At 43.9% G+C, this 57671-nt stretch carries 54 protein-coding genes and 1 pseudogene (1 of these 55 running past the window's edge); 29 read left to right on the top strand and 26 right to left on the bottom strand.

The window, feature by feature from the left end:
- Positions 1 to 669 carry the 5' portion of a DUF3334 family protein gene (locus BW947_RS13360; RefSeq protein WP_076500367.1) on the bottom strand. 63 nt of this gene lie to the left of the window's left edge, so the window shows 669 of its 732 coding nt (coding positions 1-669); its start codon is at positions 667 to 669; its stop codon lies beyond the left edge, outside the window.
- 357 nt (positions 670 to 1026) lie between these two features.
- On the opposite strand from BW947_RS13360, the gene BW947_RS13355 reads away from it, so the two are divergent.
- The 12 genes from BW947_RS13355 to BW947_RS13300 all read left to right on the top strand — a co-directional run bounded on the left by BW947_RS13355 (position 1027) and on the right by BW947_RS13300 (position 11491).
- Positions 1027 to 2664: a methyl-accepting chemotaxis protein gene (locus tag BW947_RS13355; RefSeq protein ID WP_076500365.1), complete on the top strand. Its 1638-nt coding sequence runs from the start codon at positions 1027 to 1029 to the stop codon at positions 2662 to 2664.
- Between the two features lie 180 nt (positions 2665 to 2844).
- Positions 2845 to 3240 carry an ACT domain-containing protein gene (locus tag BW947_RS13350; protein ID WP_076500363.1) on the top strand — a complete coding sequence of 132 codons (396 nt, stop codon included), beginning with the start codon at positions 2845 to 2847 and terminating at the stop codon, positions 3238 to 3240.
- 29 nt (positions 3241 to 3269) lie between these two features.
- Positions 3270 to 3527, top strand: a complete 258-nt coding sequence (locus BW947_RS13345) for an HPr family phosphocarrier protein (RefSeq protein ID WP_076500361.1) — start codon at positions 3270 to 3272, stop codon at positions 3525 to 3527.
- A gap of 117 nt (positions 3528 to 3644) precedes the next feature.
- The gene (gene ptsP, locus BW947_RS13340; RefSeq protein WP_076500359.1) at positions 3645 to 5348 is read left to right on the top strand and encodes a phosphoenolpyruvate--protein phosphotransferase; all 1704 of its coding nucleotides are present in this window, start codon (positions 3645 to 3647) and stop codon (positions 5346 to 5348) included.
- Between the two features lie 72 nt (positions 5349 to 5420).
- Complete coding sequence (gene crr, locus BW947_RS13335) at positions 5421 to 5930, top strand: PTS glucose transporter subunit IIA (RefSeq protein ID WP_076500357.1); 510 nt, start codon at positions 5421 to 5423, stop codon at positions 5928 to 5930.
- A 271-nt stretch (positions 5931 to 6201) separates the two neighbouring features.
- The gene (locus tag BW947_RS13330; RefSeq protein ID WP_076500355.1) at positions 6202 to 6546 is read left to right on the top strand and encodes an ArsC family reductase; all 345 of its coding nucleotides are present in this window, start codon (positions 6202 to 6204) and stop codon (positions 6544 to 6546) included.
- Positions 6543 to 7685, top strand: a complete 1143-nt coding sequence (dapE, locus tag BW947_RS13325) for a succinyl-diaminopimelate desuccinylase (protein WP_076500352.1) — start codon at positions 6543 to 6545, stop codon at positions 7683 to 7685. Before BW947_RS13330 ends, dapE begins: the two co-directional genes overlap by 4 nt.
- Positions 7679 to 8392 carry a M15 family metallopeptidase gene (locus tag BW947_RS13320; protein ID WP_076500350.1) on the top strand — a complete coding sequence of 238 codons (714 nt, stop codon included), beginning with the start codon at positions 7679 to 7681 and terminating at the stop codon, positions 8390 to 8392. Before dapE ends, BW947_RS13320 begins: the two co-directional genes overlap by 7 nt.
- 84 nt (positions 8393 to 8476) lie before the next feature.
- The gene (locus BW947_RS13315) at positions 8477 to 9307 is read left to right on the top strand and encodes an alpha/beta fold hydrolase (RefSeq protein WP_076500348.1); all 831 of its coding nucleotides are present in this window, start codon (positions 8477 to 8479) and stop codon (positions 9305 to 9307) included.
- Positions 9308 to 9513: 206 nt separating this feature from the next.
- Entirely contained in the window at positions 9514 to 10131 is a 618-nt protein-coding gene (gene can / locus BW947_RS13310; protein WP_076500346.1) for a carbonate dehydratase, read from the top strand.
- A 335-nt stretch (positions 10132 to 10466) separates the two neighbouring features.
- A complete protein-coding gene (gene kdsB / locus BW947_RS13305; RefSeq protein WP_076500344.1) occupies positions 10467 to 11204 on the top strand; it encodes an 8-amino-3,8-dideoxy-manno-octulosonate cytidylyltransferase KdsB in 738 nt (245 codons plus the stop codon).
- A 35-nt stretch (positions 11205 to 11239) separates the two neighbouring features.
- Complete coding sequence (locus BW947_RS13300; RefSeq protein ID WP_076500342.1) at positions 11240 to 11491, top strand: DUF2897 family protein; 252 nt, start codon at positions 11240 to 11242, stop codon at positions 11489 to 11491.
- A gap of 198 nt (positions 11492 to 11689) precedes the next feature.
- Here the strand turns inward: BW947_RS13300 and trhO are convergent, their stop codons facing one another.
- A complete protein-coding gene (trhO, locus tag BW947_RS13295; RefSeq protein ID WP_076500340.1) occupies positions 11690 to 12694 on the bottom strand; it encodes an oxygen-dependent tRNA uridine(34) hydroxylase TrhO in 1005 nt (334 codons plus the stop codon).
- 289 nt (positions 12695 to 12983) lie between these two features.
- On the opposite strand from trhO, the gene BW947_RS13290 reads away from it, so the two are divergent.
- Positions 12984 to 13640 carry a glutathione S-transferase gene (locus BW947_RS13290; RefSeq protein ID WP_076500337.1) on the top strand — a complete coding sequence of 219 codons (657 nt, stop codon included), beginning with the start codon at positions 12984 to 12986 and terminating at the stop codon, positions 13638 to 13640.
- A gap of 162 nt (positions 13641 to 13802) precedes the next feature.
- The gene (locus BW947_RS18930; RefSeq protein WP_076500451.1) at positions 13803 to 14000 is read left to right on the top strand and encodes a hypothetical protein; all 198 of its coding nucleotides are present in this window, start codon (positions 13803 to 13805) and stop codon (positions 13998 to 14000) included.
- Positions 14001 to 14146: 146 nt separating this feature from the next.
- On the opposite strand, the gene BW947_RS13280 is transcribed toward BW947_RS18930, so the two are convergent.
- Positions 14147 to 15904, bottom strand: a complete 1758-nt coding sequence (locus BW947_RS13280) for a SulP family inorganic anion transporter (protein WP_076500334.1) — start codon at positions 15902 to 15904, stop codon at positions 14147 to 14149.
- Between the two features lie 406 nt (positions 15905 to 16310).
- Positions 16311 to 16937: a LysE family translocator gene (locus tag BW947_RS13275; RefSeq protein WP_076500332.1), complete on the bottom strand. Its 627-nt coding sequence runs from the start codon at positions 16935 to 16937 to the stop codon at positions 16311 to 16313.
- 93 nt (positions 16938 to 17030) lie between these two features.
- On the opposite strand from BW947_RS13275, the gene BW947_RS13270 reads away from it, so the two are divergent.
- The 4 genes from BW947_RS13270 to ilvN all read left to right on the top strand — a co-directional run bounded on the left by BW947_RS13270 (position 17031) and on the right by ilvN (position 22751).
- The gene (locus BW947_RS13270; protein WP_076500330.1) at positions 17031 to 18389 is read left to right on the top strand and encodes an aminotransferase-like domain-containing protein; all 1359 of its coding nucleotides are present in this window, start codon (positions 17031 to 17033) and stop codon (positions 18387 to 18389) included.
- A gap of 435 nt (positions 18390 to 18824) precedes the next feature.
- Positions 18825 to 20048, top strand: coding sequence for a multidrug effflux MFS transporter (locus tag BW947_RS13265; protein ID WP_076500328.1), 1224 nt, complete (start codon positions 18825 to 18827; stop codon positions 20046 to 20048).
- A 490-nt stretch (positions 20049 to 20538) separates the two neighbouring features.
- The gene (locus BW947_RS13255) at positions 20539 to 22257 is read left to right on the top strand and encodes an acetolactate synthase 3 large subunit (RefSeq protein WP_076500325.1); all 1719 of its coding nucleotides are present in this window, start codon (positions 20539 to 20541) and stop codon (positions 22255 to 22257) included.
- Positions 22257 to 22751 (top strand): acetolactate synthase small subunit, encoded by a 495-nt coding sequence (ilvN, locus tag BW947_RS13250; protein ID WP_076500323.1) that lies wholly within the window; start codon positions 22257 to 22259, stop codon positions 22749 to 22751. Before BW947_RS13255 ends, ilvN begins: the two co-directional genes overlap by 1 nt.
- A 102-nt stretch (positions 22752 to 22853) precedes the next feature.
- On the opposite strand, the gene BW947_RS13245 is transcribed toward ilvN, so the two are convergent.
- From BW947_RS13245 to trmJ, 13 genes are all read right to left on the bottom strand, one after another.
- Complete coding sequence (locus tag BW947_RS13245; RefSeq protein WP_076500321.1) at positions 22854 to 23297, bottom strand: Hsp20 family protein; 444 nt, start codon at positions 23295 to 23297, stop codon at positions 22854 to 22856.
- A 236-nt stretch (positions 23298 to 23533) separates the two neighbouring features.
- Entirely contained in the window at positions 23534 to 23965 is a 432-nt protein-coding gene (ndk, locus tag BW947_RS13240) for a nucleoside-diphosphate kinase (RefSeq protein ID WP_076500319.1), read from the bottom strand.
- Between the two features lie 198 nt (positions 23966 to 24163).
- The gene (locus BW947_RS18805) at positions 24164 to 24331 is read right to left on the bottom strand and encodes a hypothetical protein (protein ID WP_167368906.1); all 168 of its coding nucleotides are present in this window, start codon (positions 24329 to 24331) and stop codon (positions 24164 to 24166) included.
- 324 nt (positions 24332 to 24655) lie between these two features.
- Positions 24656 to 25561 carry a 30S ribosomal protein S6--L-glutamate ligase gene (gene rimK, locus BW947_RS13235; RefSeq protein WP_006081851.1) on the bottom strand — a complete coding sequence of 302 codons (906 nt, stop codon included), beginning with the start codon at positions 25559 to 25561 and terminating at the stop codon, positions 24656 to 24658.
- Positions 25562 to 25718: 157 nt separating this feature from the next.
- Positions 25719 to 26057: an ISC system 2Fe-2S type ferredoxin gene (gene fdx / locus BW947_RS13230; protein WP_076500317.1), complete on the bottom strand. Its 339-nt coding sequence runs from the start codon at positions 26055 to 26057 to the stop codon at positions 25719 to 25721.
- Positions 26058 to 26065: 8 nt separating this feature from the next.
- Positions 26066 to 27928, bottom strand: coding sequence for a Fe-S protein assembly chaperone HscA (hscA, locus tag BW947_RS13225; RefSeq protein WP_076500315.1), 1863 nt, complete (start codon positions 27926 to 27928; stop codon positions 26066 to 26068).
- A gap of 67 nt (positions 27929 to 27995) precedes the next feature.
- Entirely contained in the window at positions 27996 to 28520 is a 525-nt protein-coding gene (hscB, locus tag BW947_RS13220; RefSeq protein WP_076500313.1) for a co-chaperone HscB, read from the bottom strand.
- Between the two features lie 16 nt (positions 28521 to 28536).
- A complete protein-coding gene (iscA, locus tag BW947_RS13215) occupies positions 28537 to 28860 on the bottom strand; it encodes an iron-sulfur cluster assembly protein IscA (RefSeq protein ID WP_076500311.1) in 324 nt (107 codons plus the stop codon).
- Positions 28861 to 28874: 14 nt separating this feature from the next.
- Complete coding sequence (gene iscU, locus BW947_RS13210) at positions 28875 to 29258, bottom strand: Fe-S cluster assembly scaffold IscU (protein ID WP_076500310.1); 384 nt, start codon at positions 29256 to 29258, stop codon at positions 28875 to 28877.
- Positions 29259 to 29295: 37 nt separating this feature from the next.
- The gene (locus BW947_RS13205; RefSeq protein WP_076500308.1) at positions 29296 to 30510 is read right to left on the bottom strand and encodes an IscS subfamily cysteine desulfurase; all 1215 of its coding nucleotides are present in this window, start codon (positions 30508 to 30510) and stop codon (positions 29296 to 29298) included.
- An 80-nt stretch (positions 30511 to 30590) separates the two neighbouring features.
- Positions 30591 to 31052 (bottom strand): Fe-S cluster assembly transcriptional regulator IscR, encoded by a 462-nt coding sequence (iscR, locus tag BW947_RS13200; protein WP_076500307.1) that lies wholly within the window; start codon positions 31050 to 31052, stop codon positions 30591 to 30593.
- A gap of 390 nt (positions 31053 to 31442) precedes the next feature.
- Positions 31443 to 32264, bottom strand: coding sequence for a serine O-acetyltransferase (gene cysE / locus BW947_RS13195; RefSeq protein ID WP_076500305.1), 822 nt, complete (start codon positions 32262 to 32264; stop codon positions 31443 to 31445).
- A 53-nt stretch (positions 32265 to 32317) separates the two neighbouring features.
- Positions 32318 to 33046, bottom strand: coding sequence for a tRNA (cytosine(32)/uridine(32)-2'-O)-methyltransferase TrmJ (gene trmJ / locus BW947_RS13190; RefSeq protein ID WP_076500303.1), 729 nt, complete (start codon positions 33044 to 33046; stop codon positions 32318 to 32320).
- Between the two features lie 152 nt (positions 33047 to 33198).
- Here trmJ and suhB point away from each other — a divergent pair, with 152 nt between their 5' ends.
- On the top strand, positions 33199 to 34002 hold the full coding sequence (gene suhB, locus BW947_RS13185; RefSeq protein WP_076500301.1) for an inositol-1-monophosphatase: 804 nt from the start codon (positions 33199 to 33201) through the stop codon (positions 34000 to 34002).
- Between the two features lie 269 nt (positions 34003 to 34271).
- Here suhB and lolE read toward each other — a convergent pair whose 3' ends face one another.
- From lolE to BW947_RS13170, 3 genes are all read right to left on the bottom strand, one after another.
- Positions 34272 to 35522 carry a lipoprotein-releasing ABC transporter permease subunit LolE gene (lolE, locus tag BW947_RS13180; RefSeq protein ID WP_076500299.1) on the bottom strand — a complete coding sequence of 417 codons (1251 nt, stop codon included), beginning with the start codon at positions 35520 to 35522 and terminating at the stop codon, positions 34272 to 34274.
- Positions 35519 to 36214: a lipoprotein-releasing ABC transporter ATP-binding protein LolD gene (gene lolD / locus BW947_RS13175; RefSeq protein ID WP_076500298.1), complete on the bottom strand. Its 696-nt coding sequence runs from the start codon at positions 36212 to 36214 to the stop codon at positions 35519 to 35521. Before lolD ends, lolE begins: the two co-directional genes overlap by 4 nt.
- 121 nt (positions 36215 to 36335) lie before the next feature.
- Positions 36336 to 37568 carry a lipoprotein-releasing ABC transporter permease subunit gene (locus BW947_RS13170; RefSeq protein WP_076500297.1) on the bottom strand — a complete coding sequence of 411 codons (1233 nt, stop codon included), beginning with the start codon at positions 37566 to 37568 and terminating at the stop codon, positions 36336 to 36338.
- 94 nt (positions 37569 to 37662) lie between these two features.
- Between BW947_RS13170 and BW947_RS13165 the strand changes: the two genes are divergently transcribed.
- The 4 genes from BW947_RS13165 to hdhA all read left to right on the top strand — a co-directional run bounded on the left by BW947_RS13165 (position 37663) and on the right by hdhA (position 44395).
- Entirely contained in the window at positions 37663 to 38301 is a 639-nt protein-coding gene (locus tag BW947_RS13165; RefSeq protein WP_076500296.1) for a hypothetical protein, read from the top strand.
- A gap of 85 nt (positions 38302 to 38386) precedes the next feature.
- Positions 38387 to 41875 carry a transcription-repair coupling factor gene (gene mfd / locus BW947_RS13160; RefSeq protein WP_076500295.1) on the top strand — a complete coding sequence of 1163 codons (3489 nt, stop codon included), beginning with the start codon at positions 38387 to 38389 and terminating at the stop codon, positions 41873 to 41875.
- Positions 41875 to 42873, top strand: coding sequence for a peptidoglycan binding protein CsiV (locus BW947_RS13155; protein WP_076500294.1), 999 nt, complete (start codon positions 41875 to 41877; stop codon positions 42871 to 42873). Before mfd ends, BW947_RS13155 begins: the two co-directional genes overlap by 1 nt.
- 754 nt (positions 42874 to 43627) lie before the next feature.
- Positions 43628 to 44395, top strand: a complete 768-nt coding sequence (gene hdhA, locus BW947_RS13150) for a 7-alpha-hydroxysteroid dehydrogenase (protein WP_076500293.1) — start codon at positions 43628 to 43630, stop codon at positions 44393 to 44395.
- A gap of 104 nt (positions 44396 to 44499) precedes the next feature.
- Here the strand turns inward: hdhA and ycfP are convergent, their stop codons facing one another.
- Together ycfP and nagZ are read right to left on the bottom strand one after the other, a co-directional pair.
- Positions 44500 to 45039, bottom strand: coding sequence for an alpha/beta hydrolase YcfP (gene ycfP, locus BW947_RS13145; RefSeq protein ID WP_076500292.1), 540 nt, complete (start codon positions 45037 to 45039; stop codon positions 44500 to 44502).
- A gap of 77 nt (positions 45040 to 45116) precedes the next feature.
- Positions 45117 to 46145, bottom strand: a complete 1029-nt coding sequence (gene nagZ / locus BW947_RS13140; protein ID WP_076500291.1) for a beta-N-acetylhexosaminidase — start codon at positions 46143 to 46145, stop codon at positions 45117 to 45119.
- A 385-nt stretch (positions 46146 to 46530) separates the two neighbouring features.
- Between nagZ and BW947_RS13135 the strand changes: the two genes are divergently transcribed.
- A complete protein-coding gene (locus tag BW947_RS13135; RefSeq protein ID WP_076500290.1) occupies positions 46531 to 47907 on the top strand; it encodes an L-serine ammonia-lyase in 1377 nt (458 codons plus the stop codon).
- A gap of 136 nt (positions 47908 to 48043) precedes the next feature.
- Here the strand turns inward: BW947_RS13135 and fghA are convergent, their stop codons facing one another.
- The gene (gene fghA, locus BW947_RS13130; RefSeq protein WP_076500289.1) at positions 48044 to 48886 is read right to left on the bottom strand and encodes an S-formylglutathione hydrolase; all 843 of its coding nucleotides are present in this window, start codon (positions 48884 to 48886) and stop codon (positions 48044 to 48046) included.
- Between the two features lie 128 nt (positions 48887 to 49014).
- Positions 49015 to 50154 carry an S-(hydroxymethyl)glutathione dehydrogenase/class III alcohol dehydrogenase gene (locus BW947_RS13125; RefSeq protein WP_076500287.1) on the bottom strand — a complete coding sequence of 380 codons (1140 nt, stop codon included), beginning with the start codon at positions 50152 to 50154 and terminating at the stop codon, positions 49015 to 49017.
- Between the two features lie 202 nt (positions 50155 to 50356).
- Here BW947_RS13125 and BW947_RS13120 point away from each other — a divergent pair, with 202 nt between their 5' ends.
- The 3 genes from BW947_RS13120 (at position 50357) to BW947_RS13110 (ending at position 52928) form a co-directional block, all read left to right on the top strand.
- Positions 50357 to 51229 carry a LysR family transcriptional regulator gene (locus BW947_RS13120; RefSeq protein ID WP_076500285.1) on the top strand — a complete coding sequence of 291 codons (873 nt, stop codon included), beginning with the start codon at positions 50357 to 50359 and terminating at the stop codon, positions 51227 to 51229.
- A 400-nt stretch (positions 51230 to 51629) separates the two neighbouring features.
- Positions 51630 to 52253, top strand: a complete 624-nt coding sequence (locus tag BW947_RS13115) for a DUF938 domain-containing protein (RefSeq protein WP_076500283.1) — start codon at positions 51630 to 51632, stop codon at positions 52251 to 52253.
- A 384-nt stretch (positions 52254 to 52637) separates the two neighbouring features.
- Positions 52638 to 52928: a cytochrome c3 family protein gene (locus tag BW947_RS13110; protein ID WP_076500281.1), complete on the top strand. Its 291-nt coding sequence runs from the start codon at positions 52638 to 52640 to the stop codon at positions 52926 to 52928.
- Positions 52929 to 53086: 158 nt separating this feature from the next.
- On the opposite strand, the gene yoaA is transcribed toward BW947_RS13110, so the two are convergent.
- A complete protein-coding gene (yoaA, locus tag BW947_RS13105; RefSeq protein WP_076500279.1) occupies positions 53087 to 55096 on the bottom strand; it encodes a DNA repair helicase YoaA in 2010 nt (669 codons plus the stop codon).
- An 817-nt stretch (positions 55097 to 55913) separates the two neighbouring features.
- On the opposite strand from yoaA, the pseudogene BW947_RS18650 reads away from it, so the two are divergent.
- Positions 55914 to 56072, top strand: a pseudogene (locus BW947_RS18650) (IS256 family transposase); the annotation flags it as partial.
- 74 nt (positions 56073 to 56146) lie between these two features.
- Here BW947_RS18650 and BW947_RS13095 read toward each other — a convergent pair.
- Positions 56147 to 56770, bottom strand: a complete 624-nt coding sequence (locus BW947_RS13095; RefSeq protein ID WP_076500277.1) for a hypothetical protein — start codon at positions 56768 to 56770, stop codon at positions 56147 to 56149.
- 654 nt (positions 56771 to 57424) lie between these two features.
- Between BW947_RS13095 and BW947_RS13090 the strand changes: the two genes are divergently transcribed.
- Positions 57425 to 57671 (top strand): transposase (locus BW947_RS13090; RefSeq protein ID WP_143562251.1); only part of this gene is annotated, 247 nt, incomplete at its 3' end.

The following is a 57671-nucleotide window of genomic DNA, read 5'->3' as shown; positions in this document are numbered from 1 at the left end:
TGCAGGCTTATCTGCATTTTTTACCAAAGATGAGACATTTGAGACTGAGCCTTTATTCGCACCTATTGTGCTGTGTTGTTCTAAAAGACTGTCGGGATCAAATTCTTCATCATATACAAACTCATCTAAACGAATAAACTCAGTTTTGTCCATGGCAAACTCGAGATAGAAAATATGATTGTTTTCGGTTCTAAATGATACTCTGCGAGCAACAGCGTCATCAAGATTAGCATCAATAGAGATAGTTAACTCTTTATTAATGGTCAACATTTTTGGTTGGCTTTGGCTAATTGAGGTTTGTAATTCTTTAGAAATTTTATTAATAAAATCTCCTAGAATTTGGTTCATCAGCTCACCCATCACGTTACTCACTTCATCAGAAGTATGCGAAAAGGCAAGTTCAGATTCAGGCATGCCCATATTGAGCATGTAACGACGGTAAATTTCAATTGCTGCAGATGAGGAAAAGTTAATCACCACCAGCCCTGAAAAGCCACCATCAAAAATAGAAAAACAACCCAGATCGGGTTTCAGGCGAGTGCGCGCAATACCCTGCACCATACCGGCATGGGTGACATTACTGGCGCTAGTGTTGGATAAGACGTGGGCAACTGAATGACACAGTTTCAGTAAAATATCATCCGAGGTTACGATAGTATTATTGGTCATAATTGATTCTCAAACTGAATAATGGGTTAATCTTGCGCGCAAATACTTTAAAAATCAAAGTTAAAACAATTAATTAGCCTAATGTCAGTAGACTGATGGCATTAACATAAATATAACCTATTGATATCTAATAGAACAAGTGACGCTTTAGGTGTTAAGTAGCAGTAACGTTGTGACACCAAGCTCACTGTGCTTAATAAAGCGCCATATTTAAATTTACTCTCCCTAATAACCTGCGTTAGATCAAATAAAATGATCTTTATTAAGGGCTTTAATTGAATTAGTAGGTGAGTTGATTCAATTGAAAATGATTCGCGGGTATATTAGCAGCCAACAATCATGCCTCAAGGAACACCAATGATCCCATTTTTGCGCCGCTTTACCATTTTACAACGCTTAATGATGATGCTCCTTATTGCGGCTTTGGGCACTGTGTGTTTTGCTAGTTTTTCGATTAAGGAGCAATACAGCAATTTAATCGAGCAAAAATGGTTACAGATCGATGGCCAACTCTCCAACGTATTAAGCGTAATAGATGTATATCGTCAAGATGTCGGTAAAGGTAGGCTCAGCGAAGACGATGCTAAAAAAGCTGCCGCTGATTTAATCAATAAAACTCGCTTTTCAGGCTCCGGCTACTTCATTGTTATTGACGATAAGAATCAAATCCTTGCCCATGGTGAGAATGCGAGCCTTATTGGCACCTCTGCATTAAATTTTAAGTTACCAAATGGCGGTAATCCATTAGCCACTATGCTGCCATTAGCGCGCGCGCAATCGAAAACGACCCTCGAATACCCCATTGCAGACCCTATGACCAGAGCCATAGAAGATAAGCTCGCACAGGCTAGTTATTATCCGCAATGGGGCTGGACGGTGATAACAGGTGCCTATTTAAGCGATGTAAAAACAAGTTTACAATCTATCATCATCGATTACTTGATCATTATGTGTTTGATTTCCGTTCCGATTTTTGCTTTTTTTCTGGTACTCAATCGCTCAATTACTTCTCCGCTAAATGATGCCATTGATGCTCTGGAAAACATTGCCCAAGGTGAAGGTGATTTAAGTCAGCGCATTAGTACCCAAGGTAAAGATGAAATCGCTCACCTCGCCCGCGCTTTTAATCTATTTGCCCAAAAAATTGGTGATATGGTGGGCCAGTTACAACCTTTGGGGCAAGCATTAGATTCCGATGCCAAGCAATTATTAATTGCAGTTGAAGAGTCAAATCAAAGTACCGATCACATACACAGAGAAACCAGTAGTGTGGCCACCGCAATCAATCAAATGCTCTCAACTACACATGAAATGGCGAGTAATACACAGCAAGCAGCTGATGCCGCCAATAGCGTGAAAGATCAAGCGCAGCAAAGCCAAATCGTTATCGATAACACAGTTAATAACACTGAAAAGCTGGTGGCAGAATTAAAAGCCTCTGAAGTCATTACTCAAAAACTGGCTGTGGCTTCTCAGCAAATCGGTAACATACTCGATGTGATCCGCAGTATTGCCGAACAAACAAATTTACTAGCCCTTAACGCCGCGATTGAAGCCGCGCGCGCGGGTACTCATGGCCGAGGTTTTGCGGTGGTGGCCGATGAAGTTCGCGCCCTAGCGACTCGCACACAAGATTCGACTAATGAGATCCAAAAAATCATCAGTGAAATCCAATCTGGTGTAAGTTCAGTGATGAATAGTAATAATCAGACTCAACGTCAATCTGATGAATTACAAGCGCAAGCCTATGAAGCGGGTAAAGCGATGGCAGCGATACTGCAATTAATCGCACATATTAGTGATATGAATACTCAACTGGCCAGTGCCACTGAAGAGCAATCCCTTGTTACAGAGGAGATTAATCGCAATATTTGTAATATTTCCGAATTAACGGAAGTTTCTGTTAAAGCGAATGAGACTAACCGCCATGCAGCGCAGTCATTGCAAGACATTAGCCAAGGTATGTCAGGTACCCTAGGGCAGTTTAAAATCTAGCACTCCACCGATACAATTAATCAGGGAGCGATTACAATAAAGCTCCCTGATTATTCACTTTCACCCACCTTTTAAAAATAATGCTGGGATAGCACCAGTAACAGCTCAGAACAAATTCTCTGTCACTCCAGATCAGATATACGGTATGCTTTAGTTACAATACCCTTGCGAGTAACTGCCATGCGAATGACCTTAGCTGTTCATCCCGAACAATATACCATCCATAGCTTTAGCCCGAATGCCGTATTACCCAACGAAGTGTTTGCTCAAGATATTTATTTTATCGGTAAAACGCCTGAAGGCTTATCTTTAGTTATTTCTAGCGATATTATGCTCGACAGCTTAGAGCAAGAACCCGGTTGGCGCTGTTTTGAAGCGTTAGGCCCACTTGGATTTTTGACGACTGGACTTTTATCTAAAGTGTCCAGTACCCTAGCAGATGAAAATATCAGTATTTTTGCCATGTCGACCTTCGATACTGATTACATTTTGGTGAAACATAATCGACTTGACCTTGCTATTGAAGCTTTAAAAAAACAGGGCTACCACATCATAGAATCAAAAGACGAAGCGTAATACCTTCTTTAAATATGAGTTCAATTATTATGTACGAAAAAACGGTCACCATTATTGCTAAACATGGGATTCATACTCGCCCAGCGGCACTATTAGTTAAAGAAGCAAAAACCTTTGATTGCGATGTACTTGTCGAATGCAATGGTAAACAAGCTAGCGCTAAGAGCTTGTTTAAACTACAAACCTTAGGCTTATACTATGGCGTAACGGTTAAAGTATTTGCCGAAGGTGAGCAAGCACAACTTGCGGTAGATAAAGTATCCGAACTCCTTATTACCCTAAGTTAGTCCGATTATTTTCATGCTGTAATGTATTTATCCCTACTCTTTACAAACTCAACTGCACTCAATTAGACTCTCCACCGTAAAAGAGTAGTTAATTCAATGGTTAATTTAGGAATGAATATGTCAATTACGGGGATTATCGTGTCATCGGGAATCGCTTTTGGTCAAGCGCTTCACCTTATTCATGCCGAACACCATCTTGATTATCGTCCTATTCCTCTGTCTAACATTCCTCAGCAACAGGGTAAGTTTGTTAAAGCATTAGCCGAGTTACAAGCACAGCTGACATTTAGCCAGGCAACATTAAACAGTGACTCAGATAACTATCAATTAATTGAGGCCGACTTACTCCTATTGCAAGATGACGAGTTAATTGAGCAAGTTAATGACGCTATTCGAACACTACAATTATCAGCCAGTGTGGCGGTCGAGCGTATATTCGCTCATCAAGCTAATGAGTTAGCGTCATTAGACGATCCTTATCTTGCTAATAGAGCGCAAGATGTACGTGCATTGGGCCAAAGGGTTGTCGCGGCGATTAATGGCCACTTAGATCAAGGTTTTAAAAAATTCGATACCCCGACGATATTATTAGCCCAAGACTTAACCCCAGCCGAATTTGCGTTACTTCCCCGAGAAAATCTTTGTGGGATAGTGCTTAAAACCGGTGGCCTAACCAGCCATACCGCCATTTTAGCCAGAGCGGCAGGTATTCCGGCCATGTTAGGTTGCCAATTTGATACCGACCTCATTCCTAACGGCATGCCCTTAGTTCTCGATGCACTTAATGGCGAACTCTGTCTTAACCCAAACCCAGAACAACAAGCAAAACTTACCGTCACCTTTCACCATGAACAGCTGCGCCGCGCTGCACTACAAGCCTATAAAAATGTTCCTGCACAAACTCTAGACGGCCATCAAGTGGGATTAATGGCCAACGTGGGCAACCTCAACGACATCATCCATGTGAGTGATGTCGGTGCAGATGGCATCGGTTTGTTTCGTACCGAATTCATGTTGATGAACGTGAGTACCCTACCCGACGAAAAAGCCCAATACAGTTTATATTGCGAAGCGCTGCACGCGCTAGGCGGTAAAACCTTCACGATTAGAACGTTAGATATCGGTGCAGATAAAAAGCTGCCCTGCCTATATCAAGAACAAGAAGATAATCCCGCTCTAGGTCTGCGCGGTATTCGCTATACCTTGGCCCATACCGAATTATTCAAAACCCAATTAAGAGCTATTTTGCGCGCCGCCAACCATGGTCCTATCCGCTTAATGTTTCCTATGGTGAATCAAGTTGAAGAATTAGATGAGGTGTTTACATTAATCGCCCAGTGCCAAGATGCCTTAGAAGAGGAAGAAAAAGGCTACGGTGAACTCAGTTATGGCATCGTTGTTGAAACCCCAGCAGCGGTATTGAATTTACGCGCTATGCTACCCAGACTTGATTTTGTCAGCATCGGCACGAATGATTTAACGCAATATGTTATGGCCGCAGATAGAGCTAATCCGCAATTAACCCGTGATTACCCTTCATTATCCCCTGCTGTTTTAGCGTTAATTAATATGACAATACTCCAAGCTAAAAGCGCCAACGTTAAAGTTTCACTTTGCGGTGAACTCGCCAGCTCACCGCACATAACGCCGCTACTTATAGGCATGGGGCTTGATGAGCTCAGTGTTAACTTAAACTCACTCTTGGAGGTAAAAGCCGCGATTTGCCAAGGCAATATGCAACAATTTGCCACACTGGCACACACAGCATTACAACAAGATAGAATTTCAGATCTGCAGCAGTGTATAACAAGCTATAAATAGAGACATTTATTCGTTATGCTGCATCCATAGAAGAAAAACAATGACCAAAACAAGTATAAGAGGCGTGACATTATGGGATTTTTAAGCCGAATTAGGCGCTTGGTATCGGGTCAGTCTCAATTAGCTGGCGGTATCATGGTATATGCTCCTGTCTCAGGCGATATTGTGGCAATCGAAAAAGTCCCTGATGTGGTTTTTGCCGAAAAAATTGTTGGTGATGGCATCGCTATCGCTCCCAAAGGTGAATTAATTCTTGCACCTATCGACGGCACTATTGGTAAAATTTTCGAGACTAATCACGCATTCAGCATTGAATCACCCCAAGGTTTAGAGCTATTTGTCCACTTTGGTGTGGGCACAGTGGAACTTAGGGGCAGAGGTTTTACACGCTTGGCCGAAGAAGGCCAAGAAGTGAAAGTTGGCGATCCTATTTTGTCGTTTGATATTGATTACCTCAAAGATCAGGTCGACAGCTTACTGACACCAGTTGTGCTTGCGAATATGGAAGACATTAAATATCTCGACAAAGCCCAAGGCAGTGTTGTTGCCGGTAAAGACGTGATTTTTACAGTTCAGCTTTAGCTTAATGATTGCAATACATTCTTTACCAGACGATATGATTTACCGGAAAATATTATTTATCAGACAATATCGTCGGGGTGATTTCTACGAGAAGCGCCCTTTATGTTTTTAGGATAAATAAGCGATATGGTGATAAGTGTCTGAAAAACTGAGAACAAATTGTGCTGTCTTTTGATCGCATATTGCACTGGTTACATGTGATACACATTGCCACAATGTCTACAAAATCAATGCTTGCTAGCCAAGCGTCCATCCACACTGGAGCATCATTTTGACCATCTACGGTATTAAGAATTGCGATACAGTGCGTAAAGCACGCAAATGGATTGAAAATCATCAACTAACGGTTAATTTTCACGATTTTAGAGATGATGGTTTACGTCAAGAAGACCTCGAATTCTGGTGCAACACTTTAGGTTGGGAAACCATATTCAATAAGCGCAGCACCAGCTTTCGCGCATTGACCGACGCAGATAAAATCGATGTAGATCAAGTCAAAGCCATTAAACTCATGTTAGCGCAGCCAACACTCATCAAACGTCCCGTCCTTGTAGCTGGTGAACACGTATTAGTGGGTTTTAATGAAGCCGATTATAAAAGAGTATTCTCGCTATGATATCAGCTGATAATTACCCCGTGACTGAGCTCACTAAAGCATTAATCGCTCGCCCTTCGGTGACGCCACTTGATGAAGGCTGCCAAACCTTAATGGCAGAACGATTAAGTACACTCGGCTTTAATATTGAAGCGATGATATTTGAAGACACCACTAATATGTGGGCACGTCGTGGCAATGAAGGTCCATTATTTTGTTTTGCTGGCCACACAGATGTGGTTCCGACAGGCGATGTAAATCGTTGGCACACCCCGCCTTTTGTGCCCACCATTATCGATGGTTATTTATATGGCCGCGGCGCGGCAGATATGAAAGGTTCATTGGCAGCAATGGTGATTGCCACCGAACGATTTGTCGTAAAACACCCCGATCATCATGGCTCTATCGCCTTTTTGATTACCAGCGATGAAGAAGGCCCATTTATCAACGGCACAACACGGGTCATTGATACCTTAGAGGCCCGCAACGAGAAGATTACTTGGGCACTTGTCGGTGAACCGTCATCAACCCTAAAACTGGGCGATGTTGTTAAAAATGGGCGCCGTGGTAGCTTAACCGGCAACCTAACAATTAACGGGATTCAAGGTCACGTGGCCTATCCGCACCTTGCCGATAATCCGATTCATAAAGCGGCGCCTTTTTTAGCTGAACTTAGCCAAATGCACTGGGACAACGGCAATGAGTTTTTTCCGCCTACCAGCTTTCAAATCGCCAATATCAATGGTGGTACTGGCGCATCAAATGTGATCCCTGGCGCACTAGAGGTGATGTTTAACTTCCGCTATTCTACCGAAGTGACCGCCGAAATTTTGATTGAGCGCGTTGAAGCATTATTGAAAGCCCATGAGCTTGATTATAACATCAGCTGGATTTTTAATGGCCTGCCATTTTTAACCGGTGATGGTCCATTACTTGATGCAACCCGTATCGCGATTCGCCAAGTCACAGGCTATGAAACCGACCCTCAGACCACTGGTGGCACATCAGACGGACGCTTTATCGCGCCAACGGGTGCCAAAGTGCTAGAACTGGGCCCCGTTAACGCCACTATTCACAAAGTAAATGAATGCGTTAAAGTGGACGACCTTGAGCAGTTAGCCCTGTGTTATGAAATCATCTTGGAACAACTGCTGTGTTAGCGCATCTTGATATTCGCCCCGAACATGCACGGCTTTATGGCTTAACCTCCTCAGACTTAGTGGAGTATTTAAGCCCACATCACCGTGGGTATCATAGCTTTTGGTTAGAGCCCAACACTGCCATTGCCTTTAATGCGATGGCAGCAAAAGCTAACGAAGCGGGTATAAAACTGGCTATCTGCTCTGCCCACAGACCATTTGAAAGGCAACTCGCTATTTGGAATGCTAAGGCCAGCGGCAAACGTGCGGTGTTGGATATTAATGAACAAACGGTAAATATTCAGGGCTTGAGTGACGACGCTATTGTCGATTTAATTCTACTTTGGTCGGCGCTTCCGGGTGCATCCCGTCATCACTGGGGCACTGATCTTGATGTATTCGATGCGGCGACAATTGATATCAAAGCGCTGCGTCTTATTGAAGCAGAATATGTCGAAAATGGCCCCTGCGCCAAACTGCATGCTTGGTTGCTGGAAAATGCCTATGATTTTGGCTTTTATTTTCCCTTCCAACGCGGACAAAGTGCGGTGAGCCCAGAACCTTGGCATATCAGCTATTTCCCTGTGTCACAATTATTATTGCCTCAATTTGATCGCTCTGAATTGGCTATCCTGTTAGCCAACAGTGATATGTTGCTCAAACATGCCGTACTCACCCGTTTAGATGCGCTCATAGATGAATACGTGTTGCGTATTGCTCAGCCCTAGTCACGAGTATTAGTCAAGGTTAAGGCCAATGACATCGTTAAGGTTTGGGCGTAACATAATGATATATTTGATTAAGTAGGTTTTATGGATTTTTCTTCACACTATCAACTGTGCACGATTGCCGAGCGCAATCTAAGTTATCTCGATATCGGCACTGGCCCTGTATTGTTGTTCGGTCACAGTTATTTATGGGACAGCGCCATGTGGGCGCCACAAATCGCCGCCTTAAGTGGCCATTACCGCTGCATAGTTCCGGAACTTTGGGGCCATGGTCAGTCTGATTTACTCCCCGATAACTGCACGACCCTACTTGATATTGCCGATCATATGTTGGCCTTAATGGATGCCCTCGAAATTGATAACTTTAGCATCATTGGGCTTTCTGTTGGCGCGATGTGGGGTGCTGAACTGGTACTCAAAGCGCCGGCAAGAGTTAACGCTTTAGTCATGCTAAATAGCTTTATTGGTTTTGAACCGGAAGTGACTCGTGCTAAATATTATTCCATGCTGGATACTATCGCTGCGGCGAACGCTATACCTGCGGCGCTTATCAGCACCATTTCACCCTTGTTTTTCGCTAATCATACCATCGATAACGCACCTGAGCGTATGACCGCTTTTGAGCGTTCTCTTGCAAGTATCACCGTGGAAAAAATTCCGACAATTGTTAAACTAGGACGGATGATTTTTGGTCGCCGCGATACGATGGAATATGCTGAGCAGTTTACGCTACCTTGCCTTATCATGGCGGGGGTTGAGGATAAGATACATAGTGTATTAGAAAGCTATTTGATGAGTGACAGCATTGATGGTAGCCAACTGGTGCATATTCCGTTAGCAGGACACATTTCAACGCTTGAGCAAGCTGAGTTTATCAATCAGCATTTAGTCGCCTTTCTGGCGCGTTATCTATAAAACCGTCCCATTAAGGGACTGCATTATAAAATGTGCACAGAGCCAAAAATAGCAAACATCATTAACATTCAATCCGCTAATGTTGTCACGCATTGGATAGACCAGCACAGAAAATTTTACTGTTATACTCTTGTTTAAAGAGTGCTGCCTGCAAGAGCTAGAGCATTAGAAAGTCATTTTACATGTTAACAAAACAATAGGTTACAATGAAACTACTTAAACCTCTATTCGACAATAATCGCCGTTGGGCCGGACGCATACGCCAAGAAACTCCTGATTTCTTTGAACAATTAGCTAAACAGCAACATCCTGAATACCTGTGGATTGGTTGCTCTGATAGTCGCGTACCGTCTAACCAAATCATCGATCTTATGCCTGGTGAAGTCTTTGTTCACCGTAATATCGCTAACATGGTGATTCACACCGATCTTAACTGCTTATCTGTGCTGCAATATGCCGTTGATGTCCTTAAAGTAAAACACATTATGGTTGTCGGCCATTACGGCTGTGGTGGCGTGCGGGCAGCTATGGGTCAGCAACGCTTAGGGCTTATCGATAACTGGCTTGGACATTTACGGGACATCTACCGTATCTATCAAGAAGAATTGTTACAAATGGATGAAGCTAAACGTTTTGATCGCCTGTGCGAACTTAACGTAATTGAACAAGTTGCTAATGTAACCAGTTCAACCATAGTGCAAGAGGCATGGGATCGCGGCCAAGAAGTGGCTGTGCACGGCTGGATTTACGGTATTGATAACGGCTTACTCACAGATTTAGATGTCACGGTTGACCGCGAACATGGATTAGCCCATCCACGTTAATGATTCGCTTTTGGGCGGGTGGCATCATGCTAAGTTCGCGTAAAAATTAAATAAAACCTGCCTCTGTGCAGGTTTTATTCTTACATGGCTGTTTTTAACAATTAAACATCGCAAGGGGCTTTTACCCCAGTTATAATCCGCCTATACGTTATCAACATTAAAGATACGCACAACATACTCTGCTGCCAATGCTAGAGTCATGGGCGTAGGAAATTATCGCTAACATGTTGATGACTTTTTCTGTCGTATCTAACCGCTATTACACATCAACAGTGCTCATAGCGAGCCCTTTTGTAGTCTAAACAGTATGTGCCTGATAAAAATAGGATAATTTGATGAATGTCACTCTTTTAATCCCCGCTCGTTATGCTTCAAGCCGCTTTCCGGGTAAACCCTTAGCACTGATTAATGGCAAACCTATGATCCAACATGTGTATGAACGCGCATCGTTAGCCAAAGGTCTGACTAACATTTATGTCGCGACCGATGATGATCGCATTAAGGCGGTTGTTGAAGGTTTTGGCGGCAATGTTGTTATGACCAGCCCAGATGCAGCATCAGGTACAGATCGTATCAATGAAGCGATAAGCCTCTTAGGGCTAAAAGATGATGATTTAGTCATCAACCTGCAAGGCGACCAGCCGCTGATTAATCCCACTTCTATTGAACAGTTAATCAATCTATTTAAAGATCACCCAGGTGAGTTTGAAATGGCCACTTTAGGTTTAGTGATTGATAATAAAGCCGAGCTTGATGACCCAATGCATGTGAAGATGGTGTTTGATAACAACGACTTTGCCCTTTATTTCTCCCGTGCTCGCATTCCCTTTGGTCGCGATACGCAAGATTACCCTGTTTATAAGCATTTAGGCGTTTACGCTTATACCCGCAAATTTGTACAAGCTTTTGCCGCGCTGCCATTAGGTCGCCTAGAAGAACTAGAAAAACTTGAACAATTACGCGCCCTAGAACATGGTTATAAGATCAAAATAGCGATTAGCGATTTTGATTCTGTCGAAGTCGATGTGCCAGATGACATTCGTAAATGTGAGCAAAGATTAGCGGCTAAGTAATTGCATTGTTGGTCTTTTTGAAATAGGAGCTGAGTATGTCAACCTTAGAAGTTTGGATCCTGATTATTTTGATCCTTGGTGTCATTGCCAGTAATCTTGCCGCACTCAAATACAGTGCTAAGTTTAAGCTGCCGCAATTTGGTCAGCATGGCAAAGATAAACAGATAAAGACAAGCGATGACGATCCTGATAAAACGCCTAGTGAAGCAGATAATGACACATCATTACAGCCAACCTCAGCAACAGAGACGAGTTCAGAGCCTAATACAAAGGATCGCAAAGAGTAATCAGTGCTTAAGCGTGTTTATTTTATGGTTTTTAAAAAGGCGCTAAATGCGCTTTTTTAATAAAATAATTAAACCTAAACGCTTTAAAGCCAATTGTTAGATTTGTCTTTTCGCGCAAGCACACAATAAATAATGAAAAAATAGCCCGAACAAGTCGGGCCATAATGCACATTATATTAGTGACTCACACTGTATGTTTTATAACACTGGTGATTTTTTCGCGTTATTTTTCTCGGCGGCGAGTCGACGCTGTGCTTCTTTCTGCTCGCGGCGGGCTTCAATCACTTGATTTACATCGCTGCCGATGTGCGCTTCATTACGGGCTTTGGCTAGATTCACTTGGCGTTCACGCTCAACAAAACGTTTGCGCTGCTCGTCAGAAATTTTATCAATACAATGTGGGCAGCTCACGCCTTGCACATAAGCTGGGCTCTGTTTTTCAACTTCAGTGATAGGCATACGACAAGCATTACATTGATCGTATTGGCCTTTCTTTAAATCATGATTTACCGCAACACGATTATCGAATACGAAACACTCGCCTTCCCACAGGCTTTCTTCGGCTTTGACTTCTTCAAGATATTTAAGAATGCCGCCCTCAAGATGGTAGACCTCTTCAAAACCTTGCTCTTTCAAATAGGCGGTTGATTTTTCACAACGAATACCACCAGTGCAGAACATTGCCACTTTTTTATGTTTGGCAGGATCAAGATTCTGCTTCACATATTCAGGGAATTCTCTGAAGGTTTCGGTGACTGGGTTAACCGCATTTTTGAAGGTGCCGATTTGAACCTCATAGTCATTGCGAGTATCGACTAAAATCACATCGGGATCTGAGATCAGCGCGTTCCAATCTTGTGGCTTAACGTAAGTACCAACGACTTTTAAAGGGTCAATCCCTTCAATGCCCATAGTCACGATTTCGTTTTTCAATTTAACTTTAGTGCGATAGAACGGCATTTCATCGTCAAATGACAGTTTATGAACAATCTTATCCAGACTATTTTGGCTATTGAGCCAAACTAATAGTGCTTCGATAGCTTGTTCAGTACCTGCGACGGTGCCATTAATCCCCTCACTTGCCAGTAGTAAAGTACCTTTGATTTCGGCCTGTTCCATCATTTCGAGCAATGGTGCTCGAATCGATTCAAAATGCGGTAACGACACAAATTTATATAACGCACACACGACAACTTTAGCCATAACACCCTCTTTGCTGGCTGGAACTTCATTTCCAGTGCATAAACACATTAACCATCTGTAGATTTGCTACAGATCCCAAAATAGCGCAGAATTTTACCTGAGTCACAGCCAGATAAACACAGATAAAATGCTGGGTCTGTTATTCTTTACGTATATGAGTGATAAAAACAATGTGTTGAATACAAATTAAACACAAATATATGTATTAACACGGTACTATCTGCGCCTTTCATAAGCCGCATTCCTGCCAAGGCTTTTTCAAACTAATAACACAAGTGAGGAGTCCTGTATGGCTTTAGCCGTTCTGTATACTTTCCGCCGCTGCCCCTATGCCATACGGGCGCGTCTTGGATTATTACTCGCTCAATGTAATCTAGAAATCCGCGAAATTACACTTAAAGCCAAACCGCTAGAGATGCTGGCCGTGTCACCTAAAGGCACAGTGCCCGTGCTAGTGTTACCGAACGGCGATGCCATAGCCCAGAGCCTTGATATTATGCGCTGGGCACTCATGCAGCGCGATCCATTAGATTTGTTATGCCATAAAAATCCTGCAGCTGCCGATAAAATGGCCTTACTTATCGAACAAAATGATGTGCAATTTAAACCATGGCTTGATCGCTATAAATATAGCGATCGTTACCCTGAGCAAACGCAAGCAGATTATTACCGACAGGCGAGCTGTTTTCTCATACAACTGGAACATTGCCTTAGTGAAACGCCATTTTTAGTGAGCCATACACCTCGCCTCGCCGACTATGCCATCGCACCTTTTATACGCCAATTTGCCGCAGTAGAAACTAAACATGTGCTGAGTGATGACTTTCCTGCTGTAGCCACATGGTTAGAGCGATTAATGTCTAGCGAAATATTTATTAGCGCCATGCATAAACATGTGATCTGGAATGCTAGTCATGCGCCGATTTACTTGTTAGGAGATTGGTAAGCCAATAAATTAAAAGGATTATTGTGATTTTATGTTATGGATATTAATCCGCCGTTCGAGTAAAGTGCTGATTACTGGGCAACATAGCTAAATAAAAAGCCACCGCTCTTAATGTCTCAAGAGCGTGAATGAGAAAATACAAGGATACGTGCGTTGGAACATATGGATATCAACATCATAATTATGCTGACAGGATTGCTGTTATTACATTGTCTATTCGCCTTTAGAGCCTTCAACAGTAGAGTCAACCTCAGCACAAATAAGAAATGCTTCTGGTGTTTACTCAGCCTGATACTTGGCCCTATGGGTTACTATGCTTACCACGGTTTTATTCCACTAGATAGAATTCTTAAAGACTAAACGGGAACAAAACCTAAGCCCCATTCTATTGATAAGTTACTGGCGAAAAAAATAGCGCAACCTTAGTTACGCTATTTCTAGAATATTTTTTACGAAAGATATCATTATAAAATTAAGCACTACCGCCTATAAACGCCAAGCGTTAACTATAAATGGCTGTGTAGTAATACTGAGTCATCCGGAATCTTTTGAATAACAGGTGCTTGCCCTTCGGCCAAAGCCTGTTTGTAACTCTGATTCATTTTAAGAGCAAGGTATAAATCAGGCCGGATCAAAATCCCTCCTTCACCCGTATGCATACCAGCTTGCTCGAACCATCCCAGCATCTGCCGCTTGCGACCCGCTAAGACTAAACGTACTCCACGCTTTTTAAGTAACTGATGTAAATCAGCTAACATCGCCATCACACTTAAATCTAAATGTGTAAAACAAGGTACCGCATCAATAATTATGCAATCAACCGGCTCCGACTCACGTACAAATCGCTCTAACAAACGGCGCTTAAAATAGGCTGCATTGAAGTAGGTTAATGGAGAATTAAAACGGTAGATAAACACACCTGGAACTGACTTTGCTTTATCCGAATCATCAATACTACGAATAACGCCCTTATGATCCAATCCAAGCACTTGATCTGTTGGGCGCATAACCGTCGCCAAGAATTGGAATAAGCCCAGTAATACCGCCAAGGTTATCCCCGGGATGACCCCAATAAACAATACCGAGAACAACGTAATTGAGGCTAATAAAAAAGCAGAACGATCCCTTATGCGCAGGTTCCATAACGACTTTAAATCAATAAGTGAAATAGAAGCAATCACCAGTACCACACCCAAGGCGGCACTCGGAATATACTTTAGCGGCTCGGTAAAAAAGAGTGCTACGATGCCAATTAACACCGCAGCAATAATGGATACTAATTGACTTTTACCGCCATTGGCATCGTTAACGGCGGTACGAGAATCGGCACCGCTCACAGCAAAACCTTGGGATAATGCCGAGGCTATATTCGCTAAACCTAGCGCCCTAAATTCTTTATCGGCATCGATATCATAACCATTTTTTGCTGCAAAGCTTCGCGCTGTCAGCATCATACTGACAAAGCTTACCATGGCCAAGTTAAGTGCGGGGATCACAAGCTCACGGGTAATACCTAAATCAAAAGCAGGGACTTGAAAAGTAGGTAACCCTGCGGCAACCTCCCCCACAACGCTAATATCCAGACTTGTTAGGTTAAACATCCAAACCAGAAAAGCCGCCATTGCCATTGCACACATTGAAGCTGGCCATTGGGGACGAAAATGTTTGAGTAAGGCGTAGGTTGCCAGCGTTACAATTCCCATAGACAATGTTGGCCAATGGGTTTTTGATAAATAAGAAGGGGTAAGGCTGAGGCGTTCAATGAGATAACGCTCATCAAAGGTAAAACCAAAAATTTTTGAAAATTGGCCAACAATAATGGTAATCGCGACCCCGTTAAGTAATCCCATCAAAATCGGTTTTGAAAGAAAATCAGCAAATACACCGAGCTTAAAACGACTCGCAATAAGGCACCAAAAACCCGTCATAGCCGTCATGGTCATGACTAACTGCCAATGTTTCATACTGTCGCCCGCTGCAAGCGGCGTAACAACAGCTGCAATCACTGCGCAAGTTGCCGCATCAGGCCCTACAATGAGCTGCCTGGAGGTACCAAAAAAGGCGTACACCAACATAGGTAAAACACAAGAATACAAGCCAACAGCAGCATTCACACCGGTCAATTGGGCATAAGCAATTGCAACGGGTAACGCCACCGCAGCAACAGATAAGCCAGCACGGACATCGTCCCTTAACCATTGTTTTTCATACTGCAGCATTTGCGCTAAACCTGGCATAAATGAAACTAAACTGGGAAACTTCACGCGATAACCTCCATATATTCACTCCCAAGTTAACTGACCGAGCTTGGAATAAGCTCTGAGTCTCTACAGCTTATCTTCTCTTTCTCTGCGTTAACCTTACGGCTAATAGCCCGTGATTCGGTATGCAAACTCACCTTGATAACGAAAAAACTACATCTGTAGAATGAGTTTTGTAAATAACGTAATAAGATTAATCCGTTATAACAGCCACTATACCCAGTTAAGATTAAATAATACTTGAAATACCTTAGGCTGAGTACAACTACCCCAAAAATGATGACCTTTAGACCTCCTTAGTCAAAAAGTCACCAATACTAATATTGCTTATGGCATAAAGCCAATCATTACCCAAGTTTGTTTGGTGCTAACTTTCTATAAACGATAATCTTAGTGGTATTAAACGCCATTAACGCAAAATCATCGGCAGTGATATTAATAGCAAACTGCCCATAAACCAGTTGAAATGGCGTTTACGTCTATCGGTATTAAGCTTTTTACTGATCGCCGCCCCGACAAATACCCAAGTGAATGAGGCGGGAAAACCCACTAAGTTAAACACTAAGACTCCCAGAAAAGCACTTAACCAGAAACTATCACCGCCTAATGTAAAAGCGCTGCACAAAGTAATCGTCGACATCCAAGACTTGGGGTTAATCCATTGGAATAATGCGGCTTCAATCAGCGTCATCGGTTTTCGACCGTCATCTAAATTCGTATTATGTACTGGCAATGTCACTAATTTGTAGGCTAGATAAAGCAAATACACTAAAGCAAAATACTTTAATATTTGATGAAATATAGGCATTACTTCGAACAAGGCGCCGAGTCCGAATAATACCGAAAGATGTAAAGAGGTTGAACCTAAGCGTATCCCTGCAATATGCGGTACGGTACGTAGCACACCAAAGTGCGCCCCTGAACTGGCCAGTAACACATTATTAGGCCCTGGAGTCATTGTCATCGTGGCGCAAAATAGCGCCGTTGATGCCATCAACGTCCATAGTTGTGGATCGTGGAGTAATGCGGTATTCATAATCGCCCTAGTATTGTATGCATACATTTATTGACATAAACAGATGCAATAAATAATATACAGACAATATTAGAGATCAATGGATTTATTGTCATGGGTACAATCTGGACACCGGATCTAACCGAATTTTCAGGCCCTAAATATCAGCGCTTAGTCAGCGCCATAGAACAAGGCATATTACACAAGGTGTTACCCCAAGGCAGTAAACTGCCACCACAGCGCCGTTTAGCCGATATTTTAGGAATTACTATTGGCACAGTAACCCGTGCCTATGCGCTGGCTGAGCAACGCGGTTATGTGCAAGCACGTGTCGGAGATGGTACTTATGTTAATACTGCCCCAATACCTGAACTTGGTAACGTACAGCTGAATATGGCAACCTGTCAGCAGCCTCTGACAGATCAAATCAGCACCCTAAGCGATTGCCTCAGCCAATTGGCGAAAGACCCAACTAAACTCAGTCAGTTACTGGGTTATCGTGCTGGCCCATTAGATCAACACCAGCAAGTATTTCATCAATGGCTTAACCAACGCGGTATACAACAAACTCCTGAGCAACTCATTTTCACCCATGGCGGACAGCAAGCCATTTTTGCCTGTTTGAATGCTTTTTTATCGACGGGTGATGTACTGCTACACGAGCAATACAGCTATCCTGGGGTGAGAATTTGCGCTAAACAACTCGGCATAACCAGCATTGGCGTACCGCTCACCCATGAAGGGGTCGATCTCACCCGCTTTGAGGTGTTATTACAAACTCACCATCCAAAAATTGTTTATCTCACCCTAAATAACCAAAATCCCACTTGCATTCAATACAGTGAGTCTCAGCGACAAAAAATCCTCGAACTGGCAGAGCAGTACCAGTTCTATATTATTGAAGATGATGTGAATTATTGTTTGCCCGAAGAATGGCATTCTCCCCTGTGGCAATTAGCAAAACAGCTGGCTATTCCACGGGTCATTTATATTTCTAGCTTATCGAAATTATTTTCTGGTGGTTTAAGACAAGGTTTCATTCTGGTCCCAGAAGCCCTTATCGCCCAAGTACGCCTCGCGATTCATAGCCAATGTTGGATGGTGTCACCACTCAATATTGAAATTGCATGTCAGTTAATTAAGAAAGGACAAATCACTGCAGATAGAGATGCCATTGTGCGCCAGCGCCAAAACCTCTGTGTTGCTATGGGTGAAAGGTTAGAATTAACCCAAACTTGGCGAGGACTCAACGGTTGGTTACAACTACCCGAAGATATTAAGGCGCATCATCTTGTAACCGCTCTGGCCGCAAAAGGTATATTAATTCGTAATGGCGATGATTTTAATTGCCATGATAATTTTATCCGCTTGAGCCTGGGCGGCGCTGAAAATAATGCACAATTTCAGCAAGCAATTGACTGTATTGAAGCTACTATTCATTCTTTGGTGCAAAATGCCTATTCCGTGGTATAAAAAAGACTTAATAGCTTGTAAATAAATTATTTTACTCATCGTGGCTGAGATGAAATTAATTCACACATAATGAGGCGCTGCAGATAATTAATATTGAGGACGACCCCTGTGCACAAGGTTTCTTAAAAAACGCGTAAACACGAGAGACAACTTAGTTACAATTTAATCGACAAAACAATGTAAAAAAATTACCGCAAAGATTGGTTTATTTAGCAGAGCACTTTACTATGCTATGAGTTTGCGCCTAACAATATGGGTGAGTAACACCATTCATTTTTTACTCTAAATTCTACTAATTATCTTAACCATAGCTTTCATATTGATGCAAAGCGCTAGCTGATAGTGATTGTAACAACAGCGTATTGTCATAGAACAATGTTATTAAACTAGCGTCAGTCCGCTAAAACCATTTTCATTTTTTCACAAGAGGTAACCGTGGACCCACAATCACAACCTTCTGCTTATAACAGTAGATCTATACCAAATTTAGCTTTGCTTATTCCTATGCTTGCGGCAATTGTCGCTATCACCCCACTAGCCATCGACATGTACTTACCCGCAATGTCGACATTGGCGCTCAATTTTCAAACTGATGTCACCACGGTGCAACAATCCCTAAGTATTTATCTAGCAGGTTATGCCCTTGGCATGTTGTGTTTTGGCCCTTTAGCTGACCGTATTGGCCGTCGCCCTATGGTGATCATGGGGCTGAGTGGATTTATGTTAACCAGTTTGCTGATTGGTTTTGCTGGTCAGGTCGAAGTCTTTCTAGGACTGCGTTTTTTGCAAGCTTTTATCGGCGCAGCCGCAACTGTGGTAGTACCGGGATACATAAAGGAGGTTTATGGTGACAATACCGCTAAGGGTATGTCATATGTGAGTTTAATCATGATGTTGGCACCATTATTGGCCCCAAGCATTGGCAGTGTGATCCTCGAACTCGGTGATTGGCATTTAATCTTCTTTGTCCAATCAGCCTATGCCGTAACCTTACTGTTACTCGTACTGTTTGCACTGAAAATGCCCAGTGATAAAGATATGGATACTCGCAGCCAAAAGTCATTCTTTGGTGCCTACGCAACGGTATTAACTCGCCAAGGTGTTAAGTTAAATATTGCCAGCGGCGTATTAACCTCCTTTGCTTTTTTCTGTTATCTCACCGCATCACCCTTTGTTTATATGGAGGTTTTTTCCCTAGATAAATCCTATTTCGCCATCTTATTTAGCACTAACGTTGGTGCCTTGATGCTAGCAAATATCATCAATACTCGTATTGTGGGTCGTTATGGCTCGCTGCGTATGTTGCATGTATCGACTTTTTTTGGCGCCATTGCGGGAGTCGGTTTATTAACCGTCAACTTACTCGACTTGAGCTATCATTTTACCGTGATGATGCTTATTCCTTTGATGGGTTGCCTCGGGGTGATGTCAGTGAATGCCGATGCGATCGTGCTGATGAAGTTCAAACAGGAAACAGGCACAGCAACGGCGGTTATTGGGACTTTAAGATTTGGTTGTGGGGCTTTAGCTGGGCCATTATTAGCGATGTTTTATGATGGTACCGCTGTCCCCTTCGCCGCGCTCATGTTAACGGCTATTTTGTTAGTCGGGATTTGTCAGTTGAATCGCCCAAAGCATCAAATACCGCCAACCGTTTAATCATTATCTGCTAACGATAATTTATTCATTTGCGTATCGTATTGCATAGAAAAGTAATTTTCATATGCACACATGTAGCAAATTAATAACATTGGTTAAGAGGCTCCTTATTTAGCACTTCACACCGGAATGGCACTTTTATAGTGCCTTTTCATTGATAACACATATAACCAATTGAAAGTAAATAATAAAAATATTATTCACTTTACTTCACTTGTCTCGTCCTGCCCATTATCGAGCCATTCAAACATGAAATTGTTTCAAGTTAGTTAATTTTTGGATAAAAGACTTGAGTTGTGGCTATTTTTGAATAAGATGAAATTCTGTTCATTGCAACAGTTGCTACCCCGAAGGGGAATCACGGGTCTTCAACGAAGTCAGTGCAGCAATTTGTAGTCTGGATTACCGTTCAGGCTTAATTTTAGAGCGATTACCGTCGCTGTAACAAGATACTGTTTACCGTAACGGTACTATGCAATAGGAGTTTCACATGGAGATGTTATCCGGCGCCAGCATGATAGTGCGTTCTTTGATTGATGAAGGCGTACAACATATATTCGGTTATCCTGGCGGTTCAGTTTTAGATATCTATGATGCCCTGCACGTTATCCCCGGTATTGAGCATATTCTCGTCCGTCACGAACAAGCTGCGGTACACATGGCCGATGGCTATGCCCGCGCAACGGGAAAAGTCGGCGTGGTATTAGTCACCTCAGGCCCTGGCGCCACCAACGCAATTACTGGTATTGCTACCGCCTATATGGATTCAGTTCCACTGGTGGTGTTATCGGGCCAAGTCCCAAGTAATCTTATCGGCAATGATGCTTTTCAAGAATGCGATATGATTGGTATTTCACGCCCCGTGGTAAAACACAGTTTTTTAGTCACTGATCCAACTGAAATTCCTGAAATTATTAAAAAAGCCTTTTATATTGCTTCCACGGGGCGTCCTGGTCCTGTCGTTGTCGACCTACCCAAAGATTGTTTAAATCCGGCATTATTGCATGAGTACTGTTACCCCAAGAGCGTCAAAATGCGCTCGTATAATCCAACCACCGTTGGCCATAAAGGCCAAATTCGTCGTGGTCTACAAGCCCTATTAGCGGCTAAAAAACCGGTACTTTATGTTGGTGGTGGTGCAATTATCTCAGGCTGTGACAAGCAAATTTTGCAGTTGGCTGAGAGACTGAATATTCCCGTAGTTAGCACGTTAATGGGGCTTGGCGCCTTTCCAAGTACCCACAAAAACAGTTTAGGCATGCTAGGAATGCATGGTCGCTACGAAGCTAACATGGCGATGCATAACTGCGATTTAATTTTTGGTATCGGCGTACGTTTTGATGATAGAACCACCAATAATGTGGAAAAATATTGTCCGAATGCGACCATTTTGCACATCGATATTGACCCATCATCTATTTCTAAAACTATCCAGGTGGATATTCCAATTGTAGGCTCAGCCGACAGCATCTTAGACAGCATGCTAATGCTGTTAAATGAATCGAACGAACACAACGACAGCGAAGCGATTGCGACTTGGTGGACTGACATTGAGCAATGGCGTAGCCGAGATTGCCTGGCATACGACAAAAAAAGCGGACGCATTAAGCCACAACAAGTGATTGAAACCCTATACAAGCTGACCAATGGCGATGCCTATGTTGCCTCTGATGTTGGCCAGCATCAGATGTTTGCCGCTTTGTATTATCCGTTCGATAAGCCGCGTCGCTGGATAAACTCTGGTGGTTTAGGCACGATGGGATTTGGCCTACCCGCGGCAATGGGCGTAAAAATGGCGATGCCCGATGCCACCGTGGTATGTGTCACCGGCGATGGCTCAATCCAGATGAATATTCAAGAATTATCTACTGCGCTGCAATATGATACCCCGGTTAAAATTATCAACTTAAACAATCGCTTTCTTGGTATGGTTAAACAGTGGCAGGACATGATTTACTCAGGTCGTCACTCACATTCCTATATGGATTCAGTGCCAAACTTCGCCAAAATTGCCGAAGCATATGGCCACGTAGGCATGACGATCAGCGATCCAGCCGAACTTGAATCAAAAATGGCTGAAGCACTGGCAATGAAAGACAAATTAGTCTTTATCGACATCATGGTGGATGAAACTGAGCACGTATACCCTATGTTGATCCGCGGTGGTGCGATGAATGAAATGTGGCTAACTAAGACGGAGAAATGCTAATGCGTCGAATTATATCTGTATTATTAGAAAACCAATCCGGCGCCCTTTCACGTGTGGTCGGTTTGTTTTCACAGCGCGGCTACAACATTGAAAGTTTAACCGTAGCACCTACGGATGATATCACCCTATCGCGCCTTAACATCACCGTTGTTGCCGATGAGACGGTACTAGAACAAATCGAAAAGCAGCTACATAAGTTAATTGATGTCTTAAAGGTATCAAATATCACCGAGTCTGCTTATATTGAGCGCGAATTAGCGCTGGTTAAAGTCCGTGCACCAGGTGAATTAAGGGAAGAAGTCAAACGCATGGCGGACATCTTCCGTGGTCAGATTGTTGATGTGACAGCCAATTTATATACCATCCAAATGGTAGGTACCTCAGAAAAACTCGATGCCTTTATTCATGCATTAGCTGAAGTCACAAAATTAGTTGAGGTTTCTCGCTCCGGTGTGGTGGGTCTCGCTCGCGGCGAAAAAGCAATGAAAGCATAACTTTAAAACGTATTTTCTAAAACTATCTTTTTAACGTAAACACTAAAAAATCAAGGGGAGCATAATGCTCCCCTTGATTTTACACGGCTATTACAGCGTCAATTATGACTGACTATCTAATAAGCGCGATGAACTGATCTCAATCTTGCGTGGTTTTAATGCTTCAGGGATTTCACGTACAAGATCGATATTCAATAAACCATTTTCTAAACTTGCACCTAATACAGTCACATAATCAGCAAGTTGGAAGGTACGCTCAAAACCACGCTCAGCAATACCTTGGTACAAGTATTTACGTTCTGATTGGATTTCGGCTTTATTACCTTTGACTAATAATTTCTCCCCTTCACTACTAATCTCAAGTTCATCCATAGAGAATCCAGCTACGGCCATCGTTATCCTATAACGATTTTCACCTAATAATTCAATATTATATGGCGGATAACCTGTGTTGCCATTATTAGCGGCAGCATGCTCTGCCAATTGTGCTAAACGATCAAAACCAATGGCGCTGCGGTAAAGCGGAGTTAAATCATAGTTACGCATATTCATATCCTTGTCTTAAGCAATATGGAAGTTTGGCGGACCGTTTTCACAATGAAAACATATTAGGTCTCGCCGAGTTAAAGAGTCTGTCCTTGCGGCACAGACTTGATACTAAGATCCTCATAGAGCGATCCTGCAATAGATATAGGGACGGGAAACCACATTTCAAGCTATAAAATTAAAAATTTTCAATAAAAAAGGAGCCTAAAGGCTCCTTTTTTAATCTTAGTGTTAAATTAACGTGTGCGTGGGCACAGTTCTTCAGCACTAAAGAAGTAAGCAATTTCGCGTGCTGCAGATTCAACCGCATCAGAACCGTGAGCAGCGTTTTCGTCAATGCTTTCAGCAAAATCAGCACGGATAGTACCAGGTGCTGCTTGAGCTGGGTTAGTTGCACCTAAAATTTCACGGTGAGCTAAAACAGCATTTTCGCCTTCTAACACTTGGACCATGATTGGACCAGAAGTCATGAATGCAACAAGATCACCAAAGAAACCGCGCTCGCTATGCTCAGCATAGAAACCTTCAGCTTGTTCTTTTGTTAGGTGAAGCATTTTTGCTGCAACGATCTGTAGACCTGCAGTTTCAAAACGATTGTAGATAGCACCAATGTGGTTTTTTGCAACAGCATCTGGCTTAATTATAGAAAATGTGCGTTCGATCGCCATGAAGAGCTTCCTTTAGTGAGCAAGTTTAAAAAATTCGCGCGGATTATACGAAATTTAAACGCTAAATCCTATCTTTATAGCCAATTAGTCTGAGATTTTATGTTCATTTGCCTTATTGATAATCAGTTTACGCATACACATGACACTCACTAGGATTAAAAAACCTTAGCGAGGAATACAAACTCATTAAAAATAAGCTTATTTTCTATTCTTGGCCCACATACCCGCCCACACAACCAGAGCCACTAAGATGACTGCGGGAGCAAGATCTAGCAAGTGATGGAATAAACCTACACCGCCATGGCCTGGGTGAGCCCAAACCATGGAGGGAACAAGTGCGCATAACAATATCTGCAAAATTTTCATGTGGACATCCTTGAGTTTGCGACAGCGATAATAACGTAAATAATCTAAAATACTTAACCAAGTTATAACAAGGTACAAGATCCACTGACAGTGAACATGACAGTGATCAAATTATTACTATATATCGATTGCGGCTCCGCAAAATCGTGAGATGCATCACTTCAAATAATCTTCTAAAAGACACTTTGACTCATCTTAAAATATGCCCACCAATGAAGTTAGACTATGTTACTTCAATCCTATTGGCATAACTGAACAATAAAGCGATCCATCAGAACATGCATCAGTGTTGATATGACATAATCAATACTCAAGGGCAAAATATCACCCCTGCGCTTGAGTGACTTTTTTCACTTTAATTGCATTTTTTTCCACAAAATCAATGATAGCACCCGCCACATCTTTCGTGGTCGCGCCTTCTATGCCCTCAAGCCCTGGAGATGAGTTAACTTCCATAATCACAGGTCCGTGGTTTGAGCGCAGTAAATCAACACCTGCCACATTCAATCCCATGGTCTTAGCCGCACGGATAGCGACTGAGCGTTCTTCTGGGGTTAATTTAACTAAACTTGCCGTGCCACCACGATGCAAATTAGAGCGAAATTCACCGGGCATCGCTTGGCGTTTCATGGCGGCAATGACTTTATCACCAAGCACAAAGCAACGAATATCGGCACCATTGGCTTCTTTGATATATTCCTGCACCATGATGTTGGCTTTAAGGCCCATAAAGGCTTCAATAACACTCTCTGCCGCTTTACGCGTCTCGGCTAATACCACACCAATCCCTTGGGTGCCTTCGAGTAGCTTGATGACTAACGGCGCCCCACCCACCATATCAATTAAGTCTGGGATATCACTCGGCTTATTCGCAAAACCTGTGATGGGTAAACCAATGCCGCGACGTGACATCAGCTGCATAGATCGCAATTTGTCACGTGAGCGCGAGATCCCAACTGAATCATTTAGGGCATACACACCCATCATCTCAAACTGGCGCAATACTGCGGAGCCATAAAAGGTAATTGATGCGCCAATACGAGGAATAACCGCATCAAATGCAGGTAGCTCGCGCCCACCGATATGGATACTCGATTGCCGCATGTTGATATTCATATAACATTCTAAGGGATTAATTACATGTACTTCATGACCACGTAATTGAGCAGCTTCAACGAGTCGCTTTGTTGAATATAACTCAGGCCCTTGCGATAAGATCGCTATTCTCATTCAGGTCTCCGGCAACCATTAATTTTGAGCGCATAATACGCCTGCGCAGGGATAAATCAAACATCTATACCCATAGACAAGATTAGTTGCGCAAATGCTCAACGCCAAAAGTAAAAAACCAGTCGCTTGGACTGGTTTTCATCATACTACAACACAATTAATTGCCTTCGCTGACCATATTAACTGTGTATTTAGGAATTTCAATCACCATGTCACTATCAACTACTTTAGCCTGGCAAGATAGACGGCTTTCGGGCTCTAACCCCCATGCTTTATCAAGCATGTCATCTTCAAGTTCATCACTTGGCTCAAGATCGTTAAAACCTTCACGGACGATACAGTGGCAAGTAGTGCAAGCGCAGGACTTTTCACACGCATGCTCGATATTAATGCCGTTACGCAGCGCTACATCGAGAATTGTCTCACCAACGTTTGCCTCAAGTACTGCACCATCAGGGCACAATTCAGCATGGGGAAGAAAGACTAACTGGGGCATCGTATCACCTATATATTGTCGATCGATTGGCCTTTAAATGCCACTCGAATAGAATTGTCCATACGTCTGGCAGCAAAATCTTGGGTTTGCTCATCCAGTGTTTCAATTGCGTGTTTAATCGCATCGGCATCATCACCCGTGGCAACTTGTGCTACATGAGTCATGGTAGCCTCAATCAGCCCACGCTCATCGGCATTAAGCAAATCACCATCTTTGGCTAATGCAGCCTGTAAAGATTCGAGCACTCTGGCTGCTTCAACCTGCTGTTCAGCAAGCATACGACGGCCAATATCATCCTTGGCATACTTCATCGAATCTTTCAGCATTGTGGCGATTTCGGTGTCGGATAAGCCAAAAGACGGCTTAACTTGGATACTAGATTGCACGCCTGTAGATTTTTCCATCGCAGTAACGCTCAGTAAACCATCGGCATCCACTTGAAACGTGACCCGAATATGTGCAGCACCTGCAGCCAATGGCGGAATACCTTTTAGGGTAAAACGCGCTAGCGAGCGGCAATCATCAACGAGTTCACGTTCGCCCTGCACGACATGGAATGCCATCGCGGTTTGACCATCTTTAAAAGTGGTAAACTCCTGCGCGCGTGCAACCGGAATAGTGGTATTACGCGACACCACTTTTTCCACTAAACCGCCCATAGTCTCAATGCCTAACGACAGCGGGATCACATCGAGCAATAGCAAATCAGATTCAGGTTTATTACCAACTAAAATATCAGCTTGAATTGCTGCACCAATCGCCACAACACGATCGGGATCGATTGACGTTAGCGGCGGTTTACCAAAGAAAGCTTCAACTTGTTCACGCACTAATGGCACCCGCGTTGAACCGCCAACCATTACCGTTTCAAGCACTTCATCTGCGCTCACGCCCGCATCACGCAGCGTACGGCGACAGCAGGCGATGGTTTTTTTCACTAACGCCGCAATCAAAGCATCAAACTCAGCTTTAGTGACAGTTTGCGCCAGCACTTTGCCATCGGCGAGCGTCACTTTCGCTTCAGTTTGAGCCGCATCAGTTAAAGCTTCTTTCACTCGGCGCGACTCAATCAACAGTTGACGGCTTAATTGCGGATCTATGTTTTTAAGCTGCCAAACTTGTTGCATATGGGCTTGCAGTAAATGATCAAAATCATCGCCGCCAAGGGCTGAATCGCCGCCAGTGGCCAATACTTCAAACACACCACGATTTAAACGTAAAATCGAAATATCAAAAGTACCACCACCCAAGTCATAGATGGCAATCACACCCTCTTGCTTAGAGTCTAAACCGTAGGCAATGGCAGCAGCGGTTGGCTCATTTAATAGGCGTAACACTTTAACACCCAGTAAAGCTGCAGCATCTTTAGTGCCTTGGCGCTGGGCGTCATCAAAATAAGCCGGTACTGTGATCACCACGCCTTGCAGCTCGCCACCTAAGGTTTTTTCAGCACGGGCGATGAGTGGACGCAGAATTTCCGCAGACACTTGCACCGGATTAACTTGGCCTTGAGGGGTCACAAATAAAGGTAAGCCGTTTTCGCTAGCGGCAAATTCATAGGGGAGTGATTGTTCGCCTGCTTGAATATCCGCAAGGCTACGTCCCATAAAACGCTTAACCGAAACAATCGTATTTTGTGGATCTTGCGCCGAGCTCTGAGCCGCAAGGGCGCCAACTTCAACGGTATCTTGGGTATAACGCACGATAGAAGGTAATGAATGCTGTCCAAATTCGTCCGGCAGGGTTGCCGTCTCACCACTTCGAACCGCTGCCACTAAAGAATTAGTGGTACCTAAGTCGATGCCAACGGCAAGTCTATGTTGGTGCGGCGCGGCACTCTGTCCGGGCTCAGCTATCTGCAAAAGGGCCATATATATCCAACTTAGTAATGCCGACCCAAGCACGCTTGAGTCAGCAAGATAACGTAAACACGTAAAATTAATCTAACAGCGCGTCTTCAACTCTAGTTAATTCATCGTGTAATTTTGCCATAAATTTAAGTTTGCGAACTTGATCCGCCGCTAACAATGCATCTTCAGGCTGCTCGCTGCTTAACAATTGTGTCAATTGCTGAGTCAGTTGCGCGCGGTATTGTGCAAAAGATTGATATAGCTCATCGATGCTGGCTTGAGGATCGGCACTGTCGCGTATGTCTTCTAACGCTTCACGCCATTCCATCTGCTGCATTAAAAAAGCCGTATCTTTCACCGTGGTGGTTTCATGGCTTAATTCAATGCCGCGAAGGGACAACATGTGTTCGGCACGGCGAATAGGATCTTTTAAGGTTTGAAAACCATCATTGACTTGCGCAGTGCGTTGTACTGACAGCAATTTTTGCTGATCAGTATCATTAGCAAACTTATCGGGATGAACCGCCCGTTGCAGTTCGCGATAGCGTTCTGCAAGTAAGGCGGTATCAATATCGAAGGCAGGAGAGAATTTAAATAACTCGAAATAATTCATGCGTTAACTTTAGCAGTTAAACAGTGAAACTTTCACCGCAACCACACTCACCTTTTGCGTTAGGGTTGTTAAATTGAAAGCCTTCGTTCAGCCCTTCTTTAACAAAATCCAGCTCAATCCCTTGAAGATAAATCAGGCTCTTAGCATCAATAATGATTTTCACACCTTCGATATCAAAAACTTCATCGTCATCATTCAAAGAATCAACGAACTCAAGTACATATGCCATACCTGAACAGCCTGATGTTCTTAAGCCGAGACGCAGGCCTACGCCCTTGCCTCGGTTGACTAAGAAAGATCTGACACGATCGGCTGCCGCTGGGGTCATTGTAATCGCCATCTTAACTCCAGATGTTACTTAGCTTGTTTCGATTTATACTCGTCAATAGCTGCTTTAATGGCATCTTCCGCCAAAATTGAACAGTGGATTTTTACCGGTGGCAGTGCTAATTCTTCAGCGATATCAGTGTTCTTAATCGCCGCTGCTTGTTCGATAGTTTTGCCTTTTACCCATTCAGTCACCAGTGAGCTAGACGCAATGGCGCTACCACAACCGTAGGTTTTGAACTTAGCATCTTGAATAATGCCATCGGCACCGATTTTCAACTGCAATTTCATCACATCACCGCAAGCAGGTGCGCCTACCATACCGGTCACGACTGAAGGATCGTTTTTATCGAAAGAACCAACGTTACGTGGGTTCTCATAATGGTCCATCACTTTTTCACTGTAAGCCATGGTACTGCTCCAAAATTATCTATTGTAAAAGCCAGAATTAATGATGTGCCCACTGAACTTGGTTCAGATCGATTCCATCTTTAAACATTTCCCACAAAGGAGACATTTCTCTTAATTTATCAATAGATTGAGTAATAACTTCGATAGCGTGATCGATTTCTTCTTCCGTTGTGAAACGGCCAAGTGAGAAACGAATTGAGCTATGTGCCATTTCATCATTTAAACCAAGTGCACGTAATACGTAGCTAGGCTCTAAGCTGGCTGAAGTACAAGCCGAGCCCGATGAAACCGCTAAATCTTTCAGTGCCATCATTAACGACTCACCTTCAACATAATTGAAACTGACGTTGAGGCTACCGCAATGGCGTTGAGTCAAGTCACCGTTGATATAGGTTTCTTCAATGTGCTTGATGCCATTCCATAATTTGTCACGTAATAAGCCAATACGTGCGTTATCAGAGGCCATTTCTACTTTTGCAATAGCAGCCGCTTCACCTAAACCGACGATTTGATGCGTTGGTAATGTACCACTACGCATACCACGCTCATGACCACCACCGTGCATTTGCGCTTCTAAGCGAATGCGAGGTTTGCGGCGGACATATAGCGCACCAATTCCTTTAGGGCCATACATTTTGTGGCCAGAAATTGAGATCAAATCTACTTTAGTGGCTTGCACATCGATAGGCAGTTTACCTGCACTTTGCGCCGCATCCATATGGAAGATAATGCCTTTTGAACGACATAACTCACCGATGGCATCGATATCGTGGATCACGCCGATTTCATTGTTCACATGCATAATGCTGACAAGAATAGTGTCATCACGCATTGCCGCTTCTAAACGTTCCATTGGAATGATGCCGTTTGGTGCAGGTTCTAAGTAAGTGACTTCAAAACCTTCGCGTTCTAATTGACGGCAGGTATCGAGCACCGCTTTATGTTCAGTCTTGCTGGTAATGATGTGCTTGCCTTTCTTGTTATAGAAATGAGCAACACCTTTAATCGCTAAGTTGTTAGATTCAGTCGCGCCAGAAGTAAACACAATTTCACGGTGATCAGCGTTAATTAACTCGGCAACTTGGTTGCGAGCAATATCTACCGCTTCTTCAGCTTGCCAGCCGTAACGGTGCGAACGTGAGGCGGGATTACCAAAAATGCCGTCCATTGTCATACATTGGAACATCTTTTCCGCGACTCTTGGATCAACAGGCGTGGTGGCGGCATAATCTAAATAGATAGGAAGCTTCATAACACACTCCGTACTGAGCAGTCTCTGGTGGAGGCTACATACAACGTACAAAAATTATTTTTATATATAACAAATCGTCTTTACAAACTGACTCTTTGTTCCTTTTGTATACTGTCCTGCTTAAGAGAGATAAATTGTACATCTCGCTTCTGCATCAAGCCGGCAAGACTGATACCATCTAAAAAATCTGAAATTTGTTTGCTTAAATCGCCCCAAAGTGAATGGGTTAAGCAGCGAGTTCCACTTTGACAATTGCCAAGTCCTTGGCAACGAGTCGCATCGACAGACTCATCAACAGCATGGACAACCATACCAACTGAAATATTACTAGCTTCTAAGCCTAAGCGATAACCACCGCCGGGCCCTCGTACACTGGCGACTAAGCCATGTTTTCTAAGCTTAGCAAAGAGTTGTTCAAGATAAGAAAGCGAAATGCCTTGTCTTTCAGAGATATCCGCTAAGGGAACGGGTCCCGATGCTGAGTGGATTGCCACATCTAGCATAGCGGTTACTGCATAACGACCTTTTGATGTCAGTTTCATAACTACTATCATAGCTCCCGAAAAGGTATGCTTCATTTCAAACAAGTATGCATTATTTCAACATACCCGAGTAAATCAGTCAAGTATTAAACCTACTAAAACACTCAGGTATTAAGCTTGCATTAATACCCTTTCATCTTGGTGGGGTATTTAACCTTTTTCCGGCCTAAGATTCAATGCTGAAAAGGCAATTTCTCGACATCCAGCACGATATCAACAACAACAACAAAAAGCGTGCAGAATGCGATGCAAGCTCTTAAAACACTAATCGAAACTGAGTTGGCTGTTACTTTATCTTGATCGAATCTTAACTAAACTTAGATCAACCTAAGCCAAAACTACGTCAAATTTGAGCTTGATAGCATTAGTTATAAACCCAGCCATATCACTTTAAATACTTGGGTCAAACTCATCTAAAGTATTTTCGCGCTTTTCGGCGGCCGCTTTTTCAGCATCATTAAACTCCCCCATATCAAGCTCAGGCAACCTCTCTGTGCAAACATTGCCACCCAGCCCTTGAATGGCTTGGCACAACTCTTGAACTTTAGAGTCCATTAAATGCATATGATCCAGCATCTGCCCTATCGCATTAGCAACCGGATCTGGGTTATCCGGTGATACTGCATACGCATCAAAGCCGTATTTTTTCGCCATTGCGCTGCGACGTTCAGTTTTCTCTTTCGATTGCGCTGACGGTGTTGCCACCACGCGCCCTGGAATACCGACAACAGTGGTATCTTTAGGCACATCTTTTACGATAACTGAGTTAGAACCGACACGGGCACCATCATGCATAGTAATAGGCCCGAGGATTTTTGCCCCCGCGCCGATGACCACGTTATTGGCTAGTGTTGGGTGGCGTTTACCCGCTTGCCATGTGGTACCGCCAAGCGTTACACCGTGATAAAGCGTGCAATCATCACCAATCTCAGCGGTTTCACCGATGACTACGCCCATACCATGGTCGATAAAAAAGCGATGACCAATGGTTGCACCAGGATGAATTTCAACCCCTGTTAGCCAACGGGAAAAAGTCGATAAACAACGTGCCGTTAAGCGCCAATCACGCTTCCATAGCTTATGGCTTATCCGATGCAACCAAATAGCATGCATGCCTGGATAGTTAACCAAGATCTCAAAGGCGCTGCGCGCCGCAGGATCACGGTGATATATAGATTCAATGTCTTCTTTTAGCCTAGCTATCACGCCCATTATTTATCCTTTGCGGTCATTCTGTACGGTAATTATTGATGATTAGGATTTGGCTATTTATCTTTAGAATTAGTGACCTTCTCAATTGACGTCAAAATACCCCTAAGGATATTCATTTCAGGGCTCTCAATCCGTGCGCGGCTAAATAAACGACGCAGTTTCATCATCACTTGTCCAGGATGATTCTTGATGATAAATCCAGTCGCTAGTAAGGTCGATTCAAGGTGGGCAAAAAAACGTTCCTGATCAGCGGCCAGCGGATACTCTGTTGGCTCATCTTCTATCACTTCTTTTTGTGCCAGATGGGCAACGCGGGTTTCATAACAAATAATTTGTACCGCTTGCGCCAAATTGAGCGAGCTGTATTCAGGATTGGCCGGAATAGCTACATGATAAGTGCATTGTTGCAATTCTTCATTGCTTAACCCGTGGTTCTCACGGCCAAACACGATAGCAACAGGGCCGTTAAGTGCCTCGGTGGCTAACTTTACGCCCGCTTCTCTTGGCTCTAACATCGGCCAATCTAAGGTGCGGCTGCGCGCGCTGGTTGCAATAACTAAGCTGCAATCAGCTATCGCTTCAGCGAGTGAATCGACTTTTACAAGGTGTTTAAGAATATCCGATGCACCCGCGGCTAAAGCGATGGAATGCCCATCAGGTTCAACACGCGGTTCGGCAAGATACAAATTAGACAAACCCATAGTCTTCATCGCTCTGGCGGTGGAACCAATATTGCCGGGGTGCGATGTCCCCACTAAAACCACTCGAATATTACTTAGCATGGAATAACTTAATTTAATTCATAAAACGTTGGGGACGAATATTATCACAGCCATTGCCGAATGCTTATATGAAAATCGGTATTTGATATAACTATCAAATCGAGTATAATGCCGCCCGCTATTTAACGTTCTTTAACATCCAGGGGATTGCAATGCATCCAATGCTGACGATTGCTGTACGCGCTGCCCGCGCGGCCGGCCAAAATATTATGCGCGCCTATACCGAACTTGATCGTATTGAAGTGAGTTCAAAAGGTATCAACGATTTTGTTACCAGTGTAGACAAGGAAGCAGAAGCGACAATTACTTACCAAATTCGTAAATCTTACCCTGATCACACTATTGTGGGTGAAGAGAAAGGCGAAAACCGCGGTAGTAATAACGACTATGTTTGGATAGTTGACCCTCTGGATGGCACTAACAACTTTGTTAGAGGCATTCCCCACTTCGCAATTTCTATCGCTCTGCAACACAAAGGTAAAACTGAAGTTGCGGTTGTTTACGATCCCGTTCGCGAAGAACTCTTTACCGCAGTCCGTGGTAAAGGCGCAAAGCTCAATGATTTCCGTCTGCGTGTGACCAATGTGAATGAACTTACCTCTACCATGATTGGTACAGGCTTCCCATTCAAGGCTCGTCAACACACTGAAACCTATATGGCTATTTTCGGCGAAGTCTTCGGCCAATGTGCCGATTTGCGTCGTGCAGGTTCTGCCGCATTAGATTTAGCCTATGTTGCCGCCGGTCGTTTAGATGGTTTCTTCGAAATTGGCTTAAAGCCATGGGACATCGCAGCTGGCGATCTTATTTGCCGTGAAGCGGGCGGTACTGTGACTGATTTTACTGGCAACCATAATTATTTGGTTTCTGGCAATATCGTTGCTGGCTCACCTAAAGTGACCACAGAATTAGTTAAAATCATGCGTCCATTATTGAACGAAGGTTTAAAGCGTTAATCTCTATCAACGCTTACCTTTAGATATCGCATAGATACACAGATTAAACGCGAAAAAGGCCAGTGGCAGTCTCTTCTAAGAGTGCTCACTGGCCTTTTTGTTTCTATCGCTTTAATGCCAAATCATTATCCAAACAGGAGGAGTACGTTACCGTAAATCAGCACTCTGATATCCCCCTAATGATTGCCCCTGATTACACTTTGATTGCACTTTTAAAGCTTGTGCACTCAATTTAACACTCGTCTGTTAATAGGAACGTTAGCTCAGTGTTACCTACCCGCTAATGCTTGTGCTGGCGCAATTTGACTGGCTTTCCAAGCAGGGTAAAGCGTTGCGATTAAACTCATTATAAATGCCATCGCAATGACTAATACCGCATCAGAGCTATGTAACTCTGACGGCAAAAAGTCGACAAAGTACACATCGGCTGATAGTAGTTGAATACCCAATAACTGTTCAATCGTACTGGCAATCGCACTTAAATTTAGCGCCACGCTAATCCCGATAATGCCGCCAAGACCGCAACCAAGCAGACCATTTAAGGCGCCCTGCACCATAAAAATACCCATCACAGCAACACGGCTTAAGCCCATCGTCATCAAAATCGCAATCTCGGACGCTTTATCGCGCACTGCCATCACTAAGGTGGAGACGATATTAAAGCAGGCAACACCAATCACCAGCACTAACACTAAGTACATTACAGTACGAACTAACTGAATATCCTGATATAAATGCCCTTGGGTACGGGTCCAGTCACTGATATATACCGACTGTTTTTGTGCGTAACCGAGTTCGCGCACTTTAGCTGGCGCATCAAATACCTTATCAACACTAATACGCACGCCCGTGACGCCACTGTTTAAATTTAAAATTTGCGCTGCGTACTGCAGTGGAATATAAGCTGTAGTCAGTTCAAGCTCACCGCCGAGATGATAGGCACCAGACACTACAAAACGATGGCTTTTGGCCGCACGTAAACTGCCTGCAGTTTCTGGATCCATATCCTGCACATATAAAGCCAGTGTATCGCCAATCTCAAGCCCTAACTTAGTCAATAAACTCTGGCCAAGCACAATATTATTGTCATCTTGGCTCAGACTCTGCCAGCTGGTATCGCTCATAAATTGTGACAGAGTTGAAACCTTCATTTCCTCTTTCGGAAAGATCCCCACCACAGCTAAGCCTTGAAACCCACCTGGTTTTTGCACTAAACCTTGCATGCGGATAAAGGGCGCCGCGCCGCGAATACCTTCAATCTGTAGCGCGCCTTCAGCCACCTCTTGCCAGTTAGTAATCGGCTCATTCACCCCAACAATATCCGCCTGTGGCACTACGCCAAGTAATCTTTGCTCTAATTCGCGCTCAAAACCGTTCATCGCCGACAAAACGATGATTAATACCGCTACACCTAAAGCGATACCCGCAGTCGATGCGAAGGAAATAAAGCTGATAAAACTGTTGGCTTGGCGAGCGCGATAAAAACGCCAACCAATGGATAAGGCTAACGGGCCGTTCATACTTGGGTTTCCGCCGCTAATTGCAGAAAACCATTTTTCATCATCAATTGGCGGTCCATACGGGCAGCCAATTTATGATCATGAGTCACCACCACAAAGGCAGTTCCCAGCTGGTCGGCAAGCTCACGGATAAGCTCATACACCGCATCGCCACTATTGGCATCTAAGTTACCCGTTGGTTCATCGGCCAACACTAATTTAGGTTTATTAATCAAGGCTCTTGCAATAGCCACTCGTTGACGTTCGCCGCCCGATAACTCGGCAGGAATGTGCGTCAGGCGATGCCCCAGTCCAACGCGCTCCAGTAAGGCTTTCGCATCGGCAAGTGCCTGTTTGCGTTCTTTGCCTTGAATAAACGCTGGCATTGCCACGTTTTCTAACGCGGTAAATTCAGGTAACAAATGGTGGAACTGATAGATAAAACCTAAATCCTGATTACGGATCTGTGCTTGGCGCGCACTCGATACTTGATATAAATCTTCGCCTAACAGCAACACTTTACCCGCGGTTGGCTCATCCAACGTGCCCATAATATGCAGCAGCGTACTTTTACCAGAGCCTGAGCTACCGACAATCGCCAACTGCTCGCCCTTAAACACTTGCAAATCGACATTAGACAACACTTGCGTGGTCACGGCGCCATCATGGTAACTCTTACTGACACTCTGCACTTGCAGTAACACGTCTTGCATTAAAGTTCTCTCTTAAACGGATTTTGGCATCGATAAATATAAATAAAATCAATGCGTAAAATAATTTCAATCTTACTAAACCATCATGGTAAATACCGACGGTATGCAGATGTTGGCGTAGTTACTCGTATCTCAGCGCGGTTGCTGGTTGCACATTAGCAGCGCGCAGCGCGGGATATAAAGTGGCTAATAAGGTCACCAACAAAGTGCCTACCACAATCACAGACAACTGCATAAACTCCAGTTTCACTGGCAAGCTCTGCCCTACACCTAAAATTGAAATGCCTAAAGTCGTCATAATGCTATTCAGATTCAGGGTTATAAATATGCCTACCGCGAGCCCAAGCACTAAACCAAGTACGGCATTGAGCGTGCCTTGTACCACAAAAATGCCCATCACGGCGGGAGTAGTCACGCCTTGGGTTTTCAATACCGCCACATCGGTCGTTTTATCCACCACCATCATCACTAAGGCCGAGACAATATTAAAAGCCGCTACTGCCACAATCAGACTCAGCATCAGCGACATCATATTTTTTTCCATTTTGACCGCGCCAAACAAGTGGCCATAGGTGTCACGCCAGTCACTGGTTGTTGCCTTAACGCCTTGTTTAGCCAATATATCCTGCACTTTAGGTGCTAAAGCTGGCGCGCTAAAGGGATCGGCTAAATAGAGCCTTAATTGATCGATGGCATCACTGGGTTGGCGCATTAGGCGTTTCGCATCTTGATAATGGATATACGCCACGCCAGCATCGACCTGCGATCCCATTTCAAAAATACCCGAGACTAAAAATTTACGTTGGCTCGGCACGGGGCCTAAGGGCGAATACACCACACCATCACCACTTAATAGCCGTATTGTATCTCCCGGGGCGACTTTAAGCTGTCTTGCCAGTTCAGCGCCTAAAATCACCTTGTAGTCGCCACTTTTTAGCTGTTCAAAAGCGCCTGAGTAAGTGTGCTGGGCCACAGAAGATAGTTCTTGTGCTAATTCGGGAAACACGCCATAAATTTGTACCGCACGAATATTCGCTGCCGATTGCACCATAGCCTGAGTCGACACGCTCGGCGTTACGCCTAGTACACCCGGCAAAGCTTTAAGCGCACTCGCCTGCTCAGTCCAATCGACTAAGGGAACTTCGCTATAAATAGTTAATTGCGGCACTGCCCCTAAGATGCGTTGCTTCAGTTGGCCTTCAAGACCATTCATCACAGAGCTAACAACAATAAGCGCGGCAACGCCTAAAAAAATGCCCGAAACGGCAAATAAGGTAATAAACGACGCGAACGCGTTCGCTTTTCTGGCCCGCCAATAGCGGTAACCAATGTAGAAAGGAAATCCTGGATTCATTGAAAGAGGGTTACGTCCTGTGTGCTGAACTTGCTAAATCATGAAGATGGGCACGATAATAGGGGTATTGGTCCTATAAATAAAGAGGCAAGCCTTGTTCACTGACCCCAATCCGTATTTTAGTGTGCCTCACCACTTCACAGCCTATTTAAGCCAATGGCCTAATTCGCAGCCATTACCCTCAGAAATGGCATTAAGATCAATGCAATCCTTGGGTATTCAGCTATTAAGTGAAGTTAAAACGCTCGAGGCTAACTGCCTGCTACAACTGCGTCATTTAGACAACGACGCAAAAGCCGTGGTGGACTTTCTAAAGCTACAATCACGCAAAGTCGATTTGGTACTACAACATGTATTAGAAAAAGAAACCCAAGAGGGTGAAAAATGCATTGGTAGTCAGTTCGGTGGTAGCGGCTTAAGGTTATTCACGCCATCAGCCTTGACCATTGGCAACCATTATAAAATCACCCTATTTATTCACGACGAATTAGTGGCTATTTTGTGCTTTGGTAAAGTTGTTGCCACTCAGCCCATCACCGCCGTTCAATCACAGAACAATGAGCATAACATCAGCGCTGAGTCTGCTGCCAAGCCCTGTGATGCACAATGGCAAGCCGATGTTGAATTCAGTCAAATTCTCGAAGCCGATGTTGAACAGTTAGTCAAAGCCAGCCTTAATGTACAACAGAAACAACTCAAATTACGTAAACTCTCCCGAGACGAGCATCAATAGCCGTTGACTTTTCACTGGCACCTACGCTCTCAAGTCTCTACAATGTCAGCAACTTTTTGTGAATGAATCAGTTTATCGTACGCCAATGACTCACATATCAGCCCTAGCGCCGCCAGCCGTTAAAACTGGCACTCAAATTCAAACCGTGTCCACTGTGGGCGGGGTTTGCCAAGCTGTAACACTCGCCAGTTTAGCGCGTAAACATAAGGGGACGACTCTGGTTGTCACCAGTGATACGCCAAGCGCCTTAAGCTTAGAGCTAGAGCTGAGTTATTTGCTCAGTAAAACAGGGATTAAGGTCAGATTATTCCCTGACAGAGAAACCCTGCCCTACGACAGCTTTTCGCCCCATCAGGATTTAATTTCCCAACGGCTTGAAACACTGGCGCAGTTGTCTCAGATTGAGCAAAATATCGTTATCGTACCGGTTACGACCTTAATGATGCGCCTACCTCCTAAGGCCTATTTAAGTGCCAATGTGTTTGTGCTGAAAAAGGGCGACAACTACAAATTACACGATGTACGCCAGCATTTAACCGACACGGGTTACCATGCGGTTGAGCAAGTCTATGAACACGGTGAGTTTGCTATTCGCGGTTCGATTCTGGATATCTTCCCCACGGGCATGAATATGCCACTGCGTATCGAGTTATTCGACGAAGAAGTCGAAACCATTCGCCGTTTTGACCCAGAAACCCAACGTTCATTGCAACCGGTCGACTCTATTCGGTTATTACCCGCCAAGGAATTTCCTACCGACAGCGCAGCTATCGAAGGTTTTAGGCAACGATACCGTCGCCGTTTTGAGGTTATCGTTAAAGAACCTGAATCGGTTTATCAGTTAGTCAGCCGCAATTTAATGCCCGCAGGGATTGAAAACTACCTGCCACTATTTTTTGATAACACCGCCACCTTATTTGATTATTTGCCCAAGGACACACAATTAGTCACCTTAGGTGATATTGAAAAGTCGGCGCGCGCGCATTTACAAGAAGTCGAGCATCGCTATCAAGACAGACGCGTTGATCCACTGCGGCCATTACTTGCGCCTAAAGAGCTGTATTTACTCATCGAAGAGTTATTTGCCGCCTTTAAACCGCTGCCACGTTACCAAATGCAAGTGCCTACAGCCGATAGCCCTGTCACAAGCAAAGCGGCTATTATTGCTGCCAGTACCCTGCCCGATATCAGCGCCAACCATAAATTAAAGCAACCACTGCTCGCGCTGCAAGATTATGCCAGCAGCGCCAAACGCATGTTATTTAGCGCCGAGTCCGAGGGCCGCCGTGAGGCGTTACTTGAGTTACTCGCGAAAATTCAATTAAAACCTACGCTGTTTAGCCATTTTGATGAGTTTATTCAAAGTGATGCCAAACTGGGCCTTATCGTGTCGCCGCTATCACGCGGTTGTTTGCTGCAGATCAGCGCCAATGAAAGCATCAGCATCATTTGTGAAACTGAGCTATTTGGCCATCGTATTTCTCAGCAACGCCGCCGTGAAAAACAGCGACAAATTAGCAACGATGCCCTGATTAAAAACTTAGCCGAACTCAAAGTCGGCCAGCCCATAGTGCATTTAGAGCACGGCGTGGCGCTATATAAAGGCTTAGTTACCTTAGACACCGGCGGACTTGTTGCCGAATACCTACAACTCGAATATGCCGGTGGCGATAAGCTCTATGTGCCAGTGTCTTCATTGCACCTTATCAGCCGCTACAGTGTTGGCGCCGACGAAGACGCCCACTTAAATAAACTCGGCAACGAGACTTGGGCTAAAGCCAAGAAAAAAGCCATTGAAAAAATTCGCGACGTTGCGGCCGAGCTCCTCGATGTCTATGCTCGTCGCCAAGCGCGCCCTGGCGAAAGCTGCGCGATTGACGAAGAAGAATACGCCCAATTCGCTCGCGGTTTCCCCTTTGAAGAAACCGTCGACCAAGAAAGCGCTATTATTGCGGTGTTAGCCGATATGCAATCACCGACCGCAATGGACCGATTAGTCTGCGGCGATGTGGGCTTTGGTAAAACCGAAGTCGCCATGCGCGCCGCATTTGTGGCCGTCAATGCCGGCAAACAAGTGGTGGTGCTGGTTCCGACCACATTACTTGCACAGCAGCACTATGAAAACTTTAAAGACAGATTTGCTGACTGGCCAGTAGTCACCGAAGTGATGTCACGCTTTCGCACCGCCAAAGAGCAAACTCAAGTGCTACAGCAATTGGAAGAAGGCAAAGTGGATATCGTTATCGGTACCCACAAGTTATTGCAATCTGAGGCCAAATTTGAAAACTTAGGCCTACTGATCATCGACGAAGAACATCGATTTGGCGTGCGCCAAAAAGAGAAAATCAAAGCACTACGCGCTAACGTCGATATCTTAACGCTAACGGCAACGCCCATTCCGCGTACCTTAAACATGGCGATGTCGGGCATGCGCGATTTATCAATTATCGCTACCCCACCCGCCAAACGGTTAGCGGTAAAAACCTTTGTGCGAGAATCAGATCCTGCGACTGTGCGCGAGGCCATTTTGCGGGAGATTCTCCGTGGCGGCCAAGTCTATTACCTGCACAATAATGTTGAAAGTATCGAAGCATGTGCCCAAGGCATTATCGATTTACTGCCCGAAGCGCGAGTCGTCGTCGCCCACGGTCAAATGCGTGAGCGCGATCTTGAGCGGGTGATGTCTGACTTTTATCATCAACGATTCAACGTATTAGTTTGTACCACTATTATCGAAACCGGTATCGACATCCCGAGTGCCAATACTATTATTATTGAGCGCGCCGATATGTTTGGTCTGGCGCAGTTGCATCAATTACGTGGCCGCGTCGGGCGCTCGCACCACCAAGCCTATGCTTATTTGATGACGCCGCATCCAAAACGTATCACGCCAGATGCGCGTAAACGTTTAGAAGCGATTGGTGCACTTGAAGATCTTGGCGCAGGTTTTATGCTGGCGACCCAAGATTTAGAGATCCGCGGCGCAGGTGAACTCTTAGGTGATGAGCAAAGCGGCCATATTTCTAAAATTGGCTTTAGCTTGTACATGGAAATGCTTGAAGCGGCGGTCAAGGCCTTAAAACAAGGTAAAGAGCCATCGCTAGCGCAAATGTTGAATCAGCAATGCGAGATTGAACTGCGTATCCCCGCCCTGCTACCAGAAGCCTATGTAAGCGATGTCAACATTCGCCTATCGCTTTATAAACGCATTGCGGGCTGCGAAACACAGGCGGCGCTAGATGAGTTAAAAGTCGAATTAATTGACCGTTTTGGCTTATTGCCGGTACCTACACGCAACTTAATGGAAACGACCCTCTATAAACATGAGGCGACTCGCTTAGGGGCGACTAAAATCGAAGTGCACAGCAAAGGTGGTAGCATCGAATTTAGTGATGATCACATCATCGACCCGATGTTTATTATTGGATTACTTCAAAGCCAGCCACAAATCTATCGAATGGAAGGACCGAATAAGTTAAAGTTCAGCTTTGCGGCCAAAACCAGTAAAGACCGCCTCGCTTTAGTGAAACTTTTACTTGAACAATTATCGCAACATCGTCTTGGGGATAAATAGTGTTACGTAAACTCGCGGTCTCTATCGCTACACTCATTGCACTATCACACCATCAAGTCGCCCAAGCACAAGCTTGGTTTGAGGTTGAGGTCTATGTGTTTGAACGCCAAAGTCAGTCAACTGAACAATGGCCCGATGCGCCTATTAAGACTAAAACCGATAACGCGATAGATTTAATTTCACCCGTCGTCGCGCAAGTGCTCACGCCGAGCGCAAACGTCTCGGCGCCTTGCACTTTGGTATTTGACGCCGATGCGAACAGCCACTGCGCAGAAACCTTAAATGACGTCACGGCATCTGAATCCACTGCCAATGCGCGTGCCCGAGAGTATCGCTACCCGTCAGTTATTCCGTCAGAAATCAGTAGCCCAGAGCCCAATTATGCTAGCGCCAATGGTAATCCAGTATTACTCACACGTAGCCAAGGCCAATTTGCCAGCATTATTAGCAGCATATCTCGTGAGCGAGGCACACGCAGTTTACTACACATGACTTGGCAACAACCTATGAGCGGTAAAAGCGGTTCAACACCAATACGATTATTTGCTGGTAAAGACTTTTCCAACACTTATCACTTTGATGGCCGAAAAATAGTTAAACAAAATCAGAGCGCGTCAACGCTCAGTACTGAAGGAATACCATTGTCTTCATCTGTGGTATCACCGGTATGGGAATTAGATGGCACACTGAATATCTACTTAAGCCATTATTTATATATTGAAACTGCGTTGAATTTACGCAAAGAAGGCCGAAGACTCATGCCCGTCATGCCAAGTGATGGAACAGATACCAGCGCAGCACTCACAACGCCAAAAGTAATGACACCATTTTTAATGTCGATTCCTTTAGAGCAAAATCGCCGCGTGAAAAGTGAGGAAATCCATTATTTAGATCATCCCGAAATGGGTATGGTGATCCAAATACGCAAAATGGCGCAGCCCAGTGCCCAGCAACAAAGTCAGAATACCGAATCTATCCAAACGGTTGGGCAATACTGAGTGGGCATGTAATAGCGAAAACGCTTAAGTTAACACACTGTATTTTATCCTAAAAATTCATGGAATAAACAGTGCTGTTAACTTAAGACGCTGCGCTGGATAAATCGATAAGATAAATATCATCAGTTTCGCCTTCTTGTACCGTCACGGTTAATACCTCTAAATATGCCTCACAATCAGCCATGTATTAAGCTATTACTCGCAATATCGTCATCCGCACCATCCATGCTGTTTTCGAAACCTTGCCTTGGATTAAACTAAAAATATTAAACTAATCGAATTATATCCATCGTATTAAAAATGAATGCAAAAATGCAAAGATCAGTGTTAATCGAGGGGCTTGTAGAAGAGGTGCTTAAATTAGCGGCAAAAAAAACAGCTAACTAGATTGCTGTTAGCTGTGTCGGGCGACATACGCAAAGGGATATCCATTTAATGGACAAATACATTACCAACCTGTATCACTTTGTTACAGGCCATTCAGATATGCCACTCTACACAAAAAATAATTACTTTCAAGCTTTTGAAAAATAAACGATTAATTTAACTCGATATCATACTTTTTACTGAAAATTGCCCTATATACCTTTCTATAGTGTTTGTCATGCCGCACTCTGTATACTCAAGAGACGCCACAATATTTCTCTTTAGCTTAGATTGGCAACACGGCCAATCACCTGTTAATAAATGGTCACCAAACTCATCAATTTAATACTTAACCATCTGATTTTGCTCATCCTCTAAGGAGATAAACATGTATAACCCTAAAGACTTTACACTCAATGGAGACGTTGCCGTCATTACGGGCGCTGGCGCTGGCATTGGCCGCGCGATAGCAGAAACCTTTGCAGCAGCGGGCGCTGCCGTTATGGTCAGCGATCTAAAACAAGAGACGGCAAATGTCGTAGCACAAGCCATTATTGCCCAAGGAGGTAAAGCGGTTGCAATTGACTGTGATATCACTCAGGAAGATGATCTCACTCGCCTCGTGGCACAAACCATTAGCGAATTTGGTAAGCTCACTATTTTAGTGAGTAATGCTGGTGGCGGTGGGCCAAAGCCATTTGATATGCCAATGGCCGATTTCCGTCGCGCATTTGATTTGAATGTGTTTTCTTTATTCCGCCTTGCTCAAATTGCCGCACCAGCAATGGAAAAAGCGGGCGGAGGGTCCATCTTAGGGATTACCTCAATGGCAGGGGAAAATAAAAATGAACATATGGCCTCCTACGCGTCATCCAAAGCCGCAACCAACCATTTGATCCGTAATATTGCCTTTGATCTTGGCCCCAAAAATATTCGCGTGAACGGCATCGCCCCCGGTGCAACCCGCACGACCGCATTAGAATCGGTACTCACCGCTGAAATTGAACAACATATGCTAAAGAAAACCCCAATCCATCGATTAGGTGAGCCGCAAGATATGGCCAATGCGGCCTTATTTTTATCTTCTCCAGCGGCAAGTTGGATCAGTGGTCAAATTCTTACCGTGTCTGGTGGCGGTGTGCAGGAACTGGAGTAAATAACCCGTAAGCATTGTTGGAAAGTTGTTGAAGGGAGTTATTGAAGAGAGTTATTGGGTTTCGCACGTGGCGAGCGAAACCCAATACATTACAGAAACGATTACTATGCGGTTTTAAATTGGCTAATTTTCGGTAAGTGCGCTGCTAATTGTGGAAACTTATGTGGCTGAACAGTATCCCATTCAATCAAATAATACGGACTCAATTCGTTCGCAGACAGAGTGTTATCAGTGACTTCATCGTGCATCGACAAAATACACATGGCTTGATGTTGGTTTTTTAACCTAAACTCAGTTACGCACTTATTGGCAATATCGACATATTCCTCAGGTCGATCGATACAATCTTGCATGGTAAGTTCTGGATGCAAATTAGGATTGATCAACACAGATTTAAGCCCCGTCAAAAAGCCAATCCGCTCCGCCCAATAGGCACCTAACCCCACTCCGACCATTAACGGCGCGGGATCATCGCTATGCTTCATTTGCTTAGCCACTTCCTTAAGCAATTGCTGCATATCGTGCTTGGGATGCAAAGTGCTGTAACTGACTAAACGTACATCAGGGTCAATAAACTGCAACTGACGCATTTTTTCGTGATTACCTGAGCTAGTGGCATCAAATCCATGAAGATACAAAATCATATCAGGCCTTTTAATCATTTTTAATAACGTGAATTAACTAACCCTAGCAAAAGTATTGTCTGATATCTTGCGCTACATCAAACTTTTACTTGTTGAGCTAAACAAATTTGCTCCGCAAGCTGTTTGGCATTTTCCCAGCGAGCCGTGTTATCAAGTGCTGCTGCCGTTTGGGCGGCATTAGGCTTAAGTAGACTTGCTGGATATTGCGGCGCGTTTGCAGGCCATGTAAAGCCATCGAGCAGTGACATTACGCCAGCATTATCATTACAGACCAAAATCATATCGCAGCCTGCAGCTAAGGCAGCGCTGGCCCTTGCACGGTAATCACCCGCAAAACCCGCACCTTGCATACCTAAATCGTCGGAGAAAATCACCCCGTTAAACCCGAGCTCTTTACGTAACACTTGTTTTAACCAGTACTGCGAAAAGCCTGCAGAGTTGGGGTCGACCTTAGGGTAAACCACGTGCGCTGGCATAACGCCTAATAACTTTTCTTTTGCAATCAGTTCTTTAAACGGCAAAATATCCTTTGCAAAAATCGCCTCGGCATCACGATCATCAATTGGTTTCTCGTAGTGAGAATCGGCCACCACACTGCCGTGTCCAGGGAAATGTTTACCCACAGCGCCCATCCCCGCTGCTGCCATCCCAGCAATAAAGCTTTCTGCCAATGCAATCACCTCGGCAGGCTCAGGGCTAAAACTGCGCTTGCCTATCACTTGGCTAACACCGTTTAAGTCTAATACTGGCGCAAAACTTAAATCGATATCACAGGCCAGTAATTCAATCGCCATTAAAAAGCCGAGTTCACAGGCCCAACGTTTTGCCAGTAGCATATCGCCTTTCGCTGCAGGTAAAATGTCACCCATGGCTGGAATAAGAGTAAAGCCATCACGAAAACGTTGCACACGGCCGCCCTCGTGATCGACCGCTATCAGTATCTCAGGACGAATTTGGCGTATCTGCTGCACCAGACTACACAGTTGATCACGACTTGAAAAATTACGAGAAAATAAAATTAAACCGCCAACTTGTGGATGACGTAACATCTCAGATTCTGCTTCATTTACGTCTAATGCGAGTAGATCTAACATTAAATAACTCATACTTTCCCCTAATAATATTCATTTATACTCAAAAAATAGCCACTCACGTTATAAGCAGTCTACGCTCACAAAAAAGCTCAAAAAAGCGAAGTACCTACCCTTGTAGCGCCTTAAAAATCGGTATTATTACTCAAAAACGGCTCGAGAATACGTTGCCAGTTAAGTTCAGCTTATGCGAACCATAACGAATTAAAAAAACTAATGTGAATTGTCATACTAATCTATGGGATACTGATAGTAGAGTATTACACAGGCACATCTTGCATGAAAGAGCGCCTCAATAGACCAGAGTGTTTGCAGCAGATTAACCCGCTTCAATTTATAGCGCGAGCAATCCTGTACACTCAGACTAAAATAATAATTAAGACACAACAGGACTTCTATCATGATTAGCGTATTTGACATGTTCAAGATTGGCATCGGTCCATCGAGTTCACACACTGTTGGCCCAATGAAAGCGGGCAAAATTTTTATGCAGCGCCTTACGGACTCGGGACTTTATAGCCAAATCGACGAATTAAGAGCTGAACTTTTTGGCTCTCTTGGCCAAACGGGTAAAGGACACGGCACGGGCAAAGCGGTTATTTTAGGATTAATGGGCGAAGATCCTGAATTTGTCGATACCGAAAGCATTGATGGCATTTTAGACAGTGCATCCAAAAATGAAACACTGACGCTCAGTGACGGCAAAATCATTAAATTTACCCGTGAACATGGCATTATCTACCACAGACGTAAATCACTGCCCGCTCATGCCAACGCCATGACCTTATTTGCTTATAGCCAAGGTGAATGCATTTACGAGCGAACTTACTACTCTGTCGGTGGCGGATTTATCTTAGACGAAGATGAAATTAACCAGCGTAATGCTTCGCCCGCATCACCAATTCAATCGGCTCCATTTGAGTTTGATAGCGCGGCGCAACTGCTCGAATTGTGTGGTCAACAGGGTCTGAGCATTTCATCTTTGATGATGGCAAACGAGTTGAGTTTAGCTAGCGAAGATGACGTAAAAGCCAAGTTGTGGAATATTTGGCAAACGATGAAAACCTGTATCGAACGCGGTTATCAAAAAGAAGGTATTTTACCTGGTGGCTTAAAGCTGCGCCGCCGCGCCCCTGCGCTTTATCGTCGTTTAAAAGCTGAAGGCCGTAACAATATAGACCCGTTAACGGCAATGGATTGGGTTGATTTATTCGCCCTGTCGGTGAATGAGCAAAATGCGGCAGGTGATCGCGTTGTTACTGCACCAACAAACGGCGCTGCTGGGATTATTCCTGCCGTATTATGTTATTACGATACTTTCGTACAAGAAGTAGATATCGATGTGTGTGCTCGTTATCTTTTAACGGCGGCAGCGATTGGTATTTTGTATAAGAAAAACGCGTCTATTTCGGGTGCTGAAGTCGGTTGCCAAGGTGAAGTTGGCGTGGCTTGTTCAATGGCCGCTGGCGCACTGACAGAAATTATGGGCGGCACGGTCGAACACGTTGAAAATGCAGCTGAAATTGGTATGGAACATAACTTAGGCTTGACCTGTGATCCCGTTGGCGGCCTAGTGCAAGTGCCTTGCATTGAGCGTAATGCCATGGGCTCAATTAAAGCGATCAACGCCTCTCGTTTGGCACTACGCGGTGATGGTCAGCATAAGGTTTCACTGGATAAAGTGATCAAAACAATGATGGAAACCGGTAGAGATATGCGTAGCAAGTACAAAGAAACTGCTAAAGGCGGCTTAGCGGTCAATATTGTTGAGTGTTAATTTACTCCCGCTAATCGTTTAATCGTTTAATCGTTTAATCGTTTAATCGTTTAATCGTTTAATCGCAGCATAAAAAATGCCGCAACTGATAAAGTTGCGGCATTTTTGTGTGACTCATTGATACTCACAACCGAACTTACGGCTTAAAGTACAAACTATGGAACTTAAGATGTTCTTCGATAAAGCTCGCAATGAAGTAATAGCTGTGATCGTATCCCGCTTGCATCCGTACATCTAAGGGATAACCCTTAGCTTGAGCAATATCCACTAAGGACTGCGGCATCAATTGGGTATCTAAAAAGTTGTCGGCTTCACCTTGGTCAACCAATACCGGTACTTCGCTAATCGCTAACTTAAGTAATTCACAGGCATCGTACTGGCGCCAATGCTCGCGACTCTCACCTAAATACGCACTAAAAGCCTTAATACCCCAAGGTACATTACTCGGGTTCGAAATCGGACTAAAAGCCGAAATTGAGCTATATCGGTGCGGATTACTCAGTCCAATCACCAAGGCGCCATGGCCGCCCATCGAATGACCCGATATTGCACGCTGCGTGGTCACAGGGAAATGTGCTTCAATCAAAGCTGGCAATTCGTGCACGATATAATCATACATTTTGTAATGACGATTCCACGGTGCTTTTGTCGCATTAAGATAAAAACCCGCGCCTAGGCCTAAATCGTAGGCTTTATCGGTTGCATCGGGTACATCATCTCCACGAGGGCTAGTATCAGGGGCCACAATAGCCATTCCAAGTTCAGCCGCCATGCGCTGCGCGCCAGCCTTTTGCATAAAGTTTTCATCGGTGCAGGTTAGGCCTGAGAGCCAATACAACACAGGCACAGGTTTATTCACCGCTTCTGGCGGCAGATAAATAGCAAAACGCATCTCGCAGTTTAACGATTGAGATTGGTGGCGATATTGCTTATGCCAACCGCCAAAACTCTTGTTACAACTGATATTTTCTATGGTCATACAAGTCCTTTTAAACTCAACGTCACAAAGTTTATCGCCTGCTTAGCTGGCAAAACAACAGACAGATTTAACTCTGTCTGTCCGTTTAATACATCAACCTGAAGCGTCAGTTTGAAATGCAAAACCGCCTATTTATCAAAATGGATCACACTGCGGATACTCTTACCTTCGTGCATCAGCTCAAACGCTTCATTGATTTGCTCGAGCCCCATGGTATGGGTAATAAAGTCATCAAGCTTAAACTCACCAGCTAAGTAACGCTCAACGATGTGTGGTAATTCTGAACGCCCTTTCACGCCGCCAAAGGCGGAGCCGCGCCATACTCGACCCGTTACCAGCTGGAATGGACGGGTTGAAATCTCTTGACCCGCCCCCGCAACACCGATGATCACAGACTCGCCCCAGCCCTTGTGGCAACACTCTAAAGCGCTGCGCATCACGTTGACGTTGCCGATACACTCAAAGGAGTAATCCACACCGCCATCGGTCATCTCAACAATCACATCTTGGATAGGCTTATCGAATAATTTAGGGTTGATACAATCGGTAGCGCCGAGCTTTTTAGCCAACTCAAACTTAGACTCGTTGATATCAATGGCAATAATGCGGCTGGCTTTGGCCATAGTTGCGCCAATAATGGCCGATAAACCGATACCGCCAAGACCGAAAATAGCAACGGTGGCGCCTTCTTCTACTTTAGCTGTGTTCATCACCGCGCCCATACCAGTGGTTACGCCACAACCCAGTAGGCAAATTTCTTCTAATGGCGCACTTTTATTGACTTTAGCCAATGAAATTTCAGGTAGAACAGTATATTCAGAGAAGGTTGAGCAGCCCATGTAATGGAAGATAGGCTTGCCATCAAGGTAAAAACGCGTGGTGCCATCGGGCATTAAACCTTTGCCTTGGGTCGCACGAATCTTTTGACACAGGTTAGTTTTACCCGATAAACAAAACTTACACTCGCCGCACTCAGGCGTATAAAGAGGGATCACATGGTCGCCCACTTGCACGCTCGTCACGCCCTCGCCCACTTGCTCAACAATACCGCCACCTTCATGGCCTAAAATGGCAGGAAATACCCCTTCTGGATCGTCACCGCTGAGGGTAAACGCATCCGTGTGACATACACCAGTGGCCACAATGCGTACTAACACTTCGCCCGCTTTGGGTAACATCACATCCACTTCTTCAATTTTAAGTGGTTGTCCTGGCCCCCAAGCAACGGCGGCCTTTGACTTAATAAACTGTGGTTTTTCGTTCGACATGGTTACCGTCCCTTCAGAGGTTATTTGAATAAGTTACATTAATAATAAGTAAATGAATAATTAGATGAGCAAATGATAGCTGTCATCCGTTTCAATCTGATCCCAACATATCATAGGGAGCATTGAATAATGATGATTGTATTTGTTTCTCAACAAGAGACAATCTACTATTTAAGCAATTTATTTTTACTGAGTGACAACAATGTATTTATGGGATGGTATTTCTGAGTTTGTCGCAGTGGCGGAGGCCGAAAGTTTCACCCTCGCAGCCCAACGGCTTAATATTTCCACCGCCCACGTTAGCCGCCAAATCAGTGCGTTAGAAAATCGTCTCGGCACAAAACTGTTTTACCGCACCACTCGCAAAGTGTCGCTAACCGAAGAAGGCACGATTTATTATCGCCATTGCCGCCAGTTACAAACTGGGCTTGAAGAAGCCGAACGCGCTATTTCTAATTTAAAAGATTCGCCCCAAGGCTTAGTTAAACTCACCGCGCCCGTGGCCTACGGCGAGAAATTCATCATGCCGTTACTCAATGATTTTATGGTGCAATATCCCAGTGTGGAGTTTAACGTCGACTTAACCAACCGCACCTTAGACTTGGTTGAAGGCGGTTACGATTTAGCGATTCGTCTCGGCAAACTTGCCGATTCGAGCTTAATGGCAAAACCGCTCAGCAGCCGCACGCATTATGTGGCCGCCTCACCGAGTTATGTGGAAAAGTACGGCCAACCGCATACGCTGTCTGAACTCAATCAACATAATTGCCTGATCGGGAATCATAATTACTGGCGCTTTGTGGAAAACGGCCGTGAGCGCAATATAAAAGTACGCGGTGGCCTGAGTTGTAACAGCGGTTACGCACTAAGAGATGCTGCGCTAAAGGGTATAGGTATTGTGCAACTGCCTGATTATTATATTGAGGATGATATAAATGCCGGAAATTTGCTCTCTTTACTTGACGGTCACCGCGAAGCCAAAGAAGGCATTTGGGCACTTTACCCCCAAAACCGTCATCTGTCGGCCAAGATCCGCGTATTAGTGGATTATCTTGCCGAAAAATTGATTGAATAGACTCCAGCGAAATGGTTCAAGGTTAACCATCACAGCTAAAACGGCGCACACTTGCGCCAGTTTTCACTATCGGTCTTTACCACTCATTTTGAATACCTATTTTTAACTACCTATTTTAACAAAAAGTGTAATACAACATCTTAACGCCCATGCTTGATGACCAACCCCTTCATTTAACGGTATGTAGAAATATCCGTTCAATCCAGAGCAGAATTACAGTGGCATAACACCAAAAGAAGCGAAAAATAATAGACCTCAACCTTGAGGACGCTAGCGTTTGTGATACACATTGTATAAAGGCGAATGCTCGCGTTATCTTTTAATCTTATATTTTATGTCAGCTTAAGGTAGGCTTAGAGACGTTATTATTCTTTTATCTTTTAGCAGCCTAGAGTCCATTATGTCACTATTACCTCTTATCCAAGCGCCCTTTTCCCAAGTCTGCGAGAACAACAAAGCGCCGATTCTAGCCGTATTAACACAAGCATTCTCACTCAACCGACATGTACTCGAAATCGGCAGCGGCACGGGCCAACATGCGGTGTATTTTGCTGCCAATCTGCCCCATTTAATCTGGCAAACTAGCGATCAAGCTGAATATATTGGGGGTGTGACTGCGCGCTGTGAGCAAGAAAACACCACAACCAACCTAGTCTTACCACTTATTCTTGATGTTACTGCGCCATGGCCGGTGGACGGCTTAACACCCGAGATTGACGCCGTTTTCAGCGCCAATACTTTGCATATTATGAGCAAAAACATGGTAGAAGCGTTTTTTAGCGGCCTTGGACTGTATCTACCTCAACTTAACACTCTGTGTATTTACGGCCCGTTTAACTACCAAGGCGAATTTAGCAGTGACAGCAATCGTCAATTTGATGGTTTTTTAAAACAACGCGATCCCGCCAGTGGCATTCGCGATATAGAATGGATTTGCTGTTTAGCCAGCGAACAAGGGTTCACACTTGAGCAAGATGTCGCAATGCCAGCAAATAATCGTTTATTGCAATTTGTGCGAGACTGACTTTAGTCATTAAGCCCGAATTCAACGCCTCTTTAAATGCATAATTCTAATAATCAGAATTATGCAACGCAGATTAATTCATTAGAATAATAAAACCCTCCGCATCGCCTTAGTCATACTTTTAAACTAAACAATCATTAACTCAGCCATTTTTGACAACGATCAATATTTTATACCTTTAAAAAATTATTATAGCGACGTGAATAGCTTAATTTAAAAACATTAAAGGTAGATATTGACACCTAATTTATTAACCTACAATTAGTTTGCTACATATTAATGCAGCATGAAATAAACATTTCACACAAAAGATATAATTTAAAATAAATAATATACCGGTTTGAGAATGATGATTTAACCTAAAAATAAAAGAAGGAAAATGATATGTTTAAAAAGATGATGCTAGTCGCTGCACTGTGCTTGTCGACAAATATAATGGCGGCATCACTTGCCGATAGCCATTCTGAAAGAGCTGATTGTGAATCTTGTCACAAGGATAAAGCGCCTTCTGCAGATTTAGCGTTTGAAAATCAGCAATGTATTTCATGCCATGGTGAAATGAAAACCCTCACAGGGGAAGCTCATGCTAAGCATGATGGCGTAGTAGAATGCACGACTTGCCATATCGCCCACGAAGAAAAAGCACCTGCTGATTCCTGTAAAGACTGCCATTAATTGCCTATCATTGTAAAAATTTATGTTGAACAACATCATTAGGCTAAATGCTGTTTAGCCTAATTTCAACGGGACTTGTCACCTACTGATTGTAAGTGGCAAGTTTTATCTACGCTTTAATATTATTGATATATAACCAGTAAATATCTGATTAATCCTCAAGATATCCCTCTCAAGAAAGTCAGCGCTTTATCTAAGTCACGGGTGCGCGCCATCGGCGGCAAGGAATTTAAAAAGGCTTGGCCGTAATAGCGATTCACAATGCGATTATCGCAAAGGATCAGCACGCCGCGATCTTTCTCATCGCGAATAAGCCGCCCAACTCCTTGTTTAAGCGCAATAATTGCCTGAGGCAAGGATACTTCGGTAAAAGGATCGAGTCCCTGACGACTCACATTATCGGCTCGGGCGCGATACAAAGGCTCATCGGGCGATACAAAAGGCAACTTATCAATAATCACGCAGCTCAGTAGCTTGCCGCGCATATCCACCCCTTCCCAGAAACTACTGGTGCCGAGCAACACCGCATTGCCGAGTTGGCGAAACTTAGTCAGCAGGCTTTGTTTACCCGCTTGACCTTGTACCAGCAGCGGATACTGGGTGCGCGTTCGCAGTGCCAGCGCCGTTTGTTCGAGCATTTTATGGCTGGTAAATAAAATAAAAGTACGGCCCTGCGCCGCATCAATCGCTTGCACGCACACATCTACTAACTGTTTTAATGCTTGCTGTTGATTGGTCACACTACCCAGTTGCCGCGGCACACAAAATACCGCTTGGTGGGGATAATCGAAGGGACTGTCGAGAATGCTTTGCTTTGAATCGACAATGCCCATCTCCCGAGCAAAATGGGCAAGACTACGGTTAACCTGCAAGGTTGCCGAGGTAAATATCCAGCTGGTATCAGGCACAAATAGCTGCTGACACTCACGGGAAATATTAATCGGTGAAATTCGCAGCACCACAAAACGGCTACTAAATTCGATGCTGTAAGCCGCCTGATTATTATCACAGTTAAAAAACACACTGAGCTTATTATTCAGCTCCGCTAATTTAATGGTAATCTCGTCTAATAATTCACTACGACCAATATGGGCCATTAATAATTTTTGTAGCGCGGTTAATTCCGCTAATAAATCCCATGATGCGCTCGCGAGTGCTTTATTAGCCAACACTAAACGCCAATCGGATTCACCGCAGGCATATAACTGATTATGCCAATCACTTAATTTAACAAGGCAGCGCTGGCAAAATTGATCGAGTTGTCCGGTATCAGTCAATTCAGTTTGATAAATAACCAGTAGCTTTTGAATAAAATCATCGATAGTGCGACTCGAACATTGCTGGCCAAAATAGTTAACACAAATGTCGGGTAATAAATGCGCTTCATCAAAAATCACCACGTCTGCATCGGGTAATAGCTCAGCAAAGCCGGTATCTTTCAACACGCTATCAGCAAAAAATAAATGATGGTTAACTACAATGATTTTGGCATCCATGGCACGGCTGCGCGCTTTGCGGGTAAAGCAGACATCATAAAAATCGCAGCGCTTACCAATACAAGTTTCCTTGGTGCTGACCACTAGCGGCAGCGCCGATGAGTTTTCTGGCACTGAGGTTAAACCACCAATATCGCCACCTTTACAGGTGCTCGCCCATTGATTGATTTTCAATAAATCATCCAACAAGCGCGCCTCGATATGCGTCGCCTCGCTCATTTGTTTATCGAGTCGCCACTGGCACAGATAATTATTACGCCCCTTTAACAGCGCCAATTTGGGCTCAATCCCCAACATGGTGACCAGCGCGGGTAAATCTTTAAAAAACAACTGCTCTTGCAGATTTTTACTGCCCGTACTGACAATAACTTGCTTACCACTCAATATCGCGGGGATCAAATACGCAAAGGTTTTACCTACGCCTGTCCCCGCTTCTATCACCACATTGCCTGTTGCTGCTATCGCCTCACTCACCTCCTGCGCCATCTGCATTTGGCTTGCTCTGGCACTAAACCCTTGAATATGCTTAGACAAAACTCCATCGGGCAAAAATGCCCGTTGCACTTCGCCCGCAAGTCGACTCACCGCAGCAGCGCCTTTTGCGGCAACGGGTTTAGCGGCTTTCTCTTTGGAGACAGCAGGCTTTGATGTCGGTTGGCGGGAGCGAGTCAAAGGGAGAATCAATCCTTAATCAAGGTGTTAGGGAGCGTTATAAAACAATGTAGTAAGGCCACACTATAAGCTGCTGCGGGCTGCTGAGCGAGTGCATTGTGATGACTTTACTTAACCACAAGCACTGGTTAGTGCCGCAAACCGCTACCATAAACAATAGCGTTAAGCTTAACGGCTCGAAGCATTATGCTGATTTAAGATAAGACTACAAGTTAGCTGCGTAACTTACGCCAATTTAAACGTCGATATTCGCTCACATCCACCAAAGCATATGCGCTAGCTGTAACGGTTCGCAAGCTTCTGCCGATTTCAGCCTGCTACTAATCACTTGAAATAAATAAGCTACCTCAGCAAAGCAAAACTCTATAGCATTATATACGCTCGATAACAGGATGTTTCAGTGCCAAGCATCAATACTAAAACGCAGGTAACCAGGATGAATGATGTCAAACGTCAGTCTTATCAATTTAAAAATAAGTGACGCAACAACGTCTACTCCAATTTTATTATTTTGATTCAAAATTTTGGAGTAAAGAAGATATAGGCATTGATGGTTTATATGATGGCTCTACAGCGTCAGATCTTGAATCCTACGTTAACTAACAAGAGGCAAAAGCCTACCTCATTAGGGTAAATGAAGTATTGGTAGGAAAGAGAATATGGCTCGAACTTAATCCATCCAATTTCAGCTAACTATAGGAAAATTAATATAAAACGACTAAAACCTCTCGGAAATGTGACTTTCAACCTCTGTAAAAATACCTTTGGTAAACGCGACTTAGGTGTTGTAGGTTATGTTTCGCATCATGGGTGGCTTGGAAATCTTTCTAACGAGAACAGTTTACTCAAGCTGCTTTACGCGGGTATATTGAAGGCCTTTGAGCGCTGGACGCATCCCATCCAAAACTGGAATTTGACGCTATCACAGTTCTCAATCCATTTTGAGGGGCGCTTAGAAAACCATATCGATCTGTGAAATTAACCTGACACAGAATTATGAACAGCCTCAGTCATATTGGTATACCTAGAGAGGGACACTGATGATATGTTTTAGTTATCCTTGACCATGCTAACTGCATTTTGCTTCACTTGTTTTATAAGGTCTTTCACATCTTTCATATTTTTGCTTGGGCTAGGGTAGAAATTAGAGAATTGTTCTGAAAAATACTGCTGGTTTGATCCTGAAATTTTGCTTATTTTACTGCTCATAATTTCTTTGACTAGCTCACTATTCTTTCTTAACTCGTTTATTTCATCATGTTCGAATGATAAATCCATATTTGAAAATATTGATTCAAAACTAAAATTTTTCCATCGCACTTTCTTTTCTTTTAACCCCTCATCGAAACTTAACGCCATTTTTTGTAAATTTTCCTTACATTTAATCTCAGATGACTGCAACAAGAGCAAAATCCAGTATTCATCAAATACGGTAGATAATTCATCATAGGCATGTAAAATTTGAGTGATAGTATTAAATCTATGTTGATGCTTATGTTGTTTTTTCCATGATGATACTGTTCTTATCGAAAAAATAAGTAAGCCTATAGTGCCTGCACCACCAAGAAAAGAACCTAAATCACTAAAGTAGCCTAAGGTTGGTGTAAATAAATCGGGATCTGCAGAGTGCCCACCTAGAATCCAACCCAAAGCTAATATAATAAAACTGTACAAAACAATCGTAATTATAAAGCATGTAGTGATGTTAAAAAAAGATTGAAAAATCGCTGCAAAATTATCAACTCCTATTTGGTAACGTGTACATCAAACGAATACAACACATTGTTACATGGAAACATTTTTTTAAGCTGCTATTTATGAATAATTTAATCCTTACAGTTCACCTAGTAAGGGGATTAAAGGGTCGGAGTAAATTAGGGAAGTTGAGATATTTTTCTCATCAGATCCACTCGCACTAAAGTAAATGCTCTAACGTGTATCTGTCCAAAAGTGTACTCAGCATTTTTTCATGCCTTAACAAATCGGCTTTTCTAAAACATCTATAACTAATTCTAAAAAATAGTGGCCACATAACCAATTGAAATAACAAATACAGTAATTGTTAGTGCTAGCTCTAGCCTTTTGAACTTACAGACAACACGAACGCACAAAAGGTGCGCTATGCCACTACAGTGATTAGCGAGACGACCGCCCCATGGATGGAGCAGTCGAGCATCCAAGGACGGACTGGAACAACATCCCTGTTTAATTGCCAGTTCACTCTCCATGGCTCTCGTTCATAAGCTCAGAAACCTGTAGTGGCATAGTGAATTTGGCCACCTAATAAGAAATGTTATGATCTCATTCATAGCGAATTTAGGTGACAAAATGAATAAAAGTAAACGTGCACGATATAGCGCAGCGATTAAGCTCGAAACTGCCCAATTAGTCATTGACCAGGGCTATACACAAGAAGCGGCAGCCAAAGCCATGAACGTAGGTAAATCAACGGTCAGTAAGTGGGTAACGCAGCTTCAGGTCGAGCGCCAAGGGATTGCTCCTAAAGCCTCACCCATGACGCCTGAGCAGATTGAAATAAGGGCACTTAAACGAGAAATTGAGCGTATTAACCTTG

The organism is Shewanella morhuae (assembly GCF_900156405.1).
GTDB lineage: Bacteria > Pseudomonadota > Gammaproteobacteria > Enterobacterales > Shewanellaceae > Shewanella > Shewanella morhuae.
Note: the sequence above shows the minus strand (reverse complement) of the source record. Positions and strands in the feature narration are given on the sequence as shown.

Coding starts and splice junctions, on each gene's coding strand:
- mfd (WP_076500295.1), top strand. CDS start 38,387: ATGACTCACATATCAGCCCTAGCGCCGCCAGCCGTTAAAACTGGCACT.
- ilvN (WP_076500323.1), top strand. CDS start 22,257: ATGCGTCGAATTATATCTGTATTATTAGAAAACCAATCCGGCGCCCTT.
- BW947_RS13170 (WP_076500297.1), bottom strand. CDS start 37,568: ATGAATCCAGGATTTCCTTTCTACATTGGTTACCGCTATTGGCGGGCC.
- lolE (WP_076500299.1), bottom strand. CDS start 35,522: ATGAACGGCCCGTTAGCCTTATCCATTGGTTGGCGTTTTTATCGCGCT.
- iscU (WP_076500310.1), bottom strand. CDS start 29,258: ATGGCTTACAGTGAAAAAGTGATGGACCATTATGAGAACCCACGTAAC.
- can (WP_076500346.1), top strand. CDS start 9,514: ATGAAACTACTTAAACCTCTATTCGACAATAATCGCCGTTGGGCCGGA.
- BW947_RS13125 (WP_076500287.1), bottom strand. CDS start 50,154: ATGTCGAACGAAAAACCACAGTTTATTAAGTCAAAGGCCGCCGTTGCT.
- iscA (WP_076500311.1), bottom strand. CDS start 28,860: ATGGCGATTACAATGACCCCAGCGGCAGCCGATCGTGTCAGATCTTTC.
- BW947_RS13290 (WP_076500337.1), top strand. CDS start 12,984: ATGGCTTTAGCCGTTCTGTATACTTTCCGCCGCTGCCCCTATGCCATA.
- suhB (WP_076500301.1), top strand. CDS start 33,199: ATGCATCCAATGCTGACGATTGCTGTACGCGCTGCCCGCGCGGCCGGC.
- trmJ (WP_076500303.1), bottom strand. CDS start 33,046: ATGCTAAGTAATATTCGAGTGGTTTTAGTGGGGACATCGCACCCCGGC.
- BW947_RS13275 (WP_076500332.1), bottom strand. CDS start 16,937: ATGAATACCGCATTACTCCACGATCCACAACTATGGACGTTGATGGCA.
- fghA (WP_076500289.1), bottom strand. CDS start 48,886: ATGACCATAGAAAATATCAGTTGTAACAAGAGTTTTGGCGGTTGGCAT.
- iscR (WP_076500307.1), bottom strand. CDS start 31,052: ATGAAACTGACATCAAAAGGTCGTTATGCAGTAACCGCTATGCTAGAT.
- ycfP (WP_076500292.1), bottom strand. CDS start 45,039: ATGATTTTGTATCTTCATGGATTTGATGCCACTAGCTCAGGTAATCAC.
- BW947_RS13205 (WP_076500308.1), bottom strand. CDS start 30,510: ATGAAGCTTCCTATCTATTTAGATTATGCCGCCACCACGCCTGTTGAT.
- BW947_RS13300 (WP_076500342.1), top strand. CDS start 11,240: ATGTCAACCTTAGAAGTTTGGATCCTGATTATTTTGATCCTTGGTGTC.
- BW947_RS13315 (WP_076500348.1), top strand. CDS start 8,477: ATGGATTTTTCTTCACACTATCAACTGTGCACGATTGCCGAGCGCAAT.
- BW947_RS13135 (WP_076500290.1), top strand. CDS start 46,531: ATGATTAGCGTATTTGACATGTTCAAGATTGGCATCGGTCCATCGAGT.
- hscB (WP_076500313.1), bottom strand. CDS start 28,520: ATGAATTATTTCGAGTTATTTAAATTCTCTCCTGCCTTCGATATTGAT.
- lolD (WP_076500298.1), bottom strand. CDS start 36,214: ATGCAAGACGTGTTACTGCAAGTGCAGAGTGTCAGTAAGAGTTACCAT.
- cysE (WP_076500305.1), bottom strand. CDS start 32,264: ATGGGCGTGATAGCTAGGCTAAAAGAAGACATTGAATCTATATATCAC.
- dapE (WP_076500352.1), top strand. CDS start 6,543: ATGATATCAGCTGATAATTACCCCGTGACTGAGCTCACTAAAGCATTA.
- BW947_RS13350 (WP_076500363.1), top strand. CDS start 2,845: ATGCGAATGACCTTAGCTGTTCATCCCGAACAATATACCATCCATAGC.
- BW947_RS13270 (WP_076500330.1), top strand. CDS start 17,031: ATGGGTACAATCTGGACACCGGATCTAACCGAATTTTCAGGCCCTAAA.
- BW947_RS13345 (WP_076500361.1), top strand. CDS start 3,270: ATGTACGAAAAAACGGTCACCATTATTGCTAAACATGGGATTCATACT.
- BW947_RS18805 (WP_167368906.1), bottom strand. CDS start 24,331: ATGAAAATTTTGCAGATATTGTTATGCGCACTTGTTCCCTCCATGGTT.
- BW947_RS13245 (WP_076500321.1), bottom strand. CDS start 23,297: ATGCGTAACTATGATTTAACTCCGCTTTACCGCAGCGCCATTGGTTTT.
- trhO (WP_076500340.1), bottom strand. CDS start 12,694: ATGGCTAAAGTTGTCGTGTGTGCGTTATATAAATTTGTGTCGTTACCG.
- kdsB (WP_076500344.1), top strand. CDS start 10,467: ATGAATGTCACTCTTTTAATCCCCGCTCGTTATGCTTCAAGCCGCTTT.
- BW947_RS13115 (WP_076500283.1), top strand. CDS start 51,630: ATGTCACTATTACCTCTTATCCAAGCGCCCTTTTCCCAAGTCTGCGAG.
- fdx (WP_076500317.1), bottom strand. CDS start 26,057: ATGCCCCAGTTAGTCTTTCTTCCCCATGCTGAATTGTGCCCTGATGGT.
- BW947_RS13255 (WP_076500325.1), top strand. CDS start 20,539: ATGGAGATGTTATCCGGCGCCAGCATGATAGTGCGTTCTTTGATTGAT.
- nagZ (WP_076500291.1), bottom strand. CDS start 46,145: ATGAGTTATTTAATGTTAGATCTACTCGCATTAGACGTAAATGAAGCA.
- BW947_RS18930 (WP_076500451.1), top strand. CDS start 13,803: ATGGATATCAACATCATAATTATGCTGACAGGATTGCTGTTATTACAT.
- ptsP (WP_076500359.1), top strand. CDS start 3,645: ATGTCAATTACGGGGATTATCGTGTCATCGGGAATCGCTTTTGGTCAA.
- crr (WP_076500357.1), top strand. CDS start 5,421: ATGGGATTTTTAAGCCGAATTAGGCGCTTGGTATCGGGTCAGTCTCAA.
- BW947_RS13355 (WP_076500365.1), top strand. CDS start 1,027: ATGATCCCATTTTTGCGCCGCTTTACCATTTTACAACGCTTAATGATG.
- hdhA (WP_076500293.1), top strand. CDS start 43,628: ATGTATAACCCTAAAGACTTTACACTCAATGGAGACGTTGCCGTCATT.
- rimK (WP_006081851.1), bottom strand. CDS start 25,561: ATGAGAATAGCGATCTTATCGCAAGGGCCTGAGTTATATTCAACAAAG.
- hscA (WP_076500315.1), bottom strand. CDS start 27,928: ATGGCCCTTTTGCAGATAGCTGAGCCCGGACAGAGTGCCGCGCCGCAC.
- BW947_RS13110 (WP_076500281.1), top strand. CDS start 52,638: ATGTTTAAAAAGATGATGCTAGTCGCTGCACTGTGCTTGTCGACAAAT.
- ndk (WP_076500319.1), bottom strand. CDS start 23,965: ATGGCGATCGAACGCACATTTTCTATAATTAAGCCAGATGCTGTTGCA.
- BW947_RS13120 (WP_076500285.1), top strand. CDS start 50,357: ATGTATTTATGGGATGGTATTTCTGAGTTTGTCGCAGTGGCGGAGGCC.